Here is a 57,671-nt window from a genome sequence, read left to right as displayed (position 1 = left end):
GACCCTGTGTCGTCGCATTATACTGAAATAAAACAAAGATGGACATCATTCCATCTATTACAATATAACAACATGGGTATACTAGATAAAGTACTTAAAGTTTTTGTTGGAGATAAATCCAAACAAGACGTTAGTGCCATACAACCAATCGTTAACCAAATAAAAACCTTTGAGCAAGCTCTCGAGGCTTTATCACACGACGAACTTAGAGCGAAGACGACTGAATTCAAAAATAAGATCGCCGAAGCAAGAAAACCACTTCTAGAAAAACAAAACGAACTTTTAGCAAAAGCTGAAGTTACCGAAGATATTGACGAACGTGAAGAAATCTACGTTCAAGCAGACAAGATTGAAGATGACATCTATGAACTTACTGAAGATGTCCTTAACGAAATTTTACCAGAAGCCTTTGCAGTAGTAAAAGAGACTGCAAAACGTTTCGTTGACAACACCGAAATACCAGTAACTGCTAACGCTTTCGATAGAGAGGTTTCAGGTGCAAAAGATTATGTAACTCTCGATGGAGACAAAGCAATCTGGTCGAATTCATGGGATGCCGCCGGAAAACCTGTAACATGGGACATGGTACATTACGATGTGCAATTAATTGGTGGTATAGCGATGCACCAAGGGAAAATTGCCGAGATGCAAACTGGTGAAGGTAAAACCCTCGTGGCCACCTTACCTGTTTATTTAAATGCTCTGGCAGGAAAAGGTGTACATCTTGTTACCGTGAACGATTACCTAGCAAAGCGTGATAGCGCTTGGATGGCGCCTATTTTCGAATTCCATGGATTGAGTGTAGATTGTATTGATCATCATACGCCTAATTCTGATGCACGTCGTAAAGCATACAACGCAGATATCACCTACGGTACAAACAACGAATTTGGTTTCGATTACCTACGTGATAATATGGCACATTCGCCAGAAGACTTAGTCCAGCGACCACATCACTTCGCTATTGTCGATGAGGTGGATTCGGTATTAATTGACGACGCCCGTACGCCGTTAATTATTTCTGGACCAATTCCGAAAGGTGATGAGCACGAATTTGATATGCTTAAACCAAAAGTTGAACAGATCGAAGCCGTTCAACGTAAGCATCTTGTTGGCGTTTTAGCTGAAGCCAAGAAGCTGATTGCTTCTGGTGATACCAAGGAAGGTGGTTTCCAATTACTAAGAGTTTATAGAGGTATTCCGAAGAACAAAGCCCTAATCAAATTCTTAAGTGAAGAAGGTGTTAAACAGTTACTTCAAAAAACCGAGAACTTCTACATGCAAGACAACAATAGAGAAATGCCAAAGGTTGATGCAGAACTCTATTATGTCATCGATGAAAAAAATAATCAGGTCGAATTAACCGATAAAGGTGTTGATTTTCTTTCAGGCAAGGACGATCCAAACTTTTTCGTAATGCCAGAAATGGGAACTGAGATCGCCAAGATCGAAGAAAAAGGATTAGAACCTGAGGAAGAAGCCGTTCTGAAGGAGGAATTATTTAGAGACTTCGGAATTAAGTCTGAACGCATTCATACCCTCAACCAATTGCTAAAAGCTTATGCCCTTTTTGAAAAGGATGTGCAGTATGTGGTAATGGATAACAAGGTAATGATCGTCGATGAGCAGACAGGTCGTATTATGGACGGTCGTCGCTACTCTGATGGTCTTCACCAAGCGATCGAGGCCAAGGAGAATGTGAAGATCGAAGCAGCAACACAAACCTTTGCAACAGTAACGCTTCAAAATTATTTCAGAATGTATCGCAAACTATCTGGTATGACCGGTACTGCGGTAACAGAAGCAGGCGAATTCTGGGAAATCTACAAGTTAGATGTGGTTGAAATTCCAACCAACAGGCCAATTGCCAGAGATGACAGAGAAGATTTAGTATACAAAACGAAACGTGAAAAATATAACGCAGTTATCGACGAGGTTGTTGATCTATCAAATGCCGGAAGACCAGTTTTGATCGGTACAACTAATGTTGAGATTTCGGAATTACTAGGTAAAATGTTGAGCATCCGAAAAATTCCTCATAACGTTCTTAACGCGAAATTGCACAAAAAAGAAGCAGATATTGTTGCCGAAGCTGGTAAACCCGGACAGGTAACCATCGCCACTAACATGGCTGGTCGTGGTACAGATATTAAGTTAAGTGATGAAGTAAAAGAAGCTGGTGGTTTAGCTATCATTGGTACTGAGCGTCACGATTCGCGTCGTGTAGACCGTCAGTTACGTGGTCGTTCTGGTCGTCAGGGAGACCCAGGTAGTTCGCAATTCTACGTTTCTCTCGAGGATAACCTTATGCGTTTATTTGGATCAGAACGTATTGCAAAAATGATGGACCGAATGGGTCTGAAAGAAGGTGAAGTAATTCAGCATTCTATGATTTCAAAATCTATTGAGCGCGCGCAGAAAAAAGTTGAAGAAAACAACTTTGGTGTTCGTAAGCGACTATTAGAATATGATGACGTTATGAATGCGCAGCGTGAAGTGGTTTACAAACGTCGTCGAAATGCACTACAAGGCGAGCGTTTACGCGTTGATTTGGCCAATATGATCTTCGATACTTCGGAAGGAATTGCCATGAACAACAAAGCGGCCAATGACTATAAAAACTTTGAGTTTGAATTGATCCGTTACTTCTCCATGGCCTCTCCTATTTCTGAAGAGGAATTTGCAAAAATGGGTGAGCAAGAAATTGCAGGATTGATCTACAAAGAAGCCTTTAAACACTATCGCGAAAAAATGCAACGTGCGGCTGATTTAGCGTATCCAGTTATTGAAAATGTTTACAATACACAACGAGATAGATTTAAACGCATTGTTGTACCATTTACAGATGGCGTTAAGAACTTACAAGTTGTAACCGACTTAGAAAAAGCCTACGAAACAAAGGGAACTCAGTTAATCAACGATTTTGAAAAGAACATAACCTTAGCTATTGTTGATGACGCTTGGAAAACGCATTTGCGTAAAATGGACGAATTAAAGCAGTCTGTGCAGTTAGCTGTTCATGAGCAAAAAGATCCACTATTGATCTATAAGTTTGAATCATTTGAACTTTTCAAAAGCATGATCGACCAAGTGAATAAGGATGTGATCTCGTTCTTGTTTAAAGGAGAAATCCCGCAGGAAACAGCCAATAACATTCAGGAAGCGAAGCGTAGAAAGCAAGAAAAACTTGAAACCCAGAAGGAAGAAATTCCAAATATGGATGAGCGTGCAGCTCAAAGTCGTGCTGCGGGTGAAGGCGCTTCGCGTAAGCAGCAGGTCATTGAGACCATCGTTAGAGAGCAACCCAAGATTGGTCGTAACGAGCGCGTAACGATAAAGCATGTAATGAGCGGTGAAAGTAAACAAGTAAAATACAAACAGGCCATTCCATTGATTGATAAAGGTGAATGGGTTCTGGTTAATGAATAGCTGGTATCCTAAGACACGAATAGCACAAATTCGTACAAACCGTCTTTGTCATTCAGAGCGTAGCGAAGAATCTCAATCAAACTGAATAACTAAAATCCTGATGTAACCCATCAGGTTTTTTTGTAATTTTAAGTGAATTAGCAAATACTTTAAATTATGAAACCTCTTTATGTCGTTTGCATGCTAGCAGTTCTTTTAATTTCATGTAATTCATCAGACAAATCAAAAGTTGAAGAACCCGAAACACCATCAGAATCTAATACTGAAAAGAATTATGATTCTTACAAAGCAATCACCACAGATGACGATTTAATTGCTACAGCTTTAATGGCTGCTCCTAAAGAAAGTAGAGCAAACTGTAAAGTGATTGGTTACAACACGGCGGGGGAGTTTGTAACACTTCGCGAAGGCGATAATCAATTTATAGTACTTGCGGATAATCCAAGCAAGGATGGCTTTAATGCGGCATGCTATCATAAGGATCTAGAACCCTTTATGGCAAGAGGAAGAGTGCTTAGAGCTGAAGGAAAATCAGCTACCGAAGTTTTTGCAATTAGAGAAGCCGAAATGAAATCGGGCGAACTTCAAATCCCGACAGGAGCAACACTACACATTTATTACGGTGATAAAACTATATTTAATCCTGAAACCTCAGAAGTAGCTGATGCAACTCTTCGTTATGTGGTTTACATGCCTTGGGCAACAGCCCAATCTACTGGTCTACCAGAAGTGCCCCTCGCACCTAATCACCCATGGATTATGAACCCAGGAACGCATAGAGCACATATAATGATCTCGCCAATTAATGAAAGTAAGTGACAAAATAGGAATTGAAATTATTTAGTTAAAAGAATTATAAATACATCAATTAATGAAAGTTATTAAAATACTGTTGATTTTTATCCTGCCATTTACTTTTACCAATGATAATGCTAAAGCTTATTATTTTCCAATAGAAAATTTCAGGGAAGGTATAATATATAAATATGAATGCTTAAATGATCCTGTTGAAACACAATACTGGAAATTAACATCTGAATTTCAAAATCTTATTACTGAAGCCTATAACCAGAAATATGAAAAGTTTGAATTCTTTAAAGAAAAGTTTACAGATGAAGGTTCGGAGGTTGTAAAGTTTATTACTTATGCCAACGAAAACAAGTCGCTCGTAGTTTTTAACAGGAAAATTAAGTCTTCAGATGTTTTTAAATGGTCCACAAATGAAGAATATGGTTACTCGGCAGAATTTATTCATGATTCATATGGTGATGTATTTTTTTCGGTGAGTAAATCTTTCGTTGAAAAAGAGACCATCAAAGTGCTAGGAATAGATCGTGAAACTTTAAAATTCAAATGTCTTTATAAGACCAAAATTCCATCTACAAACTATGACTATTCTTATATACAATACATGTACTATGCCCAAAATTTAGGTTTGGTAAAGATTGAAAAAGAATATCCATCAGGTAAAAAACTACCTTAGAACTTACCGAGATTTATTCAGTCTCAGAATGGAACGAGTTATCTAATCCATAACTACTGCTGCATCTTCAAATATTTATCTACAGAATGCTTACCTGAGCCGTAGAACAAAAAGAAAATACAGACCGCTAACACTGACAATGACAGAATGAGGTTGCCTGTATTCATTTCACCTACAAAATTGATGATCACCGCACCTATCAAAATTGGTAATTGTGCAATGATCGCCCATCGTGTTAGCAAACCAAATACGATCAAAAACCCGCCTACAAAATGAGCAGGCGCAATATAATGCACTACCAACATATCGCCAGCGACCGATTTAACTGGTTCAATTAAGTCGATTAGAATATTCAGATTAGACATAAAATAAACGCCCTTGTAAAACAAGAAAATACCAAGGGAAACGCGTAAAAGATCGAGTGGATAATAAGTGTGCGCATTGGCCCACTTATTCAGTGTTTTAATGTAACCCATAATTCTTAAAGAGATTGATTTAACCTTTTTAAGTTACTGAATTTTAATGAGAAATAAGTTGCTTTTCAACATTATTTCATTTTTAATTACTTGATTTTCATATACTTGTATAATTTTTCTGACTAAAATAACACATGAAAGGATCACCAAAAAATGAAAGGTTTTGATCCTATTTTCAGGTGTAATGATGACATTTTAAAACCTTCACGATAATAGCATATAACCAATATGTATTATCATGAAAAAATTATCATTAAGCCTAATCTTTTTATTTTGTCTTTCTCTTACAACTTACGCACAAGACTTAAATTTTGGCGCAAAAGCTGGTCTTAACCTTGCCGGAATTAGTTTTGAAAGCGACAGCTATTCTACCTCTTCGCGTATAGGTTTTCATGTCGGTGGATTTGTAAATTACAAGTTCGATGAAAAATTCGCCGTTCAGCCAGAAATATATTTCAGTACTGGAGGTAATGAATGGGATTTTAATAATGGCTCTACAACTGGCGAAATAAAAACAAGCAATCTGGTAATCCCAGTACTCTTACAATATAGTATTGTTCAAAATCTAGTTGCAGAGGCCGGACTTCAGTACAGTGCCTTATTATCCATAGAACAACAAATTGATGGATTTAGTGACGGATTTGAAGACATCAGTGAATTCTATAAATCTGGAACTGTAGGAGCTGCAATCGGTGCTATATATCAATTAGATACTCTTGTACCTGGTCTTTCTGCTGGTTTACGATTTAGCTTTGATCTTTCTAATATTAATAGTGAAGATGTAGATGCTGGCAATCTGAGACAAAACGCATTTCAAGTGAATATACTTTACACCATACCCAAATAGCTCATCGTTATTAATCCATTAAATCCTGATGCTAAGCATCAGGATTTTTTATTACCTTAAAGGACTTTCATAAATCATGAGCTATGAAAAATATTCTTCTCATCGTACTCTTTACTTGTTTCACTACATCTACGGTTTGTGCACAAAAAAAAGAACAGCTTCAGGAAATTAATATCACTTGGGCAAAATTTTACAAAGCCTTTGAAACCTTAGATTACACTTTAATGGCCGAAATTCACTCTGAAGATCTTATACGTGTTTCCGGTGGAAGACGAATCATTGGCTACGACACTTACATTAATAATTACAAGACTAGTTTTGAGCGCGATAAAAATGCTGGGCAAACTAGTCACATATCACTTCGCTTTTTCGAACGATTAAGCAACGATGATACAGCAAGCGAACGCGGCGTTTATAAATTAGTTCGAAACAAGGGTACAAATAAAGAACAAGCCTATTACGGACAATTCCATGTATTGTTTAAAAAGATCGATGGTGAATGGAAAATCACAATGGACTACGATTCTTCTGAAGGTGGTACCATCGATGAATCTAGTTACAACAAGGCTTATGCCATTGATGATCTTGATAAGTTTTCAAACTAAACCAAAAAGTAAATTAGGATCGGGACAATTAGTTTTATAAAAATCAAGATCTAATTGGTTACAAACACCCGGATAATCGCCTTCAAAGTCTTGTATGTCCTTCATAATTTGAAAGTGCAAGTGCGGTGGGTAATCGCCATTCACTTCAGCGGTTCCTAATGTAGCAATTATCTCACCTCGATTAACCTCTGCTCCTACCTTTAAATCCTTAATGGATGCCAAACTTAAATGTCCATAAAGCGTGAAGAAATCGTTTCCCTCTATCTTATGCTTCAGAATAATTGTGGGTCCATAGTCACCAAAATTTGTATTGTTTTTAAAGCTATGAACAACGCCATTTAAAGGTGCATATATAGGTGCGTCTGCTTCAATCCAAAGGTCTAGTCCAAGATGAATATTGCGCTCTTCTTCGGGGTTTTCCTGATTAAAATAATCGCTGCGGTTATATATTCCACGACGCTCTAAATAACCACCAAAGGCCACCTTAGCTTTATGCTGCGCCATATAATTCCAAATGTACCTTTCCAATGCATCAGAATTGGATACATCAACAGTTTTCAATTCAGGATTATCGACAGAAAGATCAAGTGCTTTATAAGCATTTAATGAAATATTAGGATCAATTAAAGGATGAGGCTGGAGAGTTTCTAGAAAACCTTCAAAAGTAGAAAGTGGCATAAAAAACAAAATTTCCACAAAAATAAGAATCTATTTTGATGGAAAAGGACTTGAAATAATCAGAGTTATTTCAAAAGAAATAATCCGCAGATCATCTGCAATCAAACAAGGTAGTTTTAATTCATAACAACACTGCTATATTTTGCATTTACCATAATGTTCTTGTCTGAACTTTGTCCATCAGGATAGTTTCTAATCGTTTTCTGTGCTGTGGCCTTATTATTGAATTTAGAGCGATCTCCTTTAAAATACATGTTATAATTTACACCTTGTGGCAAATTGATCAATGCGTCACTATTTTCTAGTATCAGATTCAAATTTTTGAAAGTTTCTGATAGGTTCGAAATAGTAAGATCTCCAAAACTTCCGTCGATAATTCCAGTGTCGGTTAAGGTTTCAACAGTGATATTAGAAGACTTTGAATTCAACACTAAATTATTGGCATTTCTAATTTGTGCCTGGTCCACGTAATTCAAATTCAAAGTACCTAAATTCCAAGTATTAATAACCACTGGCGAATAAGATACATTGATGGAAGTATCACTTCCATCAATGTTATCAGCTACTAAAAAGGCATGTGAAATATCACCTCTTAGGTTATAAATTACCGAAGATAATTTCAACTCACCATGTCTTATGTTCGTTTTGAGTTTTGCTTTTTTAGGAATCTTAATTTTGATGATTTTTTTCACCTTGCTGTTATTTCCAACCGATTCTAGTTGTCTTGCTAACATGGCTTCTCTACGCTCTCTCATTTCACCACGTCTCTCAGACATTTCACGCTCGCGATCGGCCATTGCACTTGCGCGTTCAGCATGACGTTCAGCCAATTTGGCTTGGCGCTCAGCTTGCCTTTCAATACGAGCAGTCTGACGTTCCATTTGTCTTTCAAAGCGTTCACCCCAAGCTTCCATTTTTTCAGCCCATTCTTTTCCGAACTTCTCACCGAATTCTTCGCCCCACTTTTCGAAATCTTTAGCATATTCTTCACCAAACTTTTCTCCCCACTCTTCCATTTCTTTGGCCCATTTGCCTTCAAAGCGCTTTCCATATTCTTCTCCCCATTTTTCCATCTTTTCTTGGTAGCCAGACTCTGCAAACTTTCTTGCCCATTCTTCCATACTTTTCTGAAGTTCTTTACCGCCTTCTTTTTCGTAGCGCTTACTCCATTCAGAAAGGTATTTTTCACCTTCTTTTTGATATCTGTCATAGTCAAAGTTTATTGTTCTAATGCCTTCTGGAAGTTCAGGAAGTTCAGGAAACGCAGGCATTTCTGGCATTTCTGGCATTTTCGGAAACCTCGCCATTTCTGGCATTTCAGGCATCTCTGGCATTTCAGGAATTTCTGGCAGATCTGCAAGTTCAAACTCGAGATCGCGTAAGATCGATGCATAATCTCCATCGCCATAAAGACTAATTGCTCTTCCGCCTCTAGACGAAATACTAACGCGGTCGTTAGCACCTTCTACTTTTAGATTCCAAGCTTCTAAAGCGCGTTGTAATTCTTCTTCAGAGAGTTTATCACTTTCTATATAAGCTTCAACCTCAACAATGTCTCTATTCCACGTGCTGATTTCAATTTCGGCATAACTTGTATTTAAATCTACAATAACGTCTTTATTGACCTTTATAGATTGTGATGTTTTACTCAACTTCTTTTGTGCATAACCAAAGGTGGTTAAGAGGCACAAAACTAAAATTCTAATTGTGTTCATGATGTTTTAATTTAACTGTTCGATTTTTGATTTTTTCACCATTGCCAAAGCCTGGATGAAATGATTATTATTGGTTTATTTATGCACTTTCTTCTACGAAGGAATCGCTATTGAATTCCTCGAGTTTATCTTTCAAACGGGTTACAAGGTTTAATCGCAATTTTAGATTGTTGATTAAGGCGTCTAGTGTAATTCCGTTTGGTCCATCTTCATTAAGCTCAATGGTAAGCTTATCGTATTCGTCATTTAATTCTTTCAACCTTTGAATGTAACCGTCTACTAAATCCTTATTTTCTGGAGTTAATTCAACTTTAGATAACTCTAAATTGATGCTAGCTAGATAATAGTCTTCTACCTTTTTCAATTCTGGAGAAAACGCGCCCATGGTTTTAATTTCAGGAGTTTCTACCACGTTGTTATTGGGATCAATATCTGTTGTAGGTCCATCAAAATATTTATATGCACCGAAACTCACTCCCAATAGTACTACCACACTCGCTGCAATTCTGAAAAACACAAATCGATTTGACGATTTCTTCACAGGTAATTCCTTATCGAGTTTGTCTAAAAATCTTGCTTCATGACCTTCAGACATCTTTGCGCTCTGTACTTTTAAATCCTTTTCAAATAAATTTCTAAGATCTTGTGCCATTTTTCTTTGTTTTTAATGTTGCTTGCAATTTTTGTTTTCCTCTCGACAACTGTGTTCTTGAAGCGACTTCAGAAATTTTAAGTATTTCGGAAATCTCCTGATGGTCGTAACCTTCCACCAAATAAAGCATCACAACATATTTATACTTTTCGGGCAGCTGTTCAATTGCTGCTTTTACATCTTCTATTGTTATTTCATCATCTACCAACCATTCGCTCTGCTCATCGCCATCAACTACATTTAGATGATGCTCTTCTAATTCAATTAATCGTTGACGTTTTGCTTTTAATACATCAATGCATCTATTAACGACTATACGTTTTAACCACGCTCCGAAACTCACTTCGGCTCTGTATTGATCTAATTTTGAAAAGGCCTTTATAAAAGCTTCCTGAACAATATCTTCGGCTTCCATAGTATCCTTTACAAATCGGAGTGCCACAATGAGCATACCATCGCAATACTGATTGTACAATTGCATCTGCGCTTGCCGATCATTTTGTTTGCATCTTTCAACTATATGAATTTGAAACGTGCTAATGATTAATTGGTTTTGGTTGATTTACTTGAAATTCAAGATTAAATTCACTCTAAAGACGACACAAAAATTTAAGTGTTGCAAAAAATTTAAATTTTATAAGATTTCTTTAAAATTGAGCGTTCTATCCTATAAATTTAATGATTTGAGTTATCTTTAAAATTTAAACTAAATTCGCTCATTAGAACTGCTTAAGATTAAGAATTATGCTAAAGCGCTTACTCATTCTACTTACTATCGTTGCGATAGGATTATTTGTTTATTCTGTATTTGTTGAAAATATTTTCTCCCCGCGACTTAGTCCGAAAGATTCAGCAAAAATCACGTTGAACGATTTAAAATTAGAAGTAGAATACAATCGACCTTCAAAGCGCGATCGTGACATATTTGGAGCTCTCGTACCTTATAATCAAGTTTGGAGAACTGGAGCGAACGAGGCAACTACATTCGAAACTAATAAAGCTCTTATGATCGATGGTATGATTCTGAAGAAAGGAAAGTACACACTTTGGACCGTTCCTATGGAGAATGCCTGGAAAGTAATGTTTAACACTAAACAGTACGAATGGGGCGTGAACGAAAAAATGGAACCAATGTGGGATCCCAATTATGATGCCATTCAATTAGAGGTCAATAAGCAAGAGCTAGAGGAAACCGTTGAAAAGTTTACTATTGCCTTCGATAATAAAACAGGAAATCTTAAACTAACTATGGCTTGGGATCAAACTTTGATCGAAATTCCGATGCAGACTTACCCATTTAAACCCTAATTCTATAAGGCGAAGTGGCAAAAACAAATAAACCATATAAATCTGCTTTGCAAGAACAGGAAGGTATTAGTCCGCCTGAATCCTTAAGTTCAGACTCTGCCGAATCGATTAAGGCGAAACGAAAAAAACAACCTTCAACAAAAGATCTAGTTAAAGGCATTACCTCTGGAAACATTACAGATCTCAGTAGAGCCATCACCTTAGTTGAAAGTACCAATCAGAAGCATACAGCAAAAGCACATGACATAATTACCGCCTGCCTACCCCATGCGAACAAATCCGTTCGAATTGGTATTACTGGTGTTCCTGGTGTTGGCAAAAGCACTTTTATTGAAGCCTTTGGGAGTTATCTTACGGGAATTGGAAAAAAAGTAGCTGTGCTAGCTGTAGACCCAAGTAGTACACTGAGTAAGGGCAGTATTCTCGGCGATAAAACAAGAATGGAAGATCTTGTTAAGGACAAAAATGCGTTTATAAGACCATCACCTTCTGGTGAATCACTTGGAGGTGTTGCCAGAAAAACGAGAGAGACTATAATTCTTTGCGAGGCTGCTGGTTTCGATACAATTATTATTGAAACCGTTGGTGTAGGTCAGAGCGAAACTGCCGTTCATAGTATGGTTGATTTCTTTTTACTTTTGAAATTGGCCGGAGCTGGAGACGAACTACAAGGTATTAAACGCGGTATTATTGAAATGGCAGATGCTATAGTGATCAATAAGGCTGACGGTGATAATTTAAAAGCCGCGAAATCTGCAAAGGTTGAATTTAATAGAGCTTTGCATCTCTATCCCGAAAAAGATTCTGGCTGGTCACCTAAAGTATCTCTGTGCAGTGCTTTAAAGCAGGAAGGTATTTCAGACGTTTGGGAACTCATTCAGGACTATTTGAAAACTACGAGTACAACAAAGTATTTTCAAAATAATCGCAACAATCAGAATATGTTCTGGCTACTTCAAACCATTGAAGAACGGCTAAAGTCTGATTTCTATAAGTCGGACAAAATCAAATCCGAATTAAAAAATCAAATTGAATTAGTAGAAGCCGGCAAAACAACGCCATTTGCTGCTGCAGAGTATTTATTGTCGTTGTAAGAGGTGTTTTGAAGGACAAGGCCTTCGTGATTTTTCGAGCGATTCGTGTCTAACCAAACACGGTTGAATCTACACGTCATTCCTAATGACAATTGTACTATATACAATTCGCTTTAAACCATTCTACCTGAGAACGTACACTTTCAATTAGTGTAGTTTTTGGATCGTAATTTAACAGTCGTCTGGCCTTATCAATATTTGCCTTAGTACGCAATTGGTCACCAGCGCGTTTAGGCTGAATATCAATCTTAATCTCCTTACCTAGAACTTCAGCAACAGCGTCAATTCCATCTTGAGTAGTATGCTCTACTTCTGTTCCGAGATTAAAAATTTCACCATCAACCTTCTCTTCATTGCCTATCACACTAACAATTCCGTCGACAATATCACCAACATAAGTAAAACTTCTTAAGTGCTTATCGCTACCTTCATAAAGTGGGAATGCCTCGTCTTTAAGGCCAAGATCAATCAATTTAGTATACATTTTCTCTGGACGCTCGCGTGGACCAATCACAGAATACAACCTCAAACTACAAGATTGCATTTGTAATTCTCGACTTTTCTGAAGTACCAATTGCTCTGCTGCTAATTTAGTAACACCATAGTGCGAAGCTGGCTTGGCCATAACGTCTTCAGGAAAGGTAGCTTCCAATCCATAAATAGACGATGTTCCAATATTCACAAATAGCTTAAGATCTTTACACTTCAATGCAAAATCAATAAGATATTTAGTGGCGATAATGTTGTTGGTAAAGTAATCTTCAAACGTTGATGTTTGAGAGATACCAGGCTGTGCCGCAAAGTGAAATATATAATGAAAATCCGTAGATAATAGCTTGTAATCTTCAGGATGCCTTAAATCCATTTTAATGATTTGTGCACCTTTGTCTTCCACAGCTCTTGCATTCATTTGCTTAAGCTCTAAACTGTAGTAGTCACAAAAGTTATCGACACCTACCACATTATGACCCAAACTTAATAATCGCTCGGCCGTGTGTGAACCAATAAAACCCGCTATTCCGGTTACTAAAATATTCATGGTTAAGTTTATAAACGATTTAAGGCAAATTAACGTCATTTTTAGGTTTAAAGCAATATGCATCGCTGTAATACTAAAAAAGCATACTTTTGTGCCAGAAATTCTATAAACAGCATGAAATACAAGTTAACCATCATTGTTCCCGTTTATAATGAAGAGGATAATCTTGAACGCGTTGAAACTGAATTATCCAGCTATCTCAAAATAGCCACGGTACCTGCGTCAATTCTGTTTGTTAATGATGGTTCGAGTGATGGTAGTCAGGCACTAATAGAAGCCATTTGTGATCGAAACGAGGCTTTCGAATTTGTGCTTTTCAAGGAAAATCGAGGTCTAAGTGCTGCTATTAAAGCAGGCTTTGATCATGCTGACACCGAATTGGTTGGTTATATCGATGCTGACCTACAAACGGCTCCTGAGGATTTTAATAAACTTCTTGAACATATTGATAATTTTGAGTTAGTTACAGGTGTGCGTGCTGACCGCAAAGATTCGTTTGTAAAAAATATGTCTTCGAAAATTGCGAATGGCATTAGACGTGCTTTTACCAAAGATGGTATGGATGATACGGGTTGCCCACTAAAAATCATAAGAGCTGATTATGCAAAACGTATTCCTATGTTTAGAGGTTTACACCGTTTTCTGCCAGCAATGATCATGCTACAAAATGGACGCGTTACACAAATTCCTGTGCGTCATTTCCCAAGAATTGCAGGTACGGCTAAATTCGGACTTTGGAATCGACTTTTAGGTCCGTTGATGGATTGCTTCGCTTATCTTTGGATGAAGAAAAAGTACATTAACTACGATGTTGCTAAAAGCAGTAAATGAAAGATTGGTTAATTTACAGCATAGGTTTTATTGCTCAGATCTTATTCTCTGGACGCCTTATCATTCAGTGGATCACTTCTGAAAAACAACGTAAGGTTATTACACCAAGTATTTTTTGGACACTCAGCCTTATTGCGTCCTTTTTACTCTTTATTTACGGATATCTTCGTCTCGATTTTGCCATAATGCTTGGGCAAAGTTTGACCTATTTCATATACATTAGAAACTTGCAACTACAAGGAAAATGGCAAAAATTTCCAAAGCTTGTTCAAGTATTATTGTTCATTGCACCTGTATTGATCGTTATCTTTTACTACAATAATAACAAGATCGATATGGAACTATTATTCAAGAATGAAGCCATCCCAATGTGGTTATTGATTCTTGGTGTGGTTGCACAAATAATTTTTACACTTAGATTTGTATATCAATGGATACATTCGGAACGTCATAAGGAATCTACCTTACCCATGGGGTTTTGGGTGCTTAGTTTAATAGGCGCCGCCTTAATTTTGACCTACGCCATAATTAGGGAAGATCCCGTTCTGTTTGTTGGTCATTTATTTGGCCTAATAATTTATGCCAGAAATGCCTATTTAATACGTCAGAGCAAATGATAAAACTAATCGAAAAATACCCGATCTTAAGTCTTGTACTTTTCGTTATAATAATGCTAGGTTTTACCATTGACGCTATTCCTGTGACTATTATGGAAGCGCGTAATTTTATTTCCGCACGTGAAATGCTTACGGACGACAACTGGATCTTGACCACCATGAATGGTGAAGCGCGCTATCAAAAACCTCCACTACCAACTTGGATCACAGCATTTTTTGGTATGCTCTTCGGAATTAAATCAGTACTTGCCTTAAGATGGCCAGCACTTCTTTTTTTAGCAAGTATTGGTGTAACTACTTTTTTCCTTTCAAAACGAATGGAGCTCCCTAAATCTCATAGCATTATCAATGGATTTATTGTTATAAGTTCATTTTATGTAATTGGAATTATTATTGAAGCTCCCTGGGATATTTACACGCACGGATTTATGCTAATGGCATTATATCAACTTTATATAATGTTCAAGCAGCAAAAAACAAGTATCATCCATAGTCTTCTATTTGTTCTTTTTTTAGCTGGTTCAGTGCTATCTAAAGGCCCGGTTTCACTTTATGTTCTGTTTTTATCTTTTGTTATTGCATATGCAATTGCTTTTAAACTGAAAGGCAACCTGCTTCACGTTTTGAAATTAATAAGTCTGTTGATTTTTGGAATTGTTTTAGGAGGTTGGTGGTATTTTCATGTGCGAATCGCCGATCCGGAAACCTTTGCTTCGATCGCTTCAAAAGAAACCTCAAACTGGAGTAGCTATAATGTGCGACCGTTTTATTATTACTGGAGTTTCTTTGTTCAAAGTGGCATTTGGACTATAGTAGCTTTTGTTAGCTTGATTTATCCTTACATGAAATCGAGAGTTTCGAATCTAAAGGCCTATCGATTTAGTTTCTTCTGGACGATCATCGCTGTGGTTTTACTTTCTGTTATTCCTGAAAAGAAATCAAGGTACCTCATGCCAGTATTAATTCCTTTAGCTTTCAATATTGGTTTTTATATCGACTATTTGATCCGTGAATTCAAAAACATGAAGGATAAGCGTGAAGTATTTCCTGTATATGTTCAATTTGGAATAATCGCAGTAGTAGCTCTTCTTTTTGGAATTATAGGATTTAAACTGGCACCCTTTGATGACCGCTTAGTATTGATCAATTTTATACTTATACAAATTATTTTGGTTGTCATTGGTATTGCCATGCTTTGGTACTTGAAACGAAAAAATATTAAAGTAGTATTCTATTTATGCATCGCCTTTATGATGAGTTTAGGTGCGGTGGGTCTTCCTTTAGCTAAGTTGACTTTACAAGATGATTACAAACCTGTTTCCGAATTGCAAAACACTTATATGCCTTTATATAGTTGGAGCGATGTCTCTCCTGAGGCGATTTACAATTATGGTGATAAAATTCAGAAAATAAAAACACCTAAAGGCATTTTCATTCCGAAGGAAGAAGAATTTAACCTTCTTACTGGTACTGAAAACCCTGAAGAAATTGAAACATTATCACGATTTTATCATATTGTTTATTTAGCAACCTACGACCTAAATACTGCTGAAAAAGGGACAAGATCCCATCGCTCAAGGTTAGTTAATAAGTTGTATCGATTATCTAGGAAAAAGTAAAATCTAGGGCTTTATATATCGCTTTAACAAGTACTTATTCAACTTGTAAAAACCAAAGCCTGCTAAAGCGCCGAAGATCATTCCACAAAAAATATCAACTGGAAAATGAACACCTACATAAATACGACTGTAGGCTACTAAAAACGCCCAAAATAAAAGTATAAAAATTAGATTTTTGAAATACGGTCGAAGCACCAAACCACCGAAGACTGCCGCAGCCATGGAGTTGGAAGCATGACCAGAAAAGAAGCTTCTATTGGTACTACAACGGTCGGCAATAAACCGAATAGTGTCTTTTATGTCATCGCAAGCGCAGGGTCTAAATCGCAAAACAGAACGCTTCACCAGGTTGGTTGTTTGATCGGTAAATAAGATCATTAAGGTGATGGTTAGCATTATGAGTAGTAATGCTTTCCAACCGAATTTTCTATAGATTAAAAACAGTAGTAATGCATACAGCGGTACAAAGGTCAACTTATTCGTTATGGTTAGCCAAAGCCAGTCCCACGTTGTTGAACCAAGTCCATTGAGGTATACAAATAGTTCGGTATCTAAATCTAAGAGCTTATCTAGCATTAGTCATCATAACGTGCTACTTCTCTATCGTAGAATTCTGTAGCTAGTCGGATATAATTTTCAGTTTCAGTTTCTAATTCTTTTTGATCGTGCTGGTCGAATTCCTCAAACCACTCCACCTCGTCATTTTCGAGATTGATGATAAATCTAGGGAATTCTGTATGAATGATGAAGATCGCATCAGGATAATCTGTGTTATCTCCGAGTATGAATTTTGGCAGAGTCATTGGTTATGGGTCTTAAGTGTCTAAAGTGTCTAAAGTGTCTAAAGTGTCTAAAGTGTCTAAAGTGTCTAAAGTGTCTAAAGTTATTAGTATTTAAAGTGTCTAAAGTTATAAGTGTTTAAAGTACTTATATTGGTCACAAAAATAATAAAATGTCATTAGAACTTGCAGTTTCTACAGTTTGTTAGTTATTGATGTGAAAATTGCAAGTAGTTCTTTAGCTTCTTGCCTTAGGCTCTTCAGTTTTGGCAGATCTTTCCAATTCAATTCTTCAATCATATTTAGCCAATAATCCGTTTCACTTGCTTCAGCTAGACTTATTTGAATTTTATTCTTAAAGTCTCTCGTGCTTCTAGACCGATTTGCTTCTCTGTAATTAGCACCAATACTTGTGCCTGATTTCGAAAGTTGATTTTTAATAACCTGTGCTTCAGTTGTATTTGGTAATTGAGTTGATAATTCTATGATATCGATTGCAAATTGAAGTGTTCTATTCTCCAATTGCTTGGCAAATTCCTTATTGGTCATTTTAATTATTAAATGAAAATTTATTCAAATCACGTTCCCAAATATGAACCCCCTTCACGTCAAATACTTATAAATCTAAATAAATAAAACTTTAGGCACTTTTAACTCTAAATACTTATAACTTCAAATACTTGTAACTCTAAATACTTATAACTCTAAATACTTAAAACTCTAATCCTATTTGGAAACTAATCGTTTGGTGAGATAATTAAACCGAATATACAATAAAATTGCCGCGGCACTTAATCCGGCTAAAAGTCCTATCCAAATACCCAAACTTCCATACGCCTCTTCTTTACCCATAAAATAACTAACTGGGAATCCAATAATCCAATAGGATATGAAGGTGATTATCGTTGGAATTTTTACATCTTGCAGACCTCTCAATGCACCGAGTGCAATGACCTGAAGACTATCACTAATTTGAAATACTGCTGCCGCTAAAAGCAACGTCGAAGCAATCTTTACCACCTCAAACGTATCCATAGCATTTGTCGGATCGTCTAAATCAACATAGAGATCTGGTAATGCTTTATGAAATACCACAAAAATTATCGCGAATAAAACAGCAAACATAAAACCAACTAAAAATATGGATTCAGCAATCCGTTTTAAGTTTTTGTAATCTTTCAAACCTTTCTGATTTCCGACTCGTACCATGGCTGCTACACTTAATCCCATAGCCACCATAAAGGTCATCGATGATAAATTCAATGCAATTTGATTTGCAGCTTGCGCATTTTTACCCAATAAACCGCTAAGCCAAATAGCAGCGGTGAAAATGGCAACTTCAAAAAACATTTGCATAGCACTAGGTAAACCTAAATTGCTCAATTTCTTTAAAGGTTGTTTACTGAGTTTGAAAAACTTAATATTAGTTACGTAGGCCCTAGATTTATGACGTTTAGCTAATAACCACCACAGGAAAAAGAGCATCACGAAGCGCGAAACTAAAGTACCCACCGCCGCACCAACAATACCCATTTGAGGGAAACCAAATTTTCCAAAAATGAGTACATAATTAATGGCTACGTTTAGGATATTAGCAATAATTGTAGCGAACATTGGGTATTTGGTTAATGATAAACCATCACTAAATTGCTTGAATGCCTGAAAAATAATTAATGGTACAAGCGAAAATGCCACTAAATCTAAATAAGGAATGGCCAAGACTACTACTTCTTCAGGTTGGTCCATTATATACATTAGGGGTTTCGCCAAAAGTGTCATTAAAAATAGTATGATCCCAAGGACTGTACAAAGAAAGAAACCATGCTTAAAGACCGATTTTCCTTTCGTGAAATTTTGCTCAGAATCGGCTTCAGCAACCAATGGTGTAATGGCTGTTGAAAAACCAATACCTAAAGACATGGCTATAAAGATAAAACTGTTTCCGAGAGAAACAGCCGCCAATTCTGCTGCACCCAGTTGACCCACCATAACGTTGTCGACAAAGCTCACAAAGGTATGACCGAGCATGCCCAACATGACTGGCGATGCCAATTTAAGGTTGTACTTAAATTCTTTGGTGTAGTCGCTTAAAACCATGCTGCGAAGGTAGTGCTTAGGTTTTTGTTTTACGAAAAGTGGATTTAGAAATTAATTTATTGAAATTTGACTTATAACGAAGTTACATTGTTCTTCGCCTCTTCAAACTCAGAAATCATATCATTGACGATCTCAGCGACTGGTTTTATATTGTGGATTAAACCTGATATTTGTCCGATCTCTAGTTCGCCGTCGTCTAAATCACCTTCAAACATACCGCGTTTTGCTCTCGCTCTCCCTAATAAAGTTTTCAACTCTTCTATTGACGGTCCTTTTCTATAGAGTTCTTGCACTTCATTATAAAATTTGTTCTTTATTAATCGAACAGGTGCTAATTCTTTCAATGTTAATTGTGTGTCGCCCTCTTTGGCATCAACAACTACCTGTTTAAAATCTTCATGTGCTGACGATTCTTCACTTGCGACGAAACGGCTACCCACTTGAACACCATCTGCACCCAGAACCATACATGCCAGCATAGCTCTACCTGTAGCAATACCTCCTGCAGCAATTAATGGAATCTCCAATTGTTCTTTAACCATTGGGATAAGAGTAAGCGTCGTGGTTTCATCTCTACCATTATGACCACCAGCTTCAAAACCTTCAGCCACAACAGCATCAACTCCTGCGGCTTGCGCTTTAAGCGCAAATTTCACACTGCTCACCACATGTACGACCGTGATACCTCTCTCCTGAAGCCAGTTGGTCCAGGTTTTAGGGTTTCCTGCAGAAGTAAAAACGATCTTTACGCCTTCTTCAACAATAATATCCATGATCTCTTCAATATTGGGATATAACATTGGTACATTCACACCAAAGGGCTTATCGGTAGCGGCTTTACATTTCTGAATATGTTCTCGTAAAACTTCGGGATACATAGAACCTGCGCCAATTAAACCTAATATTCCTGAGTTACTCGCAGCTGAAGCTAAACGCCAACCGCTATTCCAGATCATTCCTGCTTGAATGATAGGGTATTTTATATTGAATAAATTAGTTATTCGATTTTTCATCTATAAAAAGTAAATATTAACAATTTCATTTTTTGCTTGATCAAAAAACGAAACAAAAAAATCAAGACTTAAGAATATTTTGCTAAAAATTTCTTTCGCTCCAGCACAAAAATAAAGTATTTAAAAATGAAGATTATACTTTCTAAAGCTGAAAATTTCATGCTTTAAATTGAGATAACACAATTTGAGGATTTTTGTTCAGTCCTTCGCTTCAATTTATTTTTTACGCAAAATCTTCTTAGGTCTCGGTTGTTCGTCAAAGAGAAAAAATACTAAGCTATGACACCAGAACCTAATAATTCATCATTATGGTACCAAGCTACGAATTGACCTTCGGTGATGGCTGATTGTTTATTTTCAAACTCTACATAAAGTCCGGAACTGACTTTGTGCAACATCGCTTTTTCTAAAGGCTGTCGGTATCTGATCCTAGCCATGACTTCCATGGTTTCATCTTCATTAAGAGCCAAATCTTCCCTAACCCAATGCAATTCATCATTGGAAACAAACAAGACATTGCGCAATAATCCTGGATGATTTTTTCCTTGACCGGTGTAAATCACGTTTTCTTCAACGTCGGTTTCAATAACGAAAAGTGGTTCTTTGGTACCACCAACGGCTAAACCTTTACGCTGTCCTTTGGTAAAATAATGAGCACCCTGATGTTGACCTACTACTTTTCCATCGGAAACGGAATAGACAGGTTTCTTGGCCAAATATGCCAATTCACTTTCTTTGGAATTGAACTCTGGTTGCAATTGGTTATATACTTCTAAGGAATCATCTACCTCAACAATAACACCTTCTTTTGGTTTAAGTTGCTGTTGAAGAAACTCTGGTAAGCGCACCTTTCCAATGAAACACAATCCTTGTGAATCTTTCTTTTCAGCCGTTATTAGATCCTGAGCTTTAGCAATTTCGCGTACTTCTGGTTTAGTCAATTCACCAATTGGAAATAATGCTTTGGCCAACTGTGCTTGAGATAATTGACATAAAAAATAAGATTGGTCCTTATTATTATCTGCACCTGATAAAAGTTGATGGATCTCCTTGCCATCTTTTTTTATGGTTGCTTTACGACAATAATGGCCAGTTGCTACGTAATCTGCACCCAACTCCATGGCAATATCCATGAAGACATCGAATTTGATTTCTCTATTGCAAAGTACATCTGGATTTGGCGTACGGCCTTTTTCGTATTCATTGAACATATAATCAACTATACGCTCTTTATATTGTATGCTAAGATCAACGGTTTGAAATGGTATACCTAATTTTTCTGCCACGAGCATTGCATCATTGCTGTCTTCAAGCCATGGACATTCATCAGAAATAGTCACTGAGTCGTCGTGCCAATTTTTCATAAACAGACCTATGACCTCGTAGCCTTGCTCTTTTAAGAGATAGGCTGCGACGCTTGAATCTACTCCACCTGAAAGTCCAACTATTACGCGTTTCATAAGTTTATTTGTCTGAAAAACTTTGGCAAAATTACAAAATAAAAAAGGCAATCTTATCGAGATTGCCATACGTAAAAGCTATGGGGTCGATAACTTTATTCTATTCGTATTTTTTAATTACTTTTTGATTGGTATGATCAATTTCTTTGGTGATCTTTCCGTTTTTATAATACTTCCAAATGCCCGCTTTTTTGTCGTCCTTATAGTTACCTTCTGAAGCTATCAATCCTTTTTTATCATAGTTTTTGGTTAAACCTTGGAGCTTTCCTTGTTTATATACAGACTCACGAAGCATAAGGTTATCCTCACTAAACCACTCTGACTTTCCATTTAATTCGCCATTTAAATAATTTGCTTTTTCTGCTATGTTACCATTAATATAGAAAACCGCACGTTCCCCTTCAAGCTTTCCATCATCGTTAAAATTTTCAACTATCATTTTCTGAGGCGAATTTTTATGATAATACGTCCATTGTCCTATATAGCGTTTACCATTCATCATACCCTCACTGATGATCTTCTTTTTTGAAGTATAGAAGGTTGTCTTTGCTAAACTGTCGTTCTCATTAAATACCTTAATTGCACTTAATACGCTTTTACCATCTGATAGTGTATAATACTTAAACGTATCGATCTCCTTACCGTGTTTAAAAGTGCCTTCATAACGCTTTTGATCGGTTTGATAATAGTTCTTTGTCCATAAACCGTGGCGTTTGCCGTCTTTATCGTACTGATTAACGGATTTTTGAGCAGAGACAAGTGTTAAAGTTATTGTAAAAATAAAAACCAAATAAACTTTTTGTTTAATCATTTCGTATTTTTGTTAAACAAACGTAATAGTTTGTAGCAATGTTGAACAATTTTAAAAACTCAAAAAAATGAAAATTATTTCAAAAACTTTCAAATTACTTACAGTATTTCTATTGGTTTTAGGTGTTACTGGATGTAGTGATGATGACGACAACAACGGACCAGCAGTTCAAACAACAACAGTTGTGGATGTAGCGGTAGCTAATGGTTTAACTTCTTTAGCAGCAGCTTTACAGGCTACAAATCTAGTGACTACTTTAGAAGGAACAGGACCTTTTACAGTTCTAGCACCAGATAACGATGCATTTACAGCATTATTAAACGCGACAGGTTTAGATTTAAATAACCTAACTGCAGACGAAGAAGCGTTAGTAAGAAATATATTATTGAATCATGTAATCATTGGAGCAAACCTTTCTTCTACGGATTTAGTAAACCTTGGAGCTGGTTATACAAATACAGGAGCAGTAGGTCCAAATAACGAAAATTTAAGTTTGTATTTTAATACTACTAACGGTGTAGTATTCAACGGGCAGTCTACAGTTACAACGCCTAACTTAACTGCTACAAACGGAACCATCCATATTGTAGATACTGTAATTGATTTACCAACGATTGCAACATTTGCTACTTCAAACGATGCATTATCAATATTAGTAGACGCTTTAGCTTATGCAGATACAGGTTCACCTACTGTACCATGGATTGATACAGTTTCTGACGCTACAGCTGGTCCATTCACAGTATTTGCGCCAACAAACGATGCTTTCGTAGACTTATTAGCAGAATTAGAAGTTAATGCCTTAACTGACATTGCAGTTGAAACTGTAGATGGTGTATTAACATATCACGTAGTGGGTGCTAATGTACAGTCTAACCAACTTGCAAGTGGAACTGTAACTACCATAGGTGGTGACATCACAGCAGACGCAAGTAACTTTACTTTAACTGACCAAAATGGTCGTGTAAGTAATATTGTTGTAACCTTAGTAGATATACAAGGAATTAACGGTGTAGTTCATGTTATTGATAAAGTGATCCTAGTACCGTTAGGATAAAAGAGAAAAGTGGAGGCTGATTACCTCATTTTTATATTGATTGATTTAGTTAGTAAGAAACCCAAACGCTCGTTTGGGTTTTTTTTTGGTTAAAATAACCTAGTGTTTCACTACCAAAATTTCCAAAAGGGTTTAGAATCTTTCTTTTTATTTGAAGGTTTATCAGTACCAAAATACTTTTTCACAATTCTGAATACCCGATCATAATTATAATCCTCGCCGTCAATAATCTTTTTCCATTCGATTCCTGAAACTTCAATCCTATTATTTAGAGAACCATTCCATTTCACATTAAATTCACTCTGCCTTAAAACCTCCACAATTTCTTCTGCTACATGTACGGCCGATTCATCCTCTCCATTATGACTATCAAATCCTAAATAAAGGAGATTATCACCTTCAATCAGCCGTTCTAAATCTTGGGTGTGGTAATAGCAGTAGCCCTTAGCGTTAATTCCTAAAGAGCTCAATTCTTCAATAATTTCCATACAATCATCTTCACCGTCTTGTCTTGTATAACCTGCTTTATGTAAGCCAACAATACCATTTGCATTCAATTCATCGAAAGCGTCACGTAGTTTTTCAAAATCAGTCGGTCTCTCCCAATTTCTGCTTTGATTTATATGTTCTGCGATTTTTGATTCAATCTCATCCTTTAGCCAGGTTTCATCAAAATCTTCAACATCATAAAACATATCAATGAGATTTTCAAACAATTCATACTTGTTTTCAAAGCCAAATTTTACATCTAATTCTAGTCGTTCGAGAACTTCTGACTTTATATCGTCATCCATAAATTAACCTTTAATAATTCAGCTTCAATTTATAAAAAATAAAAACCCTTAGTAGTTAAACTAAGGGTTCATTATATAGATAATGGAAAATTACTTCTTCTTACGCTTTTGCTGCATTTGTTTTTGCTGCTCCGCCTGCTCCATCATTTCTTTCATTTTACGTTGGAAACGATTTTCTTTCTTAGGCTTAGATTTACTCACTTCGATCTTAGCTAAGACCTTTTCCTCGTCAATAATGTAATTCTTAATGACGAGCATAATTCCGATACTGATTAAGTTCGAAATAAAGTAATACAAACTCAATCCTGAAGCATAATTATTAAAGAACACCAACATTAATAATGGTGAGAAGTAGATCATATACTTCATCATTTTACTCATATCTGGCATGCCTTCTTGTGGTGGTCCTTGCATTGCTGTTTGTTGACCTGTAGTCATCTTCATATAAAAGAAAATCGCAATAGCTGCCAATATTGGAAATAATGCCACGTGGTCACCATAAAATGGAATATTGAATGGTAATTCGGCAATTGAATCATAAGAACTCAGATCGTCCACCCATAAGAAACTTTTCTGCCTAAGATCGAAAGCTGTTGGGAAGAACATGAATAATGCATAAAACACCGGAATCTGCATCAAGCCTGGTAAACATCCACTCAGTGGACTTGCACCTGCCTTACTTTGCAATGCCATAGTTTCTTGTTGTGCTTTAAGTTTGTTGTCTTTGTACTTGGCTCTAATGGCATCTAATTCAGGCTTTAAGATTTTCATCTTTGCCTGAGAAAGAAACTGCTTATACTGTACAAATGAAAGCATAAGCTTTACCAAAATGGTCATTACAATAATGGCAATACCGTAAGGTAACATACTACTTAACCAGGCAAATAACGGAATAAACAAGGCTTTATTTATCCAGCCGAAAATTCCCCAACCGAATGGAATACTTTCTTCAAGATCTTTATCATAACTCTTCAAAATTTTGGCATCCGTCGGGCCGTAGTATAAGCCTAGGTTTTTATTCAACTCACCACCGCTGTAGGCCAACGGAATCTTTGAGGTATATAATTTTGTAAATAAAGAATCTACTTCTTCATCTTCAACTAAATTCTTAGACGTCATGTCTACCTTACTAAACGGACTCTCATTAGCCACTAATATTGAACTGAAGAAATGCTGTCTGTAGGACAACCAATCAACATTTTCAACGGTTTCTTTATCGTCGCCCATTTGCGAAAGCTTTTCAACACGGTCTGTGTCGTGTTTGTAGGTTAAGCGTGTGTAGCGATTTTCATAAGTGATACTTTTTGCATGGCGCATCCCTTTTTGTTTCCAATCTAAATGTATTGGCTGTGAAGTGTTAAACACATTACTTAAACCTTGTGACCTGATGGAAAAATCAATCATGTAATCCTCTGGTTTAAGCTCGTAGCGGTACTCTAAAAATTCAGATTCTGAAACTTTTAGTTTCATAGATACCACTGTATTCTCTCCACTTTTAGAAACTGAAGGTTGAAATGGAAAGTCTTGTGTATTTAAAGTACGGTTATCTGAGGTTCCGAAGGTAATATTGAAATTACTATTCATGTCCTTCACCATATAGATTGGTAAAGAATCGTAGTCCACAAAGTTCTTCAATTTTACTTGTGCGAGTTGACCACCTTTTCTGTTGAATATTAATTCGAATACATCAGTTTCGACTGTTGTTTGGTCTTCGCCAGGCAATTCTAATGCATAAGCAAAAGACCCTACCTTATTCTGAAGCGCAATACGCTGGGTAGAATCTATGTCTTTTACGCTTGTATAATCTTCGGCAGACGTAACAACTGTTTCTTCTTGTTTGCTCGGTTTTTTCTCGGCTTCAACTTGTTCTTGCTCTGCTTGTTTCTGAGCTTCAATCTCTTCTTCGGACGGTGAGTTTTGATACATCATGTACACCAAGATTCCGAAAATCAGGATAAATCCTATAATTGAATTAATATCGAGTTTTTTTTCTTCCATAATATGTTCCGAAAATACGGATATATAATTAATGATTATTGGGACTCAAAAAGTCGTCCAAAATTCATTTAGCGCCAAAGTGGCATATTATTTCTTTTTATTGTACTTCAGGGCTGCTGCAACAAAAGCTACAAATAATGGGTGTGGATTTGCTACAGTACTTTTATATTCAGGGTGATACTGCACCCCTACAAACCAGCTGTGATCTGGAATTTCAATGATTTCAACCAGTCCGGTTTCAGGGTTTAATCCTGTTGCCTTCATGCCAGCCTCTTCAATTTGGGTCTTATAATCATTATTAAATTCATAACGATGTCTATGACGCTCTTCAATATTTTTTTCGCCATATACTTTATAAGCGATACTATTTTCACGGATATCACAAGCCCATGCGCCCAATCTCATGGTTCCACCTTTTTTCACCACATTTTTCTGAGATTCCATTAAATCGATCACAGGGTGCGGTGTATTTTCTTCCATCTCGGTTGAATTGGCATTGCTTAAACCAATGACATTTCTTGAATATTCAATAACTGCCATTTGCATTCCCAGACAAATTCCCAAGAATGGAATATCATTTTCTCTTACAAATTGAACCGCAGCAATCTTCCCTTCTACACCGCGCTCACCAAAACCTGGAGCAACGAGTACGCCATCTAAATGACCAAGTTTGAATTCGATATTATCTTCATTCAAAAATTCAGAGTGTATGGCTTCAACCTTTACCTTGACTTCATTTTCGGCACCGGCATGAATGAATGACTCTAAAATCGATTTATATGAATCCTGAAGCTCTACATATTTTCCAATTAAACCAATAGTAACTTGACTTTTCGGATTTTTATGACGCTTAAGAAATTCGTTCCAACGGTCTAGGTCTGGTTGTCCACTTTTTAGATTAAGTTTTTCTAACACCACTTTATCTAGTCCTTCATCTAGCATAAAATTTGGCACATCGTAAATTGTAGATGCATCAATAGATTGAATAACTGCTTCTTTCTTTACATTACAGAAACGTGCCAGTTTTTCTTTTAAACTATTGCTTAATTGATGTTCCGTGCGACAAACCAATACGTCGGCATGTACTCCACTTTCCATCAAGGTTTTTACACTGTGCTGTGTTGGTTTTGTCTTTAATTCTCCAGCTGCTGATAAATACGGAATTAGGGTTAGATGAATAACCAATGCATTATGATCACCAAGTTCCCATTGTAATTGTCTAACAGCTTCTATATACGGTAAAGACTCAATATCACCAACTGTACCACCAATCTCTGTTATAATGATATCATAATCTCCAGAATTACCCAAAATTTGAATCCTGTGTTTTATTTCATCAGTAATATGGGGAATGACCTGTACAGTCTTTCCTAAAAATTCGCCACGTCTTTCTTTGTCAATGACACTTTGATAAATTCTTCCTGTAGTTACATTGTTAGCTTGCGAGGTTGGTACATTCAGGAAACGTTCGTAGTGCCCTAGATCGAGATCCGTCTCTGCCCCATCATCTGTTACATAGCATTCACCATGCTCATAAGGATTTAGGGTACCGGGATCAATGTTAATATAAGGGTCTAATTTTTGGATGGTAGTTCTGTAACCTTGTGCCTGTAAAAGTTTGGCTAGAGATGCGGCAATAATGCCTTTTCCGAGGGAAGAAGACACACCACCAGTTACAAAAATATACTTAGGGTTTGTGGTCATGTTACGTTGTTAAACGCAGGCAAATTTACAAAATTAAACGAGTATTCTATGAATTGTTAATATTATTTGATTGATGACTTATTAAACTTAATTGATAAAGACTTTTTCATACATAATCTCCTATGAATCAAAGTATTTAAAAAGATAAATTTGGTCTTTGAACGAATATTCTTAATAATTTTTGATAGTTAACCTATATTGTAAGTCCCTATGAAAACTAGGCCAATTTTTGTTGGTTCGATTTTATCAATTCTAAAATATAGCATTTTCAATCTGTCTAAGGATAAATTGAAACCTAAGCCTTATTATAAGAATTGGTGTATTAACTGATAGCATAAAATTGTAACCATGAACAAAGAGACAGCTCTCCCTTTGGCTAAAACTATTATTAGGCAGGTTTTAAGAATTAAACACCCATACACTTCTGGTGGAGGCACACAGAGAAGCAGATACTGCTATTCTGTTTGGATGCGTCATTTAAATAACTGGAGTAATCATAAATCGGGTGTCCCTTCGGTGGTTGCTGAATTAGGCCCGGGCAATTCTCTAGGTATTGGATTTTGCGCTTTACTTTCTGGAAGTGAACAATTAAACACACTCGATGTGGTTCAGTATTGGGATACCGAACGCAATCTGAAAATGTTTAATGAATTAGTTACGTTATTCAAAAGTCAAATAGATATTCCTGGTAATGAAGAATTTCCAAGGATTAAGCCTGCTTTAGACGACGATGCTTTTCCATCTGATATATTGACAGAAGCTGTTTTAAAGAATTCATTGAATGAAAATCGACTAGATGCTATTAGATCTGAGATTAAAGATTTAGATAATCCTGAGAATAAATATATTAAGTGTCATGTGCCTTGGTACAATTCAAAAATCATTCTCAATAATTCAGTAGACCTAGTTTACTCGCAGTCCGTTTTACAATATATTGACGACATTGACGGCACATTTTCAGCGATGAAAAAATGGTTAAAACCGAAAGGATTAATGTCTCATAGTATTGATTTTTCGTCTATTGGACTTACAAAAAATTGGAACAGCCACTGGACCTTTAGCGATCTTGAATGGAAGATCATGAAAGCTGGTAAGGACTTTATTATTACGCGTCGGCCTTTTTCATTTTACCTCACTCAAAATGAAGATCATGGGTTTAAGGTATTAGAACACAAAGTTAGAACTCGGAAAAATTCTTTAGCACACCATCAACTTGCACGAGCGTTTAGAGATTTATCAGATAGTGATATGGAAACCTGCGGAGCTTATATACTATCGCAAAAAGTTTAATTTTATTTCTTGAAGTTGTTCTTAATCTGATGGATGATTTCTTCAAGTCCGTTAATTTTTATATCGTGCATCTGAATCATCATTTTACCCAGTTTACCTTCAGGCCAACCTTTCTGCTTAAACCAGGTATAATAATACTCAGGAATATCAATCAAATATTCACCTTTATACTTACCAAAAGGCATTTTGTAGTGCGCGAGTTCAATAAGGGCCTCTTTACTACCTTCCAATTTATTCAGACTTGTATTTATCAAGCTTTTGAAGTTCATCCTTAATGTAGCCTTCCCAATATTTCTGGGCCTCTTCTACAATAGAATGTTGCGTTTGCTCATCGTAAGTATGTTGTGTTTTAGTGAGTGCCGTATTAATAGCCTCATGGATTTGGTTCATCTGAACCTTAATATTCTGATTTACAACCAAACGCTCTAATTGCTGCCTAAACTTACGCGCATAAAGTTCAGTTATATCGAAATGCAACTGTTCATGACCAAGAATATAATCATTGGCGCTATCACTTAAATACCATGATTTATTTGGGTAAAAATGGGCTTCCACAGAAGTTGAAAATCCGATAATTCTGCGACCTGAAGTCTTCACGGAGTAGCCAAACGTAATTCCCGAAGCTGTAAGTGCAACTGCTTCTGAATTGGCATCAGCACCTGCCTTAAAATCCTCCCATGTTAACTTACGCTCTTCATTCCATGTTATAGTTTCCTCATTGGAATTGGTTCCAACAAAAAGTAACACCAAACATATTATGATCGATTTTAATTGCATTTATTGCCAGTTAAATGTAATATCCTTTTCAATATCGGGATGTAAACTGTAATGCACAGGACATGTATTTGCGGTTCGCTCTAAAATTGCCTTAGTCTTAGGGTCGGCTTCAATCGGAAAATTGATAACAACTTCAATTTTTGAAATTCTTCGTGGGTCGCTCGCCATGGTTTTCGTCACCTCAGCCGTTGTCCCAGACATATCTACTCCCATATCTCTTGCTTTTATTCCCATAACCGTTAGCATACAACTTGCTAAACCTGTTGCAACAGTATCTGTAGGTGAGAACGCTTCGCCTTTACCATTATTGTCTGTAGGAGCATCAGTAATAAAAGTATTCCCCGATTTTACATGCAAACTTTCAGCTCTTAAATCTCCTTGATATGTAACTTTTGAGGTCATATTAATTGGCTTCAACAATTTTAAGATTATCGTACTTTACAATATAGACAGCTTCGTTGGTGTATCCGCCAAACATTGATTTGTTGTATCTAAATTTGTTCTCGATATATTCAGTTTCGATGATATCTGCAGAGGCTTCGTACAGGTTGTCTTCAGTAGCTAAGCGCAATAAAATATCTAAGGTAATATCGAAACCACGAGCAACATATTTACTTGGTGAAATACCATAAATTCTACGATAAGATTTCACAAAAGAGCTGTACTTATCTTCATCAAAATCTTTGTGAACAGATGGATAATGAAATTTAAGGTTCGATAAATTATTGTTGTCAATCGACTTACCTTCGAAGGCACGATTTTTATTTGTAGTCACTAAAACAATCTCGATGTCTTCAAGCATTAATCCATTAAGCATACTGATTACACTCGAAGCGAAAGGATTACTATTTGTTTCAAGAAAAACAATGGTCTTACCGTTAGGAAATACATTTTCTAATTCAACCGGATAAATGAAATGAGCATCTTTCTTTGTTTTCTTGTCTAATTGTGAAAAGATCAATTTCGCATCAGGAAATTCTTTTTTTAACATTTGAGCCTTTGTTCGATTGGCCTGATCTGCGATAACAACCACCTTGGTCTTAAGACTATCTTTCTTAACAAAGTCTATCATTCCTTTTTCTAGAAGTTTATCTTCCGGAATAGTCTGAAAAACATTTGAATACACCTCCTTTGGTTTGTTTAATGCGGCAATTACCGGGACTCGATCTCTCCTTAAGGCCACTGCCACTCTATCAAAACTTTGTTCTTCCATCGGACCAATTACGGCATCGTAATCCGAAAAATCATTTGCCTCAAGTAACTCTCGAGTTCTAGCCGCTTGATAATAGGTGTCTAATACTTTTAAATCTGTAGAAATACCTAGTTGCTTGGCAGAGTCTAAAGCCATCGTAACACCAACATGAAAATCCAATACAATAGACAATAACCTATTGTTTTTGATCATGTCCTTGGCCTCCTCGACGGAATCCGTATCTATCTTATTAAGACGATAAGGCATCATTAAAGCTAGTTTTTTGGTTTTAAAGTTCTTTAAATTTGAAACTAGTTTTGTTGTTTCAACATCCGAAAGATTGGATGCTGTGTCGACTGAAGCTGGTATTTTAAGTATCATACCTACTTTAAGTCCACCATCTTTCAATTCAGGGTTTAAGTCCTCTAATTCTTCTTGTGTTAAGCCCGTTTTAATCTTCAACCTATAATAACCTTCCTTCGGTAAAACCTCATAATAACTGTAAAGCGAATCAACCGGCTTTTCTGCCTTATCTTCAATGTTCGGAACATTGAGTTCATCTCCAGGTTGAAGGACAGGTTTCATATTTGGGTTTAACCCTTCGAGCTCAGCCACTGTAATACCAAATTTATAAGCTACACGCCATTTACCTTCCTTCGGCAGTACGGTATACTTCTTTATGGTATTCTTATAGGTTTGCTTAGATATAAATGTCTTATAGCGCGGTATTTTGATCTTATCACCTTTCTTTAAGTTTTCAGAATAAAGAAAGCGATTAGCTTTTTTAATATCCTCTTCAGATACCTTGTACTTTTGCGATAAGCCGTATAGCGTTTCCTTACGCTTAACTTTGTGGTTTTTATATCCAATTAACTCGCGTGATTCTTCTTCAATTGGTTCGTTTTTAACCTTTGAATTTGGAATGATCAGTACCGTATTGGGCTTTAAGTTTGATTTGGCATCAGGATTTAATGCTAATATATCGAATGGTGTTACCAAATATTTTTTGGCAATGCTTTCAATTGTTTCTCCTTCCTTAACCGAATGCTCCTTGTAGTTCTGAGCGCTTAGGTTAATGGCCAAACCTATTAGTATGATGGATAAAAGCTTCTTCATGTATATTGTTTTAGCTAATTCAATTCTTGGAAACAAAATCAGCTAATAAGTCACTACTTTATTCCCATTCTATAGTCGCTGGTGGTTTTGAGCTGATGTCATAAACAACTCTGTTTACACCTTTGACTTTATTTATTATTTCATTCGAGGTTTTTTGTAAAAACTCGTATGGTAAATTCACCCAATCTGCGGTCATTCCGTCTGTACTTTCAACAGCTCTCAAAGCCACACATTTCTCGTAGGTACGCTCATCACCCATTACTCCTACACTATTTACCGGTAAGAGCATCGCTCCTGCCTGCCAAACCTTATCGTATAAATTCCACGATTTTAGGTTATTTATGAAAATAGCATCTACCTCTTGTAATATACGTACTTTCTCACGAGTTAGATCTCCTAAAATCCGAATTCCTAATCCAGGACCCGGAAATGGATGACGTCCTAACAACTGTGAATCCATATTCATCGAAGCACCAACACGTCTTACCTCATCCTTAAACAAGGCCTTTAATGGTTCTACAACCTGAAGTTTCATGTAATCTGGTAATCCACCAACATTATGATGACTTTTAATTGTAGCACTTGGTCCTCCTGTTGCCGATACACTTTCGATAACATCTGGGTATATTGTACCTTGTGCCAACCACTTCACATCTTTTATACGATGGGCTTCATCGTCAAAAACCTCAATGAACACGCGACCTATGATCTTTCGTTTTTTCTCAGGATCGCTTTCTCCTTCTAAGGCATCCAAAAAGCGTGCCGAAGCATCTACACCTTTAACGTTCAATCCCATGCCTTCGTATTGATGTAGTACATCTTCGAACTCATTTTTTCTAAGCAATCCGTTATTTACGAAGATACAATAGAGGTTATTACCTATAGCTTTGTGCAACAGCATTGCCGCCACAGATGAATCTACACCACCAGATAAACCTAGAACAACCTTATCATCTCCAAGCTTTTCCTTTAATTCTTCAACCGTTTCATCAACAAAAGCGTTTGGCGTCCAATCTTGCTCTATTCCACCAATTTTGATGAGAAAGTTGTGCAACAATTGATGACCATCTGTGGTATGATAAACTTCAGGGTGAAACTGAATCGCGTAAGTGTCTTCGCCTTCAATCTTAAATGCGGCATTTTCAACATCGGCAGTACTTGCCAATAAAACACCTCCTTCTGGAAGTCTTTTAATGGTATCACTATGACTCATCCATACTTGACTACCTTCGTGAATATTTTCAAAAAAGTCTTCATCAGATTTAATAAAACCTAGGTTAGCTCTTCCGTACTCTCTAGTACTTGAATCTGCCACCTCACCTCCAGAAAAATGTGCTAGATACTGCGCACCGTAACATACGGCAAGCATCGGCTTTTTCCCTCTAATTCCTGATAGATCAGGATGAAGGACATCTTCACCTCTTACTGAGTTTGGGCTACCAGATAAAATGACAGCTCTAAAGCTATCAGAATCTGAAGGAATCTTATTAAATGGATGAATTTCGCAATAGATGTTTAATTCTCTCACACGCCTAGCAATTAGCTGTGTGTATTGCGACCCGAAATCTAAAATTAGGACTTTGTTATGTTGCATGTGCAAAAATAACAATTGCTTTTAGATTCGAAATTTACAGATTGGTATTTTTTAGATAATTTTTTAACAGGTAAAAAACAATGATTAGTCTAAGACTTTAAATTGAAATACACCCGATTCTGAAGTATTGCCTTCAGCATCTCTTGTAACAATCTCCCAGTAATAAATGGTATCTGGACTAACGGTAACTGTCAATTGATCTGAAGCAAAATTACTCGTATTTAATTCTGGCGGATTTTGAGTTCCAAAATAGATATCGTAATTAACAATATCGCCGTCAACATCAGTGCCTTCCCATTCAAGTAAAACGGCGTTTGTGCTTGGTACATTTTGAGCCATACTTGGTGACACTATTTCTGCTGGAAATGGCGCATATGTTTGAACTCCGGGACCTGCGTTATAGAAGTTCCAAATCTCACTATCTAGAGCTTCTCCTTGAGAATTATAACTTACATACCAACGGAAGGCCACCGCTCTTTGAATAGTTACTGGGAATATAAAATCTTCGGTTTCAAACTGTTGGATATTCCCATTGTTTAAATTTTCAACAGTAAGAATATAAGTCTGGGCACCATCATTTGGCTCCCACTCAAAAAAGACTGTACTCTCTGTTGGTGTAAGGTCAGTACCTTCGTTGCACAGAGAATCTTCAAAAGGGAATACTAAACGCACCCCTTCAATTGGATCATCTCCTCCGTTGGGATTTCCAATTGGCCCGTCGTCAGTTGTATCCTTACATGAAATTGACACTAAAAATATAAGTACAAAATAGATCAACTTTTTCATCGCTTGATAATTTTTTGGAAAGACGTACTTGTCTCAGATTTAAGTTTAACTAAATATATCCCAGAAGGAAGACTCTTAGTGTCAACCGCCATTTCTAACCCTCTGTTTTTAAGTTTTTTAGAAACCATAAGTTGACCTAAAGCTGAATAAATTTCAACACTAACATCGTCATCTAAAATGCCGTTATAGATTTTGAAACTTTCATTAAATGGATTAGGGTATATCAAAAAATCTTGGGCATAAATGAAGCGTTTTTCAAATGTTCCCTGACATTCAAGATCGGTGCTTACCTTCAATATATTTTCACCTTGAACCAATTCAAACTGTAGCGATGAATTATAGGTGGTTAATAATTCGCCATTAAACTCTACATGATATTTAGTATTTCCAGATAGGTCTACAGAAATCTGATTAGTGTCTGCCATTCGCCCTGCAAACACTTCTAAAGGATTTTGTTCAGTAATGATTATGGTGTAGCAAATCTCATAGTCTGGCCATTCGGCAATTGTTATACACATGGTATAGGTGCCGGCTAAGAGATTAAGAATATCAATATCGTTAGAAAAGTTGAATTGTTGATTGAATCCTTCACCTGTGAGCGTTGCAGTATAATTATACACTTCTTGAGCCGCAATTGTAATCATTCCGTTATTACTATTTAAACAGGTTTCACCTGTGATAGAAACCGTAAAATTATCTGGTGGAAGATTCACTATAGCACAGCCAAAAAGATCAACGGTTGCTCCAAATGGTGTGTTTGGACATAGATCATCTTCGTTTGGAATACCATCATTGTCAGCATCATCACATATGATCTGATAGCTCGCGGTGTCGTCTTTTGTCCAATTATCGTAGAAACCATCTTCATTATTAACAACAGCCACAGGGTTATCCACTAGAATACACCCCAAATCAGGGTTGTTTACCGCATTAAATACCTGAATATTTTCATTATTACCATTCTGTACATTTAGCTGATCGCTGACGAGTGCATTAGATTGACAAAACAGCAAATTAAGATTTGAATTTTGCGAAAGATCTAAGCTCGCAATTTGATTTGAAGCACAATTTAGAGTTTCAAGTAAATTTAAAGTAGATACATTCAAACTTGAAATGTTATTGTTTGAAACATTGACCTCAGTTAATGCTGTATTTAATTCAATATTAAGCGCTGTTAGATCATTATTTGAAACATCTAAACTGGCAAGATTTAAAAGGTTAGATACATCTAAAACACTTAGTAAGTTGTTTGAAATATCGAGGTTAACCAAAAGTGCATTCAAACTTAAATCTAAAACTGAGATCGTATTGTTTTCAGTATTTAGTGTGGTGAGGTTTACAAATGCTTCTATGCCCGTAAGGTCGGAAATATTTCGTCCGCTAAGGTCCAAAAAAGTGATGGTTTCTACAGTTGCTGTTAGAACATAATCATCTAACGGACCTGAATCATATCCGAAGTCAATTAGGGTCTGTTCAAAATTGTCGTCTGGGACAAATGTTTGTCCGAAAAAGCAATTTACAGCTAACTGTGTCGTCGCATCGATTAGCCAAGTGGCACCAGCTGGGATTGTACCATCATCAGACTCAATACAAAGTAAATTTGGATTATTCTGGGCATCAAAACTCGCCAGTAAATTATTCTGACCGTTTTTAATATTGAGAGATTCCAACATATTTGATTGGCAATTCAAACTTGTAAGATTTGTATTAAATTGAAAATCTAATTCAATAATAAAATTGTCCTGACAATCAATGGCTTGTAGCGACAAAACATCGCTGGGCAAAAAGCTTGTGAAATTATTCGAGGCAATATTGAGATCTGCAAGATTTGTATTATTACTAAGGTTGATACTACTAATTGTATTGTTTGAACAATCAATAGAGTTCAATGCACTATTATTAGACACCTCTAACTCCAATAGTTGGTTGTTTGAGCAGTTAAGACTCAGTAGATTACTATTTGAACTAAGGTCTATTTCCGACAATAAGTTATCAGAACAGTTAAAGTTTTCGAGTGCTTCAAAATCTTCAATTCCTGTTAAATCTGAAATGCCATTGCCACTAATATCAAGAGTGAGTAGTCCTTCAATATTTGCTGTAATGACAAAATCATCCAAAGGTCCAGAATCCAAACCTAGATCAATGAGCGCTTGTTCAAAATTATCATCTGGCACAAAGGTTTCTCCAAAATTGCAGTCTTCACTGTAATCTGCAGCTTCATCTTTAATCCAGGAAATGCCAATATTATCAACATCATCGATTTGAATACAGGTTAAATTTGGATTTCCAGAAGCATTCAGAGTTGCGATTTCTCCATTTATTCCGTTTTTGATATCGAGATAACTTAAAAGATTGTTAGATACATCAATGATAATCGTTTCAGGACAAAATTCAGTTTGATCAGGCTGATAGATGCATGCCGAAGTGGCCATTGTAGACAAATCGATGTCACTTTCGATCTGATTATTGCTAAGATTGAGTCTTTTCAGTAAACTAAGGTCGTTAGACAAGATTACATTTGATAAATTATTTGAGCTGAAATTCAATTCAATAAGATTTGTATTAGTGCTTAAATCCAAATCTGTGATCTGGTTGTTTGAACCTGAAATTGATCTAAGATTAGTATTTGAATTTAGATCAAGCTGTGTGATCTGATTGAAATCAAAATTTAAATGTTGTAGCTGCATATTGCTGCTTAGGTCTATAGCTGATAGCGCATTCTGCGCCAGCATTAATTCTATGAGATCAGGATTATTTGTAACATTGACACTAACTAGTTGATTGTTGGTAAGCTCTAAATATTCAAGCTCGGTATTACTTGAAGTATCGAGTTGGGTAAATTCGTTTGAACCTGCATTTAACCTGAGTAATACTGAATAATTTATAATATTGAGTGTCTCTAAACTGTTATTAACGCAGCTGATGCTCAACAATGTGGTATTTAAAGTATTAGTGGTAAGGAGGCTATTCAAATCATTGCTATCGCATTTTAGGTCTTCAAGCAGATTAGCATTACTAATATCGAGTTCTAGTAAATTATTATTCGAACAATTCAACTCACGTAACATTGTATTTGAAGATACATTGAGCACATTCAAATTGTTTTCTGAACAATCCAAAATTTCGAGACTTGGATTTTGCGAAACATCTAAATCAGTGAGAAAATTGTCGGCACAAAAAAGTTCAGTTAAACTAGTAGTTCCTGTGGTATTAAATACACCTTCAGTAGCATTGACATCATTGGTTAATAGATCATTAGAACTGCAGTTTAGTCGTTCTAAAAATATCATATTACTCACATCTAAACTTTCAAGAAAATTACCACTACAGTTGAGTTCAATTAGCGATCGAAAATCCTGAATACCGGTTAAGTCTGAAATACTCGCATCACTAACATCCAAACTTTGAATCTGTTCAATATTGGCTGTTAAAACCTGTCCATCTATTAGATCATCAACACCCAGATCGATCAAGTTTTGTTCAAAAAATGCATCTGGGATTAGTGTGAAACGATTGTTTTCACAATCGCCATTATAGGTTGTAAAATCATCCTTTTGCCAACTTGCGGGGATGTTTGCAACAATGGCATCATCAACATTAATACAAAAAAGATTTGGATTTACTGTTGAATTAAATACCACAAGATTGGCATTGTTTCCGTTTTCAATATTTAATGAATTGAGTGCATTATTGCCGACCAACAATGAGGTTAAGGCTGTATTTGAAGTTAACTCTAAAGCTTCGATCTGATTCATTGAACAATCGAGAATTTCTAGAGTAACATTAGCACTTAGATTTAAAGTTGACAGGCTATTATTAGAGCAATTAAGATCTTGTAATGCCACAAAATCCTGAATACCCGTAAGATCTTCAATAGATAAACTTGAAACGTCTAAAATGGTTACCACAGCGACATCAGCGGTCGGTACAAAATTATTAAGCGTACCATCTGAATCGATACCAAGATTAATCAGCGCTTGTTCAAAATTATCGTCAGGAACATAGGTTCCGCAATTTGTGTTGTAAGTGGCCGCAGCATCTTTTTGCCATCCGGCTGCTGCATTTGCGAAAGCCACATCATCAACTGCGATACAAAATAAATTTGGGTTGTTAGTTCCATCAAAATCCGTGATCGATGCATTATTTCCATTATTGAGATTAAGCGCAAACAAATTATTATTACTACAGAACAATCCTGATAGTGCGGTATTTGAGGTGATATCAAGAAATTCAATCTGATTCATTTCACAATTCAGCGTTGCGAGCATCAGATTTGAACTGATATCTAAATTCACCAGATTATTACTGGCACAATTCAAACTTGTTAAATTGGAATTTAAACTCACATCCAAATTGGTGAGCAGATTCCCTGAACAATCAAGATCAGTAATAGCTACGTTAGTACTTATATCAAACGTCTCAAGAGCATTATTCGCAATATTAAGGTCTAGTAATGCCAAGTTATTTGAGAATTCGGCATCCTCGATATTGTTATTACTACAATTCAAAATTTCTAAAGCAACAAAGTCTTCAATACCTTCAAGGCTTGTAATAGCAGCGCCTGAAATATCTAAATCTACCAAGGTGTTAATAATGGCAGTAAGCACCAAGTTATCAAGGATATCATCATAGCCGAGATCGATCAGTGCTTGTTCAAAATTATCATCGGGTACATAGGTGTAAATATCAACGCAAACGCCATCAGTATAATACGTCCAATCATCTTTGACCCAACCATTGGGTGTAAATCCAGCATCAATCTGAATACAGAATAGATCAGGATTATCCGAGGCATCGAAAATGGTAACCAGATCATTAAATCCATTTGCAACGTTTAAGCTAATCAGTTGATTTCTTGAAACATTTATGAGTCCTGCATCCTGACAAGGAGTTTCAGGGTCCGTTTGAGGATCTGGGCAAATTACCGTATTAATAGAACTTAAATCTAAGTTGGTCAATAAATTATCAGAAGCATCAATGCTATTCAATAAAGTATGCGACGTAAGGTCTAAATTAGAGATCTGGTTTGAGGCGCAAAACAATCCTTCTAAATTCAAATTGTTACTTACCACTAACTCACCTTGAATTCGATTATTTGAAACACTAAGAAGCGTCAACTCTGTATTATTAGAAAGATCAACAGCAGAGATCTTGTTATCTGATGCCGTTAAACTCCTCAAAGCGGTATTCAATGAAATATCCAACACTTCGATTTGATTATCTGAACAATTGAGCGTCTCAAGATCGAGATTAGTACTTACATCAATTTCTGTTAGAAAGTTTGACCCACAGAGTAAGGTGATTAAATTGGTATTTGTTGAAACATCAATAGTAGTAAGATCATTATCCGTGCAGATCAAAGTTTCTAAGGCCTGAAAGTCTTCAATTCCTGAAAGATCCGAAATGCCTAAACTACTTAAATTTATTGAAGTTACCACCTCAATCCTATCTGTAAAAACGAGACCATTATTGGCAATCCCATCTCCTAAGCTCATGGCATCACCTACACTGACCACCGCACCATCTGCGCTATGTGTTTCAAGAAAATCTTCAAATATAGGATCTGGAATGGCAGTGGTTTGTGCGTTCAGAAACTGGCAGCACCAAAACACCAAAACAAGACCTGTTATAACTTTAGTTCGCATACGAATTTGTTTGCAAATATCTTTTTAATGTCTGTCTTTGCTATCAATTTCCTTGTGATAGTGCATAACTCTGTCGAACTTCTCTTGTAACTTTTTGATAAAAGCTTCTTTGAAAGAAGTATCAGTCTTCATTTTTTTCCAGAACTCGTTATTTTCGATGTCAATACCGCCATCGCGCATTTGCTTTTCGGCCAAGTCTATACCCTCAATAATATCTTCGCGAGTCAGTTGGAAATATATGGTTTCACCATGACCGTTGTCAACAATTTCGTAAGGTCTTGGACTATATGGATCTTCCGTTTGATCTGGGTCTATTTGAATTGAAGTCGTCCCTTTTTCTATATTTGAAATTCTATCAGTCAATGATGCTAGTTCATACTTCAACTGATCGATCACCAATGCCTGACGATCCACTTTATCTTCAAGCTTTTCTATAATTGGATTATGGTCGTTTGTATTTAAACCAACGGCAACATTTACCATTCCAAATCCAACTAGACTTTCATGATTAGACCAAGCAATACCCACGATTTTCTTAATATTTTCCAAAGTGATCTTATCGGGAGTTATTGCTATTCCTATACCATCATTTTTTCCACTCGGAATGATATAATCACCAATATTCACCTTACCGAATATTTTCACGGGCACCTGCCCCATAAATGCCACTTTCTCGTAATCTTCCTCTTTGCTGGTCTCAGGCATATTACCTAAAACAATTGGTTGATAAGAAACCACCATTACGCGTTCTGCATTTTCGGTGTTCTTGGAGATTTTCCCACCAATAACACCAACGATATCACCATAAGTCATGGTTTCACTACTGTTCTCACGCAGTAAGTATTCTGCATAATCGCCAGCACCAGATGCATAGGTCACACCTTGAAGTGACAATTTGTTATTGTCGTAAGTATTTTTTGCTGTTGTAGCTCTATCAATAGCGATGATGGAGGTAGTAATTTTCCCAGCTTCTATAGCCACCTGTGCCACCGCCGCAGCGATCATTGCTGGTCCTGGACTCACAATACAGGCACCTAATCCTGCACATGGTCTTGCATCCGCCAAGGCTGCCCCTAGAGCTCCTGCAGCGATAATACCATCGATAAGAGAGAAGGCATAATCAACGCCACCATCAAAAATATCATAGTCTAATGAGGACTGATCAAAAACATAATCCGCGTTATTTTCAAACTCTTCTGGTGTTTCACCTTCAATTCGACCCCAAGGAATTGTTGAAGTTTGGTCATAAAACGTGATGAAATTGGTTTCATTATCTCTTCCTTCAATGACTTCAATCGCAATACCATTGCGACCACCATCGATTAATAAAGGGTGATTACCTTTTTGGGCAAAATTGGCATCGAGATCTGGCATATCGGAAGTGATCCTAATCTGTTCACCCAAGCCATCAATAATCAAACTACCAGACACATTTGTAGAACCGAACAAGTCTGTACTTTGAGCAACTACCAAAGTCTCTGATGACAAATCCTCAAAAGCCGCCTGCCCAGAAACTTGAAGTCCACCATATAAGGTAGTTAATCCAACAACCTCTAGTGTTCCGTTGATCGAGGTGTTTAACCCAACACTTAGATTCCCAGAAAGGTTGGTCGGACTGCCATTATTGACGTTTAAAACACTATTCAGATTAGTAATTCCGTCAGTCGTAAGATCACCTGTAAGGATAGTTGCATTACCATTGTTTACACTTAACGGACCGTTGTTTACATCAAGAGAGCTGTTTATTGTACTCGGACCTTCAACCTGAAGTTCTCCATTCAAAAATGTTCTATCATCTACTGTGAGTGTTCCTGTTGCGGTAATATTTCTATGGTAAGCAAAAGGTAAAAAAGTTAACCGTTCTCTACTTAGCTCCTGGAAATTGCTTCCTGCTTCAAAATCAATTTCAACCTTAAGATCCTTTGGTGTTCCGTCCCAACTAATCTCCTTAAAATAATCGTGTTCGGCATCACCAATGAGAAGATTAATGCGTCCAAATTCATCAGTTTCTGTGATCTGAACTTCTTGGAATTCAATCTGATTTCCGCTATCTAAAATGGTAAATCTAATTGCAATCGTGGCATTTGGAAGATAATTTCCTTCGACATCAATACCTGGTAATTCAAGGTCATCCGGACCAATAATCACGGCTTGATAGGTTATCCCATCAGTCTGTGCTGCCGCAAACATTGAAAAACAAATAAAGAAGGCTAGTGTAACTATTTTTTTCATGATAAGTGATTTTAAGGTTGTATTTTAAATCTTGATGACTTTAGTGTTGAATCGTTTTTTCCCAGATGATACTCTCAGAAAATAGGTGCCCATCGCCATATCGTTCAATTGCAATTGGATTTGTTGTGCAGGCAAGAAGTTCTGTGATCGAATGAGCCTTGCATTAATATCGAAAAGCAAAACGGAAATGTTCTTTTGCATCGGGCTTGAAAAGCTTATGTTAATTGCATTTTTGAAAGGATTCGGAAATACCTTGGCAACTAATTCATAATTGAAATCTTGTAAAATCTTTACTTTACCAAGAGGTTGTTGGTAGCCTTGTCTTAAATAATATCCGTTACTCTGGTGGGTTCCGATAACACTCGCTTGCCCAATACTTTGGCTCACCTTATACGTGCCTTTTTCAGTTTGAATGGATGCAGAAGAACCGCTACTTCCTAAGTTTGAACTAATTATTTTATACTCCGAATTGTTCTGTGCTCCGACATTTTGAAGGAGAACCAATAGCATAAATACGAATAGATATTTCATAATTTTTGAGGTTGATTTTTACTTTTTCAAAACTTATTTGATTCTCAAATAAGTCAAAATCAATAGATTTTTATTTATAATTTTTCAATTTGATTTTAGTGTCCACCTTTTGTCCACTGATTTCAATTGTTCACTAGTAACTACAGTAACATTTGGGTAGATTTATTATAAATCCTAACCCAAACTGATGTGCATTCAAATTCAATTTCTCGGCATTTTCAGCACTGTTTATAAGCACAGATTTTCCGTAGCTGTAACCAACAAAAATGGCAGTACTCCTGGATACTGGATATTGCATTTCTAATCCACCACGGAAAAACAAAATGTTATTGTTAAACTCCTCTTCACCCACCAGATTAAAGACGTCGTTATTTATGGTTTGCGTACCTCGAACTAAAAATTCTGAAGCCACTGATACATTTGCCAAAAATGTGAGATCTCTCAATTCAAATAGTTTTATCCCTAAGCCACCTTTTAATCCCAAATAACTCACGTCCCATTCGAAGTAATTATCCACAGTAGCTTCACTTCCAATGGCACCGTAATTATTGTACGTGGCACCTAAGCTTAAAAACAAGGTTTTAGAGGCATTAATGGTTTGCCTGTAACCCATTCCGTAATGGGTCTTTGATTTTGAAAGCAAATTATCGAGGGGTTGACCATTGGAGTTTTCATAATCGAATGATGAGATAGTTGTACCAAACTCAAAGTAAAGTTGCTGACAAAAACATGTCGAGCTCATGAGTAAGACAATGATTAGAGTAATTTTTTTGTAGGACATGTAACCAGTTTTGTTCAAACAATATTAGATAAAATAAGTGTTGAAATTCAGCGATTTAGGCCTTGTCCACCTTTTGTCCACTCCAAAAAAACTCGTGTTTTTAAATTAATGTTGATCTTTATTATAAGTAGACATAGCGAATTATTTATAATTTAATATGTTGATTTTCAATACTTTAAAATATAAACCAGAATAACGATATCTCAGATAAACTAATACCGATAAAACATGTGTATCTCAAAATCCTCTAATAATGTCCCACTTTTGAAAATGTCCACCAGAAAATATAAGAAGGTGGACAATTGGCCACTTCTATTTTTCCTTCTCATCAGCTTGGTGAGTTTTAAAAGTCATGGTCAGGACCAAAAAAAAGTCGACAGTTTATTAAATGTGGTCACCAAACAAACCGATACGACTCAAATTATTACCTATGCGATGCTATGGGCTGAATATCTTTTTGTAGATCCGCTTGCCTCAAAACCCTATTTAGATAGCACAGTGGTATTAGCAAAGCGATTAAAAAATAAACGCTTCATTGCCCGAACTACAAATTATCTTGGTGTTTACCATAATATGACATCCCAATATGAGGAATCGCTTCCTATATACGACAAGGTCATTGAACTATACACAGAACTTAACGATAAGGCTCAGGTATCTGCTGCTATGAACAATAAGGCGAATTCCTTGCGAAGTTTAGGAAGATATAACGAGTGCCTCGAGGTTCATATGAAAAGTTTAAAACTAAAGGAAGAAATTGGAGACACCGAAGAAAGCATTGCTGCGAGCTATTGGAACATTGGCAATATTCAAGGTGATATTGAAAACTTTGAAATCTCAAATGAATATTATAATAAGGCTTTGGCTATCTATATGAAACTCGATCTCGAAGATGATATTATGAACGTTAAAACTAATATGGCCATTAACCTAAAAGGTCAGAAGGAATATGAAGACGCCAAGGAATTATTTCATCAGATAGAACCTTATTTTGTAAAGAAGAATTACAATAATGACCTTGCCGGATTGTACGATAATGTTGGTTGGATTTTAGCACAACAAGATAGCCTGGCACTTGCCGAGGACTATTACCTCAAATCATTAGAGATTAGCCAACAGTATGGTGAAACCTCACTAATTGGACTTAATTACCGTCATCTTGGTGAACTTTATAATATTAAAGGTGAATATCGAAAAGCACTTCGTTACATGAAGGATGCATTAAAAAATGCCGAGGAAACTGGCACTCGAAAAAAGATGATTGGTGACCTTCTTGAAATATCAAAAGCCTACGCCGGATTAGGGCGCTATAAAAAGGCTTATGAATATCATGTGGACTATCACAAACTTCACGATGAGATCTTAGGAAAAGAAAATATTGAACGTATGAACGAACTTGAAGTTCAGTATCAAACAGAAAAAAAGGAGAAGGAACTCATTATTAAACAAAATAGAATCAAGTTATTGGAAGAGCGAAAGCAAAAGGCAGAAAACGAAAGACTGTTTTTAATAATTTCATTATTGGGTACATTGGCTTTGGCCTTTGCAATTGTTTATGCTTTAAGACAGAAAATGAAGCGGAATAAAATTGAGCGCGAAAAACTAGACAATGACTTGGCTTACAAGGAAAAGGAATTAACTACTCACGCCCTGCACTTAGCACATAAAAATGAAGTTCTGCTCGATTTAAAATCTCAACTGAAAGAACTAAAAAATGGTGGAAACAACTCTAGTAATTATCAGAAAGTGATTAACACCATTAATTTAGATATAAACAATGACAACAACTGGGAGCAATTCAAAACCTATTTTGAAGACGTCCATACGGGCTTTAATAATAAGGTAATGAATAATTATCCTGCGGTGAGTAATAATGACCTTCGATTGATGTCGCTTCTAAAAATGAATCTCTCTAGCAAGGAAATAGCGAATATCCTGAACATTTCTGTTGAAGGTGTAAAAAAAGCACGATACCGATTACGCAAAAAATTGAATTTATCGACGGAAGACTCTTTACAGGAATTGATTTTAACCCTTTAAATTGTTACAATTGAGAACTGTCCACTAAGTGGTTTTAAGACTTCTTTTAATTCTGGAATTAGCGCATCGCCAAATTCGAGATACAATTCTGAGAAATTAGTATTTCTTTCTTGAAGACTTCCATTAGGAAACAGTTGCCCTTGAAGGTCTGTACATCGCTCAATCTGATCTTTCAATTTTCGTTTTTGCGCTTTAAGCAAACGTTTCTCGAGGTGTTTTATACCTTTTAGCTGCTTCACTTCCTGAGCTTTAACAGCACCCAAGAAAGATTTGTCCGTAATCTCAGCTAACTTATGAAGATCTTCAAATTGTTGCTCTAAATGTTTTATTTGTTCAGAGAAATCGATGTCTATATTAGAGATTTTACGTACCCTTTTGTTGATAAATGTGTTACGATCTAAAAATAGATCTTCATTCGAAATCTCAAGCTTTCCTTGTTTTTCAGCTTGTTTCTTGGTTTTGATCAGGGCTGAATTCCGAAGTAACAACATAGGAAATGGAATTCCTTGGGTTTCAAAATTCGATTTCAATTGTAACCAATAGATCATTTCTCCTCCTCCACCGATATAACAAAGATTCGGTAAGATCACCTCCTGATATAACGGTCTCATAATCACGTTAGGAGAGAAACGCTCAGGAAAATCATTCAAATGCTTTTGCAATTCATCTTTATTCCATGAAATATCAGTTTCTAAGACCTTAAATTGATCGGCCTCAAAAACAATACGTTCTCTAAGATTATCACCGATATAAAACAGATTGATCTCCCGCGGATTCACCTGAATCTTCAAGCCCAATTCTGCTAAGGTTTCATTCGTTTTTGATACTTCCTGAAATGCAGTTTGCTCCAAAAGTTCCTTTTCCATTTGAGGAATAAATTGGCGCTTGAGATCAGAATCGTCAGCATCGATGATCACCAAGCCATAGCTACCAAAAAGTTTATTTGCTAAATAGCGCGTAGCGTCTGCTAGATTATCATGATTTAAATAAGCCGTTTTGAACCAAGTTTTTAGTTGCTCAGCAAACTTACCTGTACCAAATTCGGCCGAAACCACCTCAAACACATCGTGAAGGCCATTCGTATTAAACTGCCCTACAGCGCCTTTTTGTTGAGAATTCCAACGGATCTTTTTCCCTTTAAAGTTAAAATAATTGATCTCTTCAAAATCATGATCTTCAGACGCCATCCAATAAATCGGTACAAAATTGTACTCAGGATAAGCTCGTTTTAATTCTTCTGAAAGATTAATTGCAGATATAATTTTGTAAAGAAAATACAAAGGCCCAGTAAATAAATTGAGCTGATGCCCTGTGGTAATTGTGAATGTTTTATCTGAGGTTAGACTTTCAATATGTGCTGCTGTGACTTCTGAAGTTTCAAGATTTGTATACTGACGTTTTAGAGCCTCCACAAGGATCTTTCGCCCTTCAGCCGTAAATGATAATGCCTTTTCTTCAATCTGCTTCTTAAAATTTTCCAAGGTCGGAAAGCGATGGTAAAGCCCCTTTAATTCTGGCTTTTCATCTAAATAATCACAAATAAAATCAGAAAAATAATTTGTAGCTCTAAAGGGAATACAGTCAGTTGGCATATCAAAATTTAACGAATGTGTAAATATACATCAAGTGATGATTCTAACTGCTAATATTTAGTTAATTCAAATCCCGAAATATCATATTCTAAAAATCACTAATTATATTTACTAGCTTTGAAACAAATCCAACACACTCATGCGCAATTTATTTTTTATCTTCTTTATTGCATTAACCACGCATTCCTTTTTATTTTCTCAAACTATCCAGTCGCCCGACGAGTTTTTAGGTTACGATATCGGAACTCAATTTAGCAGACATCATCAGGTTATTGACTATTTCCAATCGGTTTCTGAGGCTGTTCCTGATCGAGTAAAGCTTGAACAGTATGGTGCTACCTATGAAAGGCGACCGTTGTATTTAGCTTATGTTTCGAGTGAAGACAACATGAAAAATCTCGAGACTATTCGCGAAAATAATTTGAAAAATACCGGATTACTAGACGGCACTCCAAGTTCTACAGACGTTGCAATAGTTTGGTTAAGCTACAACGTTCACGGTAACGAAGCATCGAGTACCGAGGCAGCAATGCTTACACTTTATAAGTTGTTAACAGAGCGCAAAGACCTCTTAGAAAATACAGTTGTAATTATAGACCCTTGTGTTAATCCAGACGGAAGAGATCGCTATGTTAATTGGTATAACGAAACGACAAGCCAGCCTTACGATATCGATCAACAGGCTAGTGAACACAGCGAACCTTGGCCAGGCGGGCGTCCAAATCATTATTTGTTTGATCTTAATAGAGACTGGGCTTGGGCCACGCAAGTTGAAAGCGAAACGCGCTTAAAAGTTTATAATAAATGGATGCCACATATACACGTTGATTTTCATGAACAAGGGATTAATGAACCTTATTATTTTGCGCCAGCCGCAGAACCATTCCATGAAATTATTAGCGATTGGCAACGCGATTTTCAAACGCAGATAGGTAAAAACCACGCCAAATATTTTGATGCTGAAGGTTGGTTATTCTTCACGCGAGAACGATTTGACCTGTTTTATCCAAGTTATGGTGACACCTATCCTACGTATATGGGAGCAATTGGTATGACCTACGAGCAAGGTGGCCATGGTATGGCTGGATTAGGCATACTTAATGATGAAGGACATGTTCTCACCTTAGTTGAACGCCTTACACATCACACCGTAACCGGACTTTCAACAGTTGAAATGGCTTCAAAAAATGCAAAGGAACTGAATACAGAATTTGCTAAGTTCTTTGATAATTCAGACTTAAAATACAAAAGTTATGTGGTGAAGGGAAATCAAGATCATCTCAACAGCCTTAAAACACTTTTGAATAAACATGAAATTGCATTTGAGAATGCCAGTGGCACTAAAGTTTCTGGATACAATTACCGTACAGGTCAGCAAGGCAGTATGAGTGTCGACAAAAAGTCTTTAGTGGTTCATACCAATCAACCAAAAGGTAAAATGGTGAAGGTCTTATTTGAACCTAATGCCAAACTTTCTGATTCTTTAACCTACGATATCACCGCATGGTCAATTCCTTATGCATACGGATTGGAAGCTATTGCAAGTACATCTAGAGTAAGCAGCAGTAAAGTAACTGAACAAAGCTTTAATCAAACCCTACAAAAAACATACGGATATGTGAGTAAATGGAATTCATTAGAGGACGCTCAGTTTTTAGGAGACTTATTGAAGCACGATTTTAAAGTAAGATTTACTGAAAAACCTTTCAGTTCTAACGGTTCAGACTTCGAACGCGGCTCATTGATCCTTACGCATGGCGATAATAAACACATCGAAGATTTTGTCGGTAAATTAAATACCCTAGCGAAGAAGCACGAGCAGGTTTTAACTTCTATAAATTCAGGATTTTCCCAAAGCACACCAGATATCGGTTCGCCTGATATTAAACTAATCAATAAGCAAAAAGTAGCAATTCTATCTGGAGACGGCACGTCATCTTTAAGCTATGGTGCTATTTGGCACTTTTTTGAGCAACAGTTGAAGTATCCTTTAACCTCCATAAATACAGATGATTTAGGCCGAACAAATCTAAGTAAATACAACGTTCTAATTATGCCAAGTGGTTATTACGGAAGTGTATTAAACGAGAACAATATGAAAAAACTCAAGGAATGGGTGCGTGCTGGCGGAAAAGTGATCGCTTTCGATGGCGCATTGCGCAGTTTTGCTGGCAAAGACGGATTCAGTTTAAAGTATAAAGATTCTGAGGGAAATAGCAGCAATGATAACTTAACGCCTTATGCAGACCGTGAAAGAGAATATGCAAACTACCTTATAACAGGAGCTATATTTAAAGCTAAAGTAGATCATACACATCCGATGGCTTTTGGTTATAAGGACCATTATTTTACGCTGAAACTCGGCAGTTCTGCTTACAGTCTTTTGAATAGTGGATATAATGTAGCGCACTTAGACAATACAAAAGTCTTTTCTGGTTTTGCAGGAAAGAACGCACTAAGCAATCTCAGTAATACGTTAGTATTTGGAGAAGAACGCATGGGCAGCGGAAGTTTCATCTACTTTGTAGATAACACTCTATTTAGAAGCTTCTGGGAAAACGGAAAGCTCTTTCTTGTAAATTCCATATTCTTTGTAAATAATAATGCATACGAACTGTAACATCATCAACCAGAACATAATATTATGAAACCTTTTAGATTTTTAATTACCTGTTTTTCATTCTTAGTGATCTTAACAGCTTGTCAGGAAAAAGACAAGGAAGACGCACCCGAATTTAAAGTCGATTTTGAAAAATTCACTCTAGATAATGGCTTGCAAGTCATTCTTCATATTGACAGATCTGATCCTGTTGTTGCTGTCGCTTTAACAGCACATGTTGGTTCAGCTAGAGAAAAAGAAGGTCGAACAGGATTTGCCCATTTATTTGAGCATTTATTGTTTTTAGAATCTGAAAACTTAGGAAAAGGTGGATTAGATCAAATGAGCGCGCGTATTGGTGGATCTGGAGCCAATGGTTCTACAAGTAGAGATCGAACCAACTATTTTCAAACCGTACCAAAAGATGCCTTGGAAAAAATGATTTGGGCAGAAGCTGATAAATTAGGTTTCTTTATCAATACGGTTACTGAGCCGGTTTTAGCAAAAGAAAAGCAGGTTGTTAAAAACGAAAAACGCCAGCGCGTAGACAACCAACCCTACGGACATAATTCTTATGTGATCAATAGTAATCTTTATCCGGAAGGCCATCCTTACAGTTGGGAAGTAATAGGTTCTCTTGAGGATTTACAAAACGCCACTTTAGACGATGTGAAAGAATTTTTCAGACGTTGGTATGTGCCTAACAACGTCACATTAACCATAGCTGGTGATATCGATGTTGAGCAAACCAAAACCTGGGTAAAAAAATACTTTGATGAAATTCCTCGTGGTGAAGATATTCCAAAAATGGAAAAACAGCCTGTGACGCTTAAATCTTCAAAACGCCTATTTTATGAAGACAATTTTGCTAGAGCACCAAGATTAACCATGACTTGGCCATCTGTTTATCAATACCACCCAGACTCGTATCCATTAAGCGTTCTTTCGCAATATTTAGCACAAGGAAAAAAAGCTCCGCTTTATAAAGTTTTAGTCGAAGACCAAAAACTTACCAGCAACGTAAGCATGTATCAAAGTTCCTCTGAAATCGCCGGGCAATTAGTTTTGAGCGTTACTGGATTTAATCAAACTGATTTAAACACAGTGGCAGCGGCAATTCAAGATGGTTTTAAAGATTTTGAATTGAACGGCATTTCTGAAGAAGATCTGGCTCGAATTAAAGCCGGACAAGAAACAGACTTTTACCAAGGATTATCTAGCGTACTTGGCAAAGGCTTTCAATTAGCACAATACGAAATTTTTGCTGGCGATCCTGGTTTTATCAATCAAGACGTGAAAAATATTCTAGCCGTTACACCCGAAGATGTAATGCGCGTATACAACACTTATATAAAAGACAAAAATCATATCGCAACTAGCTTTGTTCCGAAGGGACAAAAGAATTTGGTTTTGGATAACTCACAACTAGCAGATGTTGTTGAGGAAAAAATTGTTGATGGTGCTGAAGAAACGTTCGATCCAAGCATCGCTGCTACCTATGAAAAAACACCTAGCAGTTTTGATAGAAGCGTAGAACCTCCTTATGGTGATAGCCCAGAATTGAATATTCCAGAGGTTTGGAAAAAGGAGCTAGATTCTGGTATGCAGCTATTCGGTATAGAAAATGACGAAGTTCCACTAGTACAGTTTGAAATTCAGATCGCTGGTGGTTTATTACTTGAGAATAGATCTAAAGTAGGCGTTTCTAATCTTTTAGCAAACCTAATGACCAAGGGGACGAAAAATAAAACACCTGAAGAATTAGAAAATGCTATTGAAAGTATTGGTGCTAGTATCTATGCCTATGCTTCAGATTATGATATCACCATATCTGGTACAACCCTTTCGAAACATTTTGATACTACAATGGATTTGGTAACAGAAATTTTGCTAGAACCAAGATGGGATGAGGAAGAATTCGAACTTATAAAACAGAGTACCATAAGTGGCATTCAGCGTGGAAAAGCTAATCCAAATAGAATTGCTTCAAACGAGTTTGCTAAACTACTTTATGGAGAAAACAACATACTGTCCTATAACAACAGCGGCACAGAAGAATCGGTTAATAGTATTTCAATATTAGACCTCAAAGATTACTACAATAAAAATCTATCGCCAAGTCTAACGAAAATGCACGTTGTTGGTTCTATTTCTGAAGAGCAAGTGCTTTCAGCACTAGAAAAAATAAATACGCAATGGGAAGCAAAAGACATTAGCATTCCAGAATTACCATTACCTCAATACCCTGAGAATTCAGCGGTCTATTTTTATGACGTACCCGGGGCTAAGCAATCGGTGATTCGTTTTGGATATCCTGCGCCAAAGGCTACAGACAATGATTACTATCCAGCTACGGTTATGAATTATCGCTTAGGTGGTGGTGGGTTTGCATCGCAACTCACACAAGAGCTACGCGAAGGTAAAGGATACACCTACGGTATTAGATCTGGATTTAGTGGTTCGGCCTATGCTGGTTCGTTTAGCATAAGTAGTGGTATTAGAACCAATGTTACTTATGAAGCGACGAGCCTAGTGAAAGAAATCTTAGAAAATTACGGTAAAAACTATAACGACAAAGATTTAGAGGTCACTAAAGGCTATACTATTAAAAGTACAGCTAGAGCTTTTGAAACACTTGGCGCAAAGTTAAATATGCTGAGTAACATCAGTAATAACGGGCTCGCCGATGATTATGCAAAACAGCGTGAAGCCATCGTAAATAGTATGACTTTAGACGATGTGAAACTCCTTATTGAAAAATATATAAGACCTAATCAAATGATTTATCTTATTGTTGGTGATGCCGAGACACAATTAGATAAATTAGAAGGTTTAGGATTTGGAAAACCAGTCTTACTGAATTGATTTTTGTTTACCTTTAGGTACTAACAAAAATCAATACATTATGAAATTAGGCGCCTTTTCGGTCAGTCTTGCTGTAAAAGATATTAAGGCTTCCAAAGCTTTTTATGAGAATCTGGGCTTCACGGTTTTTGCCGGTGAGCTAGAACGAAACTATCTCATAATGAAAAATGAATCTACCCTCATCGGATTATTTCAAGGGATGTTTGAAAACAATATTCTCACCTTTAATCCAGGTTGGGATCAGTCGGCCAATACACTTGAAAGTTATGACGATGTGCGTGCCATTCAGAAGCATTTGAAATCAAAAGATGTCACCTTTGTGAGTGAAGCGGACGAGTCTACTTCTGGACCTGCAAGCTTCGTGGTATTAGATCCTGACGGAAATGCAATTCTTATAGATCAACATATTTAGTGTTATGAATTGGGACGATGCATTAAAAGTCTACGACGACATTGTTGGAGCCTGCGAAGGCTTCGAACGCAAAGGCAAGAACATGATCTATACCTCTTCAAATGGTTATATGTTTACCTTGCTCAATAAAGCTGCTGAAATTGGTATTCGACTACCAAAAGATGAAGCTAATACCTTCATGGATACTTACAATACTGGGCATTATTATTCCTATGGTGCAAAAATGAAAGATTATGTTTTGGTACCTGAAGCACTCTGGTCTGATAAGAATCTGATGATTACTTATTTTGAAAAGAGCTTCGCTTACGTAAATTCACTTCCTCCTAAATAGTTTCAAAAATTGAAAAGAGTTGGTATACAATGGATCGTAAAGGATGTGAAACATTCAATTGATTTTTATTCAAATCAACTTGGGTTTTCAATTGACTTCGTTGGTGAAGGTCCGAAATTTGCCATTTTAAGTCGTGATAATTTCTCAGTCATGCTAAGAAAACTCGACGCAGATAATTACGTAAGGCCGAATCGAATTCCATTCATTGAGGCTGGTTGGCACACCAACGGAAAGGAAGCCTGGGACGCCTACATTTGGGTTGACAATGCTGATCGTTTGTTTGACGAATTTAAGGCGAAAGGTGTATCGATCATTAAGCCCATTGAGAATACAGACTATGGCAATAGAGATTTCGAAATTGAAGATCCTGATGGTTATATTCTATGCTTCGGGCATCACAATAGTTAAAATTAATATATACTTGTTTTTACCAACCTAAAGTGGTCGTATCTTTACAAAAATCAAGTTTTCCACTACATGCCTCAAACCGCAGTCATTTCATTTTTTAAATACAAAGGATTTCGAAAAAAGTGGCATGCTTTAGGGCGAATGGGAAGACCGCCATTAATTAATGCTGACATTCCTGGTCTTAGTTTTTGGAAACCACTTGGTAGTGGTAGTGGCAATGGATTCTCAATATGGCCAGATTTTTCACTGTTTGGATTACTTACCGTTTTTAATTCTGAAGCTGAAGCCAAAAACTTCATTACATCTGAAATAATGGATTATTACATTGCGGAATGCACACAACATGCTCACGTTTTGATGCATACCGTTAAGGCCCATGGCCAATGGAGCAAACAAGAACCATTTTTGGCCAGTCAATCCTATGATAACACCAAGCCATTAGCAGTGATCACTCGTGCCACGATTAAACCAAAACTCGCATTCAAATTTTGGAAATACGTACCATCTGTATCTAAATCTATGGATGGATATTCCGGATTAATTTATTCAAAAGGAATTGGTGAATGGCCTCTATTAATGCAAGCCACATTTTCACTCTGGAAATCTGGCGACGACATGATGAAATACGCCTATAAAAATCAAAAACACGCTGATATGGTTAAGAAAACGCGAGAGCTTGGTTGGTATTCCGAGGAGTTATTTTCTCGTTTTCATCCCTTTGAGATCCAGGGAGACCTAATTGATTTCGAACTATAATTAGATTATTGTCACTTTTTACTTCTTAACTAAAATTTCATAATTAATTGATTATTAGATGCATAGATGATTTCGTCCACTAATTGTCCACAATTATTGAACCCCATGTCCACCTAATGTCCATACACTTTTTTTCATAACGTTCTGATCTCCAAGTACGTTTGTGAAGTCATTTGAAATGACAGACCAGTTTTGTGGTGCCTTGCGCTGGATTAGGCTGCAGACTGCCAGTAGCAAGTCGCTACAAAAACTAAAGTAAAACCACAAAACACAAACATTATGAAAAATTTATCTCAGTTATTTTCAGTATTATTCCTTTTGGTCTTATGTGCATGTAGCTCCGAAGACAATACTGATCCGCCTCCTTCAAATAGTAATATAGAAGTATCTATCGATGAAAATCCATCAAGTGGTGATCTTGTCACCACCATAAATACCAACCTTTCTGGAGATGTCAACTTTTCCATCAGCTCACAATCCGTTTCACAAGCCTTTACCCTAGATTCTAATTCTGGTGAATTACGTGTTGCTGCTTGGCAGGTGTTCGATTTTGAGACAAATCCTGTGATCACAGCCACCATTTCGGTAACAAATGGTTCAGACAGTGAAAATAAAATAGCTATTGTAACCCTAAACAATATCGATGATATTTGGTCATTCCTAAATACGTCTAGAGAAAACTATGAGAATGCATCTATTGGCGAATGGATCGCTATCACAGAAGCCGAATACAATGACCTAGCCAACCGTTTGTTTGATGTTTCTAAATGTGGAGCTACAGATTCGCAGTACAATAGAAATGATCCAATTTCATACGATACGCCATATTACACTTACGCCAATGACAATGGTGCCGTAATTGAACCAGATCATTATGTGTTCGCTTTTAAATACACTTGCGATAAAGACAATCTCACAAATACAAAAGTAAAATTATCAGATGCTGGTGTTTCTGAAGGCTATTCTAATATTGGTGGTGATGTACCAATGCACGATAGTGGCGAAAATTATTTTGTACTGAAGGGAAACTCTAATCCTACAACTGAAACGTCTTACATGGCGGTAGGCGCCGAACGTTTTGGCTATTTTAATGGCACCTCTGGATTTAGCTTTAAATACGGAAATTTCGATGTTAACGAACTCCCCTACAACTGGACAGGCATTGCTTTATATCAAGGTTTAACTACAACACTAAAGCAATGGGACTAATACTTCTTTACAAATTATTTAGTTGGTTAATGAAGAGCAGGCGAAAGCCTGCCTTCGTTTAGGTAACAACTTCGCCATAGAGATCAAAGTCTTCAGCTTCGATTACTCTAATATTGGTAAATTCACCTGTTTTCAAATACGTATTTGTAGCGTCGATCAAAACTTCGTTATCTACATCTGGCGAATCAAATTCGGTACGACCCACAAAGTAGTTACCTTCCTTACGATCAATAACCACTTTAAATTCTTGTCCGATTTTGGCCTGATTTAACTCCCATGAAATCTGAGATTGAATCTCCATAATTTCGTTAGCACGCTGCATCTTTACTTCTTCAGGGACATTATCCTCAAGGTTATAGGCATGTGTATTTTCTTCATGCGAGTAGGTAAAACAGCCTAAACGTTCAAATCGCATGTCTTTTACCCATTGTTTTAAAGTCTGAAAATCTTCTTCTGTCTCACCAGGATAACCAACAATTAGGGTTGTTCTGATGGTCATGTCAGGAACTTTAGCTCTAAACTCTTGAAGTAATTTCGTCGTTTTTGCTTGTGTTGTTCCGCGGCGCATACTTTTCAGAATAGCATCAGAAATATGTTGAAGTGGAATATCTAAATAGTTACAGATCTTTGGTTCCCGCTTCATAATATCCAATACATCCATCGGAAATCCTGTTGGAAATGCATAGTGCAAACGGATCCATTCAATACCTTCAACCTTAACTAAATGCTCTAAAAGCTCAGCAAGATTTCGTTTTTTATACAGATCTAAACCGTAATAGGTAAGATCTTGAGCGATCAATATAAGTTCCTTCACGCCATTTGCTGCTAACTTTTCAGCTTCAGTTACCAGGTCTTCAATAGGCGTACTCTTGTGCTTACCACGCATTAAAGGAATAGCGCAAAAACTACAAGGTCTATCACAACCTTCAGCAATTTTTAGATAGGCATAATTCTTTGGTGTAGTTGTTAAACGTTCACCAATTAATTCGTGTTTATAATCTGCGCCGAGTGCTTTAAGGAGACTCGGTAATTCGGTAGTACCAAAATATTGATCAACGTCAGGAATTTCTTTTTCAAGGTCTGGTTTATAACGTTCACTAAGGCAACCTGTAACAAATACTTTATCAACTTCACCTTCCTCCTTCTTTTGCATGTAGTGTAAAATTGTATTTACACTTTCTTCTTTCGCATTATTAATGAAGCCGCAAGTATTAATTACCACTACGTTACCTTCCTGCTCATGAACAACGTCCTTCCCACTAGCTTTCAATTGTCCCATTAGCACTTCACTGTCGTAAACATTCTTACTACAGCCAAGTGTAACTACATTAATTCGATTCTTTTTCAGCGTTTTTGTGCGCATATTTCAATATATGAGTGCGCAAAGATACGTAATGCTTGGCGTAATT

At 36.6% G+C, this 57,671-nt stretch carries 48 protein-coding genes; 20 read left to right on the top strand and 28 right to left on the bottom strand.

Translation table 11 applies throughout. The annotated features are described in order from the left end of the window. The first annotated feature begins 72 nt into the window (after window positions 1-72). The 3 genes from secA to DDY94_RS09325 all read left to right on the top strand — a co-directional run bounded on the left by secA (window position 73) and on the right by DDY94_RS09325 (window position 4,912). Window positions 73-3,429 carry a preprotein translocase subunit SecA gene (gene secA / locus DDY94_RS09335; RefSeq protein ID WP_111683843.1) on the top strand — a complete coding sequence of 1,119 codons (3,357 nt, stop codon included), beginning with the start codon at window positions 73-75 and terminating at the stop codon, window positions 3,427-3,429. A 156-nt stretch (window positions 3,430-3,585) separates the two neighbouring features. Then, window positions 3,586-4,248 (top strand): hypothetical protein, encoded by a 663-nt coding sequence (locus DDY94_RS09330; RefSeq protein WP_111683842.1) that lies wholly within the window; start codon window positions 3,586-3,588, stop codon window positions 4,246-4,248. Between the two features lie 52 nt (window positions 4,249-4,300). Then, window positions 4,301-4,912 (top strand): hypothetical protein, encoded by a 612-nt coding sequence (locus DDY94_RS09325; protein WP_111683841.1) that lies wholly within the window; start codon window positions 4,301-4,303, stop codon window positions 4,910-4,912. A gap of 53 nt (window positions 4,913-4,965) precedes the next feature. On the opposite strand, the gene DDY94_RS09320 is transcribed toward DDY94_RS09325, so the two are convergent. Next, entirely contained in the window at window positions 4,966-5,388 is a 423-nt protein-coding gene (locus DDY94_RS09320) for a DoxX family protein (RefSeq protein WP_111683840.1), read from the bottom strand. A 238-nt stretch (window positions 5,389-5,626) separates the two neighbouring features. On the opposite strand from DDY94_RS09320, the gene DDY94_RS09315 reads away from it, so the two are divergent. Then, window positions 5,627-6,235, top strand: coding sequence for a porin family protein (locus DDY94_RS09315; protein WP_111683839.1), 609 nt, complete (start codon window positions 5,627-5,629; stop codon window positions 6,233-6,235). A gap of 83 nt (window positions 6,236-6,318) precedes the next feature. Then, complete coding sequence (locus tag DDY94_RS09310) at window positions 6,319-6,840, top strand: YybH family protein (protein WP_111683838.1); 522 nt, start codon at window positions 6,319-6,321, stop codon at window positions 6,838-6,840. Here the strand turns inward: DDY94_RS09310 and DDY94_RS09305 are convergent. The 4 genes from DDY94_RS09305 to DDY94_RS09290 form a co-directional block, all read right to left on the bottom strand. Further along, window positions 6,832-7,518 (bottom strand): peptidoglycan DD-metalloendopeptidase family protein, encoded by a 687-nt coding sequence (locus DDY94_RS09305; protein WP_111683837.1) that lies wholly within the window; start codon window positions 7,516-7,518, stop codon window positions 6,832-6,834. The genes DDY94_RS09310 and DDY94_RS09305 overlap by 9 nt on opposite strands. Window positions 7,519-7,634: 116 nt before the next feature. Then, window positions 7,635-9,233, bottom strand: a complete 1,599-nt coding sequence (locus DDY94_RS09300) for a hypothetical protein (protein WP_111683836.1) — start codon at window positions 9,231-9,233, stop codon at window positions 7,635-7,637. A gap of 79 nt (window positions 9,234-9,312) precedes the next feature. Continuing rightward, window positions 9,313-9,885, bottom strand: a complete 573-nt coding sequence (locus DDY94_RS09295) for a hypothetical protein (RefSeq protein WP_111683835.1) — start codon at window positions 9,883-9,885, stop codon at window positions 9,313-9,315. Then, the gene (locus tag DDY94_RS09290) at window positions 9,869-10,366 is read right to left on the bottom strand and encodes an RNA polymerase sigma factor (RefSeq protein ID WP_232817849.1); all 498 of its coding nucleotides are present in this window, start codon (window positions 10,364-10,366) and stop codon (window positions 9,869-9,871) included. The genes DDY94_RS09295 and DDY94_RS09290 overlap by 17 nt, the downstream gene beginning before the upstream one ends. A gap of 263 nt (window positions 10,367-10,629) precedes the next feature. Here DDY94_RS09290 and DDY94_RS09285 point away from each other — a divergent pair, with 263 nt between their 5' ends. Together DDY94_RS09285 and meaB are read left to right on the top strand one after the other, a co-directional pair. After that, complete coding sequence (locus DDY94_RS09285; RefSeq protein WP_111683833.1) at window positions 10,630-11,193, top strand: DUF2911 domain-containing protein; 564 nt, start codon at window positions 10,630-10,632, stop codon at window positions 11,191-11,193. A 14-nt stretch (window positions 11,194-11,207) separates the two neighbouring features. Further along, window positions 11,208-12,287 (top strand): methylmalonyl Co-A mutase-associated GTPase MeaB, encoded by a 1,080-nt coding sequence (gene meaB / locus DDY94_RS09280; RefSeq protein WP_111683832.1) that lies wholly within the window; start codon window positions 11,208-11,210, stop codon window positions 12,285-12,287. A 97-nt stretch (window positions 12,288-12,384) separates the two neighbouring features. On the opposite strand, the gene DDY94_RS09275 is transcribed toward meaB, so the two are convergent. After that, window positions 12,385-13,326, bottom strand: a complete 942-nt coding sequence (locus DDY94_RS09275; protein ID WP_111683831.1) for an NAD-dependent epimerase/dehydratase family protein — start codon at window positions 13,324-13,326, stop codon at window positions 12,385-12,387. 114 nt (window positions 13,327-13,440) lie between these two features. Here DDY94_RS09275 and DDY94_RS09270 point away from each other — a divergent pair, with 114 nt between their 5' ends. Genes DDY94_RS09270 through DDY94_RS09260 form a run of 3 tightly spaced genes read left to right on the top strand, consistent with a single transcriptional unit; the run spans window position 13,441 to window position 16,393 of the window. Next, a complete protein-coding gene (locus tag DDY94_RS09270) occupies window positions 13,441-14,157 on the top strand; it encodes a glycosyltransferase family 2 protein (RefSeq protein ID WP_111683830.1) in 717 nt (238 codons plus the stop codon). After that, complete coding sequence (locus DDY94_RS09265) at window positions 14,154-14,774, top strand: lipid-A-disaccharide synthase N-terminal domain-containing protein (protein ID WP_111683829.1); 621 nt, start codon at window positions 14,154-14,156, stop codon at window positions 14,772-14,774. Before DDY94_RS09270 ends, DDY94_RS09265 begins: the two co-directional genes overlap by 4 nt. Beyond that, window positions 14,771-16,393 (top strand): ArnT family glycosyltransferase, encoded by a 1,623-nt coding sequence (locus DDY94_RS09260; RefSeq protein WP_111683828.1) that lies wholly within the window; start codon window positions 14,771-14,773, stop codon window positions 16,391-16,393. Before DDY94_RS09265 ends, DDY94_RS09260 begins: the two co-directional genes overlap by 4 nt. 3 nt (window positions 16,394-16,396) lie before the next feature. On the opposite strand, the gene DDY94_RS09255 is transcribed toward DDY94_RS09260, so the two are convergent. The 7 genes from DDY94_RS09255 to DDY94_RS09225 all read right to left on the bottom strand — a co-directional run bounded on the left by DDY94_RS09255 (window position 16,397) and on the right by DDY94_RS09225 (window position 22,553). Further along, a complete protein-coding gene (locus tag DDY94_RS09255; protein ID WP_111683827.1) occupies window positions 16,397-16,969 on the bottom strand; it encodes a phosphatase PAP2 family protein in 573 nt (190 codons plus the stop codon). Next, window positions 16,969-17,196, bottom strand: coding sequence for a hypothetical protein (locus DDY94_RS09250; protein WP_111683826.1), 228 nt, complete (start codon window positions 17,194-17,196; stop codon window positions 16,969-16,971). The genes DDY94_RS09255 and DDY94_RS09250 overlap by 1 nt, the downstream gene beginning before the upstream one ends. 171 nt (window positions 17,197-17,367) lie before the next feature. Next, the gene (locus tag DDY94_RS09245) at window positions 17,368-17,721 is read right to left on the bottom strand and encodes a four helix bundle protein (protein ID WP_111683825.1); all 354 of its coding nucleotides are present in this window, start codon (window positions 17,719-17,721) and stop codon (window positions 17,368-17,370) included. A gap of 177 nt (window positions 17,722-17,898) precedes the next feature. Further along, a complete protein-coding gene (locus DDY94_RS09240; protein ID WP_111683824.1) occupies window positions 17,899-19,269 on the bottom strand; it encodes an MATE family efflux transporter in 1,371 nt (456 codons plus the stop codon). 71 nt (window positions 19,270-19,340) lie between these two features. Further along, window positions 19,341-20,282 (bottom strand): NAD(P)H-dependent flavin oxidoreductase, encoded by a 942-nt coding sequence (locus DDY94_RS09235; protein ID WP_111683823.1) that lies wholly within the window; start codon window positions 20,280-20,282, stop codon window positions 19,341-19,343. A gap of 272 nt (window positions 20,283-20,554) precedes the next feature. Continuing rightward, window positions 20,555-21,742 (bottom strand): tRNA 2-thiouridine(34) synthase MnmA, encoded by a 1,188-nt coding sequence (gene mnmA / locus DDY94_RS09230; RefSeq protein ID WP_111683822.1) that lies wholly within the window; start codon window positions 21,740-21,742, stop codon window positions 20,555-20,557. A gap of 100 nt (window positions 21,743-21,842) precedes the next feature. Further along, entirely contained in the window at window positions 21,843-22,553 is a 711-nt protein-coding gene (locus DDY94_RS09225; RefSeq protein ID WP_111683821.1) for a toxin-antitoxin system YwqK family antitoxin, read from the bottom strand. 67 nt (window positions 22,554-22,620) lie between these two features. Here DDY94_RS09225 and DDY94_RS09220 point away from each other — a divergent pair, with 67 nt between their 5' ends. After that, entirely contained in the window at window positions 22,621-23,610 is a 990-nt protein-coding gene (locus DDY94_RS09220; RefSeq protein ID WP_111683820.1) for a fasciclin domain-containing protein, read from the top strand. Window positions 23,611-23,720: 110 nt separating this feature from the next. On the opposite strand, the gene DDY94_RS09215 is transcribed toward DDY94_RS09220, so the two are convergent. From DDY94_RS09215 to DDY94_RS09205, 3 genes are all read right to left on the bottom strand, one after another. Continuing rightward, window positions 23,721-24,404 carry a DUF6891 domain-containing protein gene (locus DDY94_RS09215; RefSeq protein WP_111683819.1) on the bottom strand — a complete coding sequence of 228 codons (684 nt, stop codon included), beginning with the start codon at window positions 24,402-24,404 and terminating at the stop codon, window positions 23,721-23,723. A 90-nt stretch (window positions 24,405-24,494) separates the two neighbouring features. Continuing rightward, on the bottom strand, window positions 24,495-26,402 hold the full coding sequence (yidC, locus tag DDY94_RS09210; protein WP_111683818.1) for a membrane protein insertase YidC: 1,908 nt from the start codon (window positions 26,400-26,402) through the stop codon (window positions 24,495-24,497). Window positions 26,403-26,489: 87 nt separating this feature from the next. Continuing rightward, the gene (locus DDY94_RS09205; protein WP_111683817.1) at window positions 26,490-28,106 is read right to left on the bottom strand and encodes a CTP synthase; all 1,617 of its coding nucleotides are present in this window, start codon (window positions 28,104-28,106) and stop codon (window positions 26,490-26,492) included. Between the two features lie 348 nt (window positions 28,107-28,454). Here DDY94_RS09205 and DDY94_RS09200 point away from each other — a divergent pair, with 348 nt between their 5' ends. Then, window positions 28,455-29,396, top strand: coding sequence for a methyltransferase domain-containing protein (locus DDY94_RS09200; RefSeq protein ID WP_111683816.1), 942 nt, complete (start codon window positions 28,455-28,457; stop codon window positions 29,394-29,396). 2 nt (window positions 29,397-29,398) lie between these two features. On the opposite strand, the gene DDY94_RS09195 is transcribed toward DDY94_RS09200, so the two are convergent. From DDY94_RS09195 to DDY94_RS09150, 10 genes are all read right to left on the bottom strand, one after another. Further along, window positions 29,399-29,626, bottom strand: a complete 228-nt coding sequence (locus tag DDY94_RS09195) for a DUF3820 family protein (protein ID WP_232817848.1) — start codon at window positions 29,624-29,626, stop codon at window positions 29,399-29,401. 1 nt (window position 29,627) lies between these two features. Continuing rightward, window positions 29,628-30,173, bottom strand: a complete 546-nt coding sequence (locus DDY94_RS09190; protein WP_111683814.1) for a DUF922 domain-containing protein — start codon at window positions 30,171-30,173, stop codon at window positions 29,628-29,630. Next, window positions 30,174-30,575 carry an OsmC family protein gene (locus DDY94_RS09185; RefSeq protein ID WP_111683813.1) on the bottom strand — a complete coding sequence of 134 codons (402 nt, stop codon included), beginning with the start codon at window positions 30,573-30,575 and terminating at the stop codon, window positions 30,174-30,176. A gap of 1 nt (window position 30,576) precedes the next feature. Next, window positions 30,577-32,481: a LysM peptidoglycan-binding domain-containing protein gene (locus tag DDY94_RS09180; RefSeq protein ID WP_111683812.1), complete on the bottom strand. Its 1,905-nt coding sequence runs from the start codon at window positions 32,479-32,481 to the stop codon at window positions 30,577-30,579. A gap of 58 nt (window positions 32,482-32,539) precedes the next feature. After that, entirely contained in the window at window positions 32,540-34,075 is a 1,536-nt protein-coding gene (gene guaA / locus DDY94_RS09175; RefSeq protein ID WP_111683811.1) for a glutamine-hydrolyzing GMP synthase, read from the bottom strand. A gap of 84 nt (window positions 34,076-34,159) precedes the next feature. Continuing rightward, on the bottom strand, window positions 34,160-34,861 hold the full coding sequence (locus DDY94_RS09170) for a hypothetical protein (protein ID WP_111683810.1): 702 nt from the start codon (window positions 34,859-34,861) through the stop codon (window positions 34,160-34,162). Further along, complete coding sequence (locus DDY94_RS09165) at window positions 34,858-40,506, bottom strand: T9SS type A sorting domain-containing protein (protein WP_111683809.1); 5,649 nt, start codon at window positions 40,504-40,506, stop codon at window positions 34,858-34,860. The genes DDY94_RS09170 and DDY94_RS09165 overlap by 4 nt, the downstream gene beginning before the upstream one ends. Window positions 40,507-40,530: 24 nt before the next feature. Then, window positions 40,531-42,738 (bottom strand): hypothetical protein, encoded by a 2,208-nt coding sequence (locus tag DDY94_RS09160; RefSeq protein WP_111683808.1) that lies wholly within the window; start codon window positions 42,736-42,738, stop codon window positions 40,531-40,533. A gap of 24 nt (window positions 42,739-42,762) precedes the next feature. Continuing rightward, on the bottom strand, window positions 42,763-43,269 hold the full coding sequence (locus DDY94_RS09155; RefSeq protein WP_111683807.1) for a T9SS type A sorting domain-containing protein: 507 nt from the start codon (window positions 43,267-43,269) through the stop codon (window positions 42,763-42,765). A 133-nt stretch (window positions 43,270-43,402) separates the two neighbouring features. Beyond that, window positions 43,403-44,050: an outer membrane beta-barrel protein gene (locus tag DDY94_RS09150; protein ID WP_111683806.1), complete on the bottom strand. Its 648-nt coding sequence runs from the start codon at window positions 44,048-44,050 to the stop codon at window positions 43,403-43,405. A gap of 270 nt (window positions 44,051-44,320) precedes the next feature. On the opposite strand from DDY94_RS09150, the gene DDY94_RS09145 reads away from it, so the two are divergent. After that, complete coding sequence (locus DDY94_RS09145) at window positions 44,321-46,090, top strand: tetratricopeptide repeat protein (RefSeq protein ID WP_157957286.1); 1,770 nt, start codon at window positions 44,321-44,323, stop codon at window positions 46,088-46,090. Here the strand turns inward: DDY94_RS09145 and bshC are convergent. Next, on the bottom strand, window positions 46,087-47,682 hold the full coding sequence (bshC, locus tag DDY94_RS09140) for a bacillithiol biosynthesis cysteine-adding enzyme BshC (RefSeq protein WP_111683804.1): 1,596 nt from the start codon (window positions 47,680-47,682) through the stop codon (window positions 46,087-46,089). The two genes, DDY94_RS09145 and bshC, sit on opposite strands and share 4 nt — an antisense overlap. 139 nt (window positions 47,683-47,821) lie before the next feature. Here bshC and DDY94_RS09135 point away from each other — a divergent pair, with 139 nt between their 5' ends. From DDY94_RS09135 to DDY94_RS09105, 7 genes are all read left to right on the top strand, one after another. Beyond that, entirely contained in the window at window positions 47,822-50,302 is a 2,481-nt protein-coding gene (locus tag DDY94_RS09135; protein ID WP_111683803.1) for a M14 family metallopeptidase, read from the top strand. 24 nt (window positions 50,303-50,326) lie between these two features. Next, on the top strand, window positions 50,327-53,146 hold the full coding sequence (locus DDY94_RS09130) for a M16 family metallopeptidase (protein ID WP_111683802.1): 2,820 nt from the start codon (window positions 50,327-50,329) through the stop codon (window positions 53,144-53,146). Between the two features lie 40 nt (window positions 53,147-53,186). Further along, entirely contained in the window at window positions 53,187-53,558 is a 372-nt protein-coding gene (locus DDY94_RS09125) for a VOC family protein (protein ID WP_111683801.1), read from the top strand. A 4-nt stretch (window positions 53,559-53,562) separates the two neighbouring features. Further along, the gene (locus DDY94_RS09120) at window positions 53,563-53,889 is read left to right on the top strand and encodes a hypothetical protein (RefSeq protein WP_111683800.1); all 327 of its coding nucleotides are present in this window, start codon (window positions 53,563-53,565) and stop codon (window positions 53,887-53,889) included. A 9-nt stretch (window positions 53,890-53,898) separates the two neighbouring features. Then, window positions 53,899-54,297 (top strand): VOC family protein, encoded by a 399-nt coding sequence (locus tag DDY94_RS09115; RefSeq protein WP_111683799.1) that lies wholly within the window; start codon window positions 53,899-53,901, stop codon window positions 54,295-54,297. A gap of 69 nt (window positions 54,298-54,366) precedes the next feature. Continuing rightward, complete coding sequence (locus DDY94_RS09110; protein ID WP_111683798.1) at window positions 54,367-55,053, top strand: hypothetical protein; 687 nt, start codon at window positions 54,367-54,369, stop codon at window positions 55,051-55,053. A gap of 279 nt (window positions 55,054-55,332) precedes the next feature. Next, a complete protein-coding gene (locus tag DDY94_RS09105) occupies window positions 55,333-56,262 on the top strand; it encodes a cadherin repeat domain-containing protein (protein ID WP_157957285.1) in 930 nt (309 codons plus the stop codon). Window positions 56,263-56,320: 58 nt separating this feature from the next. Here DDY94_RS09105 and rimO read toward each other — a convergent pair whose 3' ends face one another. Then, window positions 56,321-57,625 carry a 30S ribosomal protein S12 methylthiotransferase RimO gene (gene rimO / locus DDY94_RS09100; RefSeq protein WP_111683796.1) on the bottom strand — a complete coding sequence of 435 codons (1,305 nt, stop codon included), beginning with the start codon at window positions 57,623-57,625 and terminating at the stop codon, window positions 56,321-56,323. Between the last annotated feature and the right edge of the window lie 46 nt (window positions 57,626-57,671).

The organism is Winogradskyella tangerina (genome assembly GCF_003260205.1).
In the GTDB taxonomy this organism is placed as follows: domain Bacteria; phylum Bacteroidota; class Bacteroidia; order Flavobacteriales; family Flavobacteriaceae; genus Winogradskyella; species Winogradskyella tangerina.
The sequence above is the reverse complement of the archived record's forward strand: the minus strand, read 5'-3'. Positions and strand labels throughout refer to the sequence as shown.

Coding starts and splice junctions, on each gene's coding strand:
- DDY94_RS09320 (WP_111683840.1), bottom strand. CDS start 5,388: ATGGGTTACATTAAAACACTGAATAAGTGGGCCAATGCGCACACTTAT.
- DDY94_RS09180 (WP_111683812.1), bottom strand. CDS start 32,481: ATGAAGAAGCTTTTATCCATCATACTAATAGGTTTGGCCATTAACCTA.
- guaA (WP_111683811.1), bottom strand. CDS start 34,075: ATGCAACATAACAAAGTCCTAATTTTAGATTTCGGGTCGCAATACACA.
- DDY94_RS09150 (WP_111683806.1), bottom strand. CDS start 44,050: ATGTCCTACAAAAAAATTACTCTAATCATTGTCTTACTCATGAGCTCG.
- DDY94_RS09110 (WP_111683798.1), top strand. CDS start 54,367: ATGCCTCAAACCGCAGTCATTTCATTTTTTAAATACAAAGGATTTCGA.
- DDY94_RS09225 (WP_111683821.1), bottom strand. CDS start 22,553: ATGATTAAACAAAAAGTTTATTTGGTTTTTATTTTTACAATAACTTTA.
- DDY94_RS09135 (WP_111683803.1), top strand. CDS start 47,822: ATGCGCAATTTATTTTTTATCTTCTTTATTGCATTAACCACGCATTCC.
- DDY94_RS09310 (WP_111683838.1), top strand. CDS start 6,319: ATGAAAAATATTCTTCTCATCGTACTCTTTACTTGTTTCACTACATCT.
- DDY94_RS09325 (WP_111683841.1), top strand. CDS start 4,301: ATGAAAGTTATTAAAATACTGTTGATTTTTATCCTGCCATTTACTTTT.
- DDY94_RS09330 (WP_111683842.1), top strand. CDS start 3,586: ATGAAACCTCTTTATGTCGTTTGCATGCTAGCAGTTCTTTTAATTTCA.
- DDY94_RS09220 (WP_111683820.1), top strand. CDS start 22,621: ATGAAAATTATTTCAAAAACTTTCAAATTACTTACAGTATTTCTATTG.
- DDY94_RS09305 (WP_111683837.1), bottom strand. CDS start 7,518: ATGCCACTTTCTACTTTTGAAGGTTTTCTAGAAACTCTCCAGCCTCAT.
- DDY94_RS09260 (WP_111683828.1), top strand. CDS start 14,771: ATGATAAAACTAATCGAAAAATACCCGATCTTAAGTCTTGTACTTTTC.
- DDY94_RS09160 (WP_111683808.1), bottom strand. CDS start 42,738: ATGAAAAAAATAGTTACACTAGCCTTCTTTATTTGTTTTTCAATGTTT.
- DDY94_RS09240 (WP_111683824.1), bottom strand. CDS start 19,269: ATGGTTTTAAGCGACTACACCAAAGAATTTAAGTACAACCTTAAATTG.
- DDY94_RS09130 (WP_111683802.1), top strand. CDS start 50,327: ATGAAACCTTTTAGATTTTTAATTACCTGTTTTTCATTCTTAGTGATC.
- DDY94_RS09200 (WP_111683816.1), top strand. CDS start 28,455: ATGAACAAAGAGACAGCTCTCCCTTTGGCTAAAACTATTATTAGGCAG.
- DDY94_RS09250 (WP_111683826.1), bottom strand. CDS start 17,196: ATGACTCTGCCAAAATTCATACTCGGAGATAACACAGATTATCCTGAT.
- yidC (WP_111683818.1), bottom strand. CDS start 26,402: ATGGAAGAAAAAAAACTCGATATTAATTCAATTATAGGATTTATCCTG.
- DDY94_RS09235 (WP_111683823.1), bottom strand. CDS start 20,282: ATGAAAAATCGAATAACTAATTTATTCAATATAAAATACCCTATCATT.
- DDY94_RS09185 (WP_111683813.1), bottom strand. CDS start 30,575: ATGACCTCAAAAGTTACATATCAAGGAGATTTAAGAGCTGAAAGTTTG.
- DDY94_RS09205 (WP_111683817.1), bottom strand. CDS start 28,106: ATGACCACAAACCCTAAGTATATTTTTGTAACTGGTGGTGTGTCTTCT.
- rimO (WP_111683796.1), bottom strand. CDS start 57,625: ATGCGCACAAAAACGCTGAAAAAGAATCGAATTAATGTAGTTACACTT.
- DDY94_RS09255 (WP_111683827.1), bottom strand. CDS start 16,969: ATGCTAGATAAGCTCTTAGATTTAGATACCGAACTATTTGTATACCTC.
- DDY94_RS09125 (WP_111683801.1), top strand. CDS start 53,187: ATGAAATTAGGCGCCTTTTCGGTCAGTCTTGCTGTAAAAGATATTAAG.
- DDY94_RS09270 (WP_111683830.1), top strand. CDS start 13,441: ATGAAATACAAGTTAACCATCATTGTTCCCGTTTATAATGAAGAGGAT.
- DDY94_RS09275 (WP_111683831.1), bottom strand. CDS start 13,326: ATGAATATTTTAGTAACCGGAATAGCGGGTTTTATTGGTTCACACACG.
- DDY94_RS09285 (WP_111683833.1), top strand. CDS start 10,630: ATGCTAAAGCGCTTACTCATTCTACTTACTATCGTTGCGATAGGATTA.
- DDY94_RS09120 (WP_111683800.1), top strand. CDS start 53,563: ATGAATTGGGACGATGCATTAAAAGTCTACGACGACATTGTTGGAGCC.
- mnmA (WP_111683822.1), bottom strand. CDS start 21,742: ATGAAACGCGTAATAGTTGGACTTTCAGGTGGAGTAGATTCAAGCGTC.
- DDY94_RS09295 (WP_111683835.1), bottom strand. CDS start 9,885: ATGGCACAAGATCTTAGAAATTTATTTGAAAAGGATTTAAAAGTACAG.
- DDY94_RS09105 (WP_157957285.1), top strand. CDS start 55,333: ATGAAAAATTTATCTCAGTTATTTTCAGTATTATTCCTTTTGGTCTTA.
- DDY94_RS09265 (WP_111683829.1), top strand. CDS start 14,154: ATGAAAGATTGGTTAATTTACAGCATAGGTTTTATTGCTCAGATCTTA.
- DDY94_RS09170 (WP_111683810.1), bottom strand. CDS start 34,861: ATGAAAAAGTTGATCTATTTTGTACTTATATTTTTAGTGTCAATTTCA.
- DDY94_RS09215 (WP_111683819.1), bottom strand. CDS start 24,404: ATGGATGACGATATAAAGTCAGAAGTTCTCGAACGACTAGAATTAGAT.
- DDY94_RS09145 (WP_157957286.1), top strand. CDS start 44,321: ATGTCCACCAGAAAATATAAGAAGGTGGACAATTGGCCACTTCTATTT.
- DDY94_RS09245 (WP_111683825.1), bottom strand. CDS start 17,721: ATGACCAATAAGGAATTTGCCAAGCAATTGGAGAATAGAACACTTCAA.
- bshC (WP_111683804.1), bottom strand. CDS start 47,682: ATGCCAACTGACTGTATTCCCTTTAGAGCTACAAATTATTTTTCTGAT.
- DDY94_RS09315 (WP_111683839.1), top strand. CDS start 5,627: ATGAAAAAATTATCATTAAGCCTAATCTTTTTATTTTGTCTTTCTCTT.
- DDY94_RS09300 (WP_111683836.1), bottom strand. CDS start 9,233: ATGAACACAATTAGAATTTTAGTTTTGTGCCTCTTAACCACCTTTGGT.
- DDY94_RS09165 (WP_111683809.1), bottom strand. CDS start 40,506: ATGCGAACTAAAGTTATAACAGGTCTTGTTTTGGTGTTTTGGTGCTGC.
- DDY94_RS09190 (WP_111683814.1), bottom strand. CDS start 30,173: ATGCAATTAAAATCGATCATAATATGTTTGGTGTTACTTTTTGTTGGA.
- DDY94_RS09290 (WP_232817849.1), bottom strand. CDS start 10,366: ATGCAATTGTACAATCAGTATTGCGATGGTATGCTCATTGTGGCACTC.
- DDY94_RS09155 (WP_111683807.1), bottom strand. CDS start 43,269: ATGAAATATCTATTCGTATTTATGCTATTGGTTCTCCTTCAAAATGTC.
- secA (WP_111683843.1), top strand. CDS start 73: ATGGGTATACTAGATAAAGTACTTAAAGTTTTTGTTGGAGATAAATCC.